At 45.0% G+C, this 57,671-nt stretch carries 46 protein-coding genes and 5 pseudogenes (2 of these 51 cut by a window edge); 17 read left to right on the top strand and 34 right to left on the bottom strand.

Annotated features, from left to right (window positions below; translation table 11 throughout):
* Positions 1 to 615 carry the 3' portion of a tRNA (guanosine(46)-N7)-methyltransferase TrmB gene (gene trmB, locus DWY57_RS01215; RefSeq protein ID WP_117600806.1) on the top strand. It extends 144 nt beyond the left edge of the window, so the window shows 615 of its 759 coding nt (coding positions 145–759); the start codon falls outside the window, past its left edge; it ends in the stop codon at positions 613 to 615.
* Between the two features lie 74 nt (positions 616 to 689).
* Positions 690 to 1,790 carry an Mrp/NBP35 family ATP-binding protein gene (locus tag DWY57_RS01210; RefSeq protein ID WP_119961227.1) on the top strand — a complete coding sequence of 367 codons (1,101 nt, stop codon included), beginning with the start codon at positions 690 to 692 and terminating at the stop codon, positions 1,788 to 1,790.
* A gap of 92 nt (positions 1,791 to 1,882) precedes the next feature.
* On the opposite strand, the gene DWY57_RS01205 is transcribed toward DWY57_RS01210, so the two are convergent.
* A complete protein-coding gene (locus DWY57_RS01205; protein WP_117600808.1) occupies positions 1,883 to 3,952 on the bottom strand; it encodes a M56 family metallopeptidase in 2,070 nt (689 codons plus the stop codon).
* A gap of 2 nt (positions 3,953 to 3,954) precedes the next feature.
* Positions 3,955 to 4,317 carry a BlaI/MecI/CopY family transcriptional regulator gene (locus DWY57_RS01200; protein ID WP_005829755.1) on the bottom strand — a complete coding sequence of 121 codons (363 nt, stop codon included), beginning with the start codon at positions 4,315 to 4,317 and terminating at the stop codon, positions 3,955 to 3,957.
* 206 nt (positions 4,318 to 4,523) lie between these two features.
* Here DWY57_RS01200 and DWY57_RS01195 point away from each other — a divergent pair, with 206 nt between their 5' ends.
* The gene (locus DWY57_RS01195; protein WP_119961226.1) at positions 4,524 to 6,062 is read left to right on the top strand and encodes a Gfo/Idh/MocA family oxidoreductase; all 1,539 of its coding nucleotides are present in this window, start codon (positions 4,524 to 4,526) and stop codon (positions 6,060 to 6,062) included.
* 66 nt (positions 6,063 to 6,128) lie between these two features.
* Here DWY57_RS01195 and DWY57_RS01190 read toward each other — a convergent pair whose 3' ends face one another.
* Positions 6,129 to 8,030: a TlpA disulfide reductase family protein gene (locus DWY57_RS01190; RefSeq protein WP_119961225.1), complete on the bottom strand. Its 1,902-nt coding sequence runs from the start codon at positions 8,028 to 8,030 to the stop codon at positions 6,129 to 6,131.
* A gap of 146 nt (positions 8,031 to 8,176) precedes the next feature.
* Between DWY57_RS01190 and DWY57_RS01185 the strand changes: the two genes are divergently transcribed.
* Positions 8,177 to 9,244, top strand: a complete 1,068-nt coding sequence (locus tag DWY57_RS01185) for an SGNH/GDSL hydrolase family protein (RefSeq protein ID WP_119961224.1) — start codon at positions 8,177 to 8,179, stop codon at positions 9,242 to 9,244.
* A 401-nt stretch (positions 9,245 to 9,645) separates the two neighbouring features.
* Positions 9,646 to 10,875, top strand: a complete 1,230-nt coding sequence (locus tag DWY57_RS01180; protein WP_119961223.1) for a site-specific integrase — start codon at positions 9,646 to 9,648, stop codon at positions 10,873 to 10,875.
* Between the two features lie 64 nt (positions 10,876 to 10,939).
* On the opposite strand, the gene DWY57_RS01175 is transcribed toward DWY57_RS01180, so the two are convergent.
* The 16 genes and pseudogenes from DWY57_RS01175 to DWY57_RS01105 form a co-directional block, all read right to left on the bottom strand.
* Complete coding sequence (locus DWY57_RS01175; protein ID WP_119961222.1) at positions 10,940 to 11,242, bottom strand: helix-turn-helix domain-containing protein; 303 nt, start codon at positions 11,240 to 11,242, stop codon at positions 10,940 to 10,942.
* Between the two features lie 3 nt (positions 11,243 to 11,245).
* On the bottom strand, positions 11,246 to 11,410 hold the full coding sequence (locus DWY57_RS01170) for a helix-turn-helix domain-containing protein (protein ID WP_119961221.1): 165 nt from the start codon (positions 11,408 to 11,410) through the stop codon (positions 11,246 to 11,248).
* Between the two features lie 420 nt (positions 11,411 to 11,830).
* Positions 11,831 to 11,947, bottom strand: a pseudogene (locus DWY57_RS21200) (DUF6047 family protein); the annotation flags it as partial.
* Positions 11,948 to 12,305: 358 nt separating this feature from the next.
* Positions 12,306 to 13,604: a sigma-54 dependent transcriptional regulator gene (locus DWY57_RS01160; protein WP_119961220.1), complete on the bottom strand. Its 1,299-nt coding sequence runs from the start codon at positions 13,602 to 13,604 to the stop codon at positions 12,306 to 12,308.
* The gene (locus DWY57_RS01155) at positions 13,576 to 15,984 is read right to left on the bottom strand and encodes a hybrid sensor histidine kinase/response regulator (protein WP_207805137.1); all 2,409 of its coding nucleotides are present in this window, start codon (positions 15,982 to 15,984) and stop codon (positions 13,576 to 13,578) included. Before DWY57_RS01155 ends, DWY57_RS01160 begins: the two co-directional genes overlap by 29 nt.
* 203 nt (positions 15,985 to 16,187) lie before the next feature.
* Positions 16,188 to 17,174 carry an alpha/beta hydrolase-fold protein gene (locus DWY57_RS01150; protein WP_119961219.1) on the bottom strand — a complete coding sequence of 329 codons (987 nt, stop codon included), beginning with the start codon at positions 17,172 to 17,174 and terminating at the stop codon, positions 16,188 to 16,190.
* Between the two features lie 73 nt (positions 17,175 to 17,247).
* Positions 17,248 to 20,013: a TonB-dependent receptor gene (locus tag DWY57_RS01145; protein WP_119961273.1), complete on the bottom strand. Its 2,766-nt coding sequence runs from the start codon at positions 20,011 to 20,013 to the stop codon at positions 17,248 to 17,250.
* A gap of 131 nt (positions 20,014 to 20,144) precedes the next feature.
* On the bottom strand, positions 20,145 to 20,873 hold the full coding sequence (locus DWY57_RS01140) for a prolyl oligopeptidase family serine peptidase (RefSeq protein ID WP_103983178.1): 729 nt from the start codon (positions 20,871 to 20,873) through the stop codon (positions 20,145 to 20,147).
* A gap of 25 nt (positions 20,874 to 20,898) precedes the next feature.
* Positions 20,899 to 21,246 carry a Spy/CpxP family protein refolding chaperone gene (locus DWY57_RS01135; protein WP_117574217.1) on the bottom strand — a complete coding sequence of 116 codons (348 nt, stop codon included), beginning with the start codon at positions 21,244 to 21,246 and terminating at the stop codon, positions 20,899 to 20,901.
* 47 nt (positions 21,247 to 21,293) lie between these two features.
* Positions 21,294 to 22,649 (bottom strand): SUMF1/EgtB/PvdO family nonheme iron enzyme, encoded by a 1,356-nt coding sequence (locus tag DWY57_RS01130; protein ID WP_243634626.1) that lies wholly within the window; start codon positions 22,647 to 22,649, stop codon positions 21,294 to 21,296.
* Positions 22,650 to 22,666: 17 nt separating this feature from the next.
* Positions 22,667 to 24,088 (bottom strand): formylglycine-generating enzyme family protein, encoded by a 1,422-nt coding sequence (locus DWY57_RS01125; RefSeq protein ID WP_207805141.1) that lies wholly within the window; start codon positions 24,086 to 24,088, stop codon positions 22,667 to 22,669.
* 12 nt (positions 24,089 to 24,100) lie between these two features.
* Complete coding sequence (locus tag DWY57_RS01120) at positions 24,101 to 24,544, bottom strand: hypothetical protein (RefSeq protein ID WP_119961218.1); 444 nt, start codon at positions 24,542 to 24,544, stop codon at positions 24,101 to 24,103.
* A gap of 11 nt (positions 24,545 to 24,555) precedes the next feature.
* Positions 24,556 to 24,885, bottom strand: a complete 330-nt coding sequence (locus tag DWY57_RS01115) for a hypothetical protein (RefSeq protein ID WP_119961217.1) — start codon at positions 24,883 to 24,885, stop codon at positions 24,556 to 24,558.
* 4 nt (positions 24,886 to 24,889) lie between these two features.
* A complete protein-coding gene (locus tag DWY57_RS01110; RefSeq protein WP_118939697.1) occupies positions 24,890 to 25,435 on the bottom strand; it encodes an RNA polymerase sigma factor in 546 nt (181 codons plus the stop codon).
* Positions 25,419 to 25,625, bottom strand: coding sequence for a hypothetical protein (locus DWY57_RS20695; protein ID WP_129942979.1), 207 nt, complete (start codon positions 25,623 to 25,625; stop codon positions 25,419 to 25,421). Before DWY57_RS20695 ends, DWY57_RS01110 begins: the two co-directional genes overlap by 17 nt.
* 6 nt (positions 25,626 to 25,631) lie before the next feature.
* On the bottom strand, positions 25,632 to 25,994 hold the full coding sequence (locus DWY57_RS01105) for a hypothetical protein (RefSeq protein ID WP_118939696.1): 363 nt from the start codon (positions 25,992 to 25,994) through the stop codon (positions 25,632 to 25,634).
* Between the two features lie 543 nt (positions 25,995 to 26,537).
* Between DWY57_RS01105 and DWY57_RS01100 the strand changes: the two genes are divergently transcribed.
* The 5 genes from DWY57_RS01100 (at position 26,538) to DWY57_RS01080 (ending at position 30,824) form a co-directional block, all read left to right on the top strand.
* A complete protein-coding gene (locus DWY57_RS01100; protein WP_119961216.1) occupies positions 26,538 to 26,792 on the top strand; it encodes a hypothetical protein in 255 nt (84 codons plus the stop codon).
* Positions 26,793 to 26,824: 32 nt separating this feature from the next.
* Positions 26,825 to 27,841: a fusion protein gene (locus DWY57_RS01095; RefSeq protein ID WP_118939694.1), complete on the top strand. Its 1,017-nt coding sequence runs from the start codon at positions 26,825 to 26,827 to the stop codon at positions 27,839 to 27,841.
* 64 nt (positions 27,842 to 27,905) lie between these two features.
* Positions 27,906 to 28,496, top strand: coding sequence for a hypothetical protein (locus DWY57_RS01090; protein WP_119961215.1), 591 nt, complete (start codon positions 27,906 to 27,908; stop codon positions 28,494 to 28,496).
* Between the two features lie 25 nt (positions 28,497 to 28,521).
* Positions 28,522 to 30,456 (top strand): ParB/RepB/Spo0J family partition protein, encoded by a 1,935-nt coding sequence (locus DWY57_RS01085; protein ID WP_119961214.1) that lies wholly within the window; start codon positions 28,522 to 28,524, stop codon positions 30,454 to 30,456.
* Positions 30,457 to 30,584: 128 nt separating this feature from the next.
* Positions 30,585 to 30,824, top strand: a complete 240-nt coding sequence (locus DWY57_RS01080) for a hypothetical protein (RefSeq protein WP_060386384.1) — start codon at positions 30,585 to 30,587, stop codon at positions 30,822 to 30,824.
* Positions 30,825 to 31,164: 340 nt separating this feature from the next.
* Here DWY57_RS01080 and DWY57_RS20800 read toward each other — a convergent pair whose 3' ends face one another.
* Complete coding sequence (locus DWY57_RS20800) at positions 31,165 to 31,494, bottom strand: hypothetical protein (RefSeq protein ID WP_165853577.1); 330 nt, start codon at positions 31,492 to 31,494, stop codon at positions 31,165 to 31,167.
* 25 nt (positions 31,495 to 31,519) lie between these two features.
* Here DWY57_RS20800 and mobA point away from each other — a divergent pair.
* Positions 31,520 to 31,954, top strand: a pseudogene (mobA, locus tag DWY57_RS21195) (conjugal transfer protein MobA).
* A 148-nt stretch (positions 31,955 to 32,102) separates the two neighbouring features.
* Positions 32,103 to 32,497 (top strand): annotated as a pseudogene (locus tag DWY57_RS21585) (relaxase/mobilization nuclease domain-containing protein); the annotation flags it as partial.
* A gap of 91 nt (positions 32,498 to 32,588) precedes the next feature.
* On the opposite strand, the gene DWY57_RS01060 reads toward DWY57_RS21585, so the two are convergent.
* The 3 genes from DWY57_RS01060 to DWY57_RS21505 form a co-directional block, all read right to left on the bottom strand.
* The gene (locus DWY57_RS01060) at positions 32,589 to 33,032 is read right to left on the bottom strand and encodes a hypothetical protein (protein ID WP_119961212.1); all 444 of its coding nucleotides are present in this window, start codon (positions 33,030 to 33,032) and stop codon (positions 32,589 to 32,591) included.
* Positions 33,029 to 33,961 carry a hypothetical protein gene (locus DWY57_RS01055; RefSeq protein ID WP_119961211.1) on the bottom strand — a complete coding sequence of 311 codons (933 nt, stop codon included), beginning with the start codon at positions 33,959 to 33,961 and terminating at the stop codon, positions 33,029 to 33,031. Before DWY57_RS01055 ends, DWY57_RS01060 begins: the two co-directional genes overlap by 4 nt.
* Before the next feature lie 102 nt (positions 33,962 to 34,063).
* On the bottom strand, positions 34,064 to 34,195 hold the full coding sequence (locus tag DWY57_RS21505) for a hypothetical protein (RefSeq protein ID WP_262706657.1): 132 nt from the start codon (positions 34,193 to 34,195) through the stop codon (positions 34,064 to 34,066).
* 148 nt (positions 34,196 to 34,343) lie between these two features.
* On the opposite strand from DWY57_RS21505, the gene DWY57_RS21580 reads away from it, so the two are divergent.
* Entirely contained in the window at positions 34,344 to 34,490 is a 147-nt protein-coding gene (locus DWY57_RS21580; RefSeq protein ID WP_347812474.1) for a transposase, read from the top strand.
* Positions 34,491 to 34,975: 485 nt separating this feature from the next.
* A complete protein-coding gene (locus DWY57_RS21035) occupies positions 34,976 to 35,170 on the top strand; it encodes a hypothetical protein (protein ID WP_119961210.1) in 195 nt (64 codons plus the stop codon).
* A gap of 515 nt (positions 35,171 to 35,685) precedes the next feature.
* On the opposite strand, the gene DWY57_RS01040 is transcribed toward DWY57_RS21035, so the two are convergent.
* The 5 genes from DWY57_RS01040 to DWY57_RS01020 all read right to left on the bottom strand — a co-directional run bounded on the left by DWY57_RS01040 (position 35,686) and on the right by DWY57_RS01020 (position 41,720).
* Positions 35,686 to 36,924 carry an ABC transporter permease gene (locus tag DWY57_RS01040; RefSeq protein WP_119961209.1) on the bottom strand — a complete coding sequence of 413 codons (1,239 nt, stop codon included), beginning with the start codon at positions 36,922 to 36,924 and terminating at the stop codon, positions 35,686 to 35,688.
* A complete protein-coding gene (locus DWY57_RS01035; protein WP_119961270.1) occupies positions 36,924 to 38,102 on the bottom strand; it encodes an ABC transporter permease in 1,179 nt (392 codons plus the stop codon). Before DWY57_RS01035 ends, DWY57_RS01040 begins: the two co-directional genes overlap by 1 nt.
* A 28-nt stretch (positions 38,103 to 38,130) precedes the next feature.
* Positions 38,131 to 39,120, bottom strand: coding sequence for an HlyD family secretion protein (locus tag DWY57_RS01030; RefSeq protein WP_117965188.1), 990 nt, complete (start codon positions 39,118 to 39,120; stop codon positions 38,131 to 38,133).
* A gap of 37 nt (positions 39,121 to 39,157) precedes the next feature.
* On the bottom strand, positions 39,158 to 40,624 hold the full coding sequence (locus tag DWY57_RS01025) for a TolC family protein (protein ID WP_117974254.1): 1,467 nt from the start codon (positions 40,622 to 40,624) through the stop codon (positions 39,158 to 39,160).
* A 217-nt stretch (positions 40,625 to 40,841) separates the two neighbouring features.
* Positions 40,842 to 41,720 carry a hypothetical protein gene (locus DWY57_RS01020; protein WP_117965192.1) on the bottom strand — a complete coding sequence of 293 codons (879 nt, stop codon included), beginning with the start codon at positions 41,718 to 41,720 and terminating at the stop codon, positions 40,842 to 40,844.
* 230 nt (positions 41,721 to 41,950) lie between these two features.
* On the opposite strand from DWY57_RS01020, the gene mdh reads away from it, so the two are divergent.
* Positions 41,951 to 42,892 carry a malate dehydrogenase gene (gene mdh / locus DWY57_RS01015; RefSeq protein ID WP_005829779.1) on the top strand — a complete coding sequence of 314 codons (942 nt, stop codon included), beginning with the start codon at positions 41,951 to 41,953 and terminating at the stop codon, positions 42,890 to 42,892.
* A 97-nt stretch (positions 42,893 to 42,989) separates the two neighbouring features.
* Positions 42,990 to 46,247 (top strand): S41 family peptidase, encoded by a 3,258-nt coding sequence (locus DWY57_RS01010; protein WP_119961208.1) that lies wholly within the window; start codon positions 42,990 to 42,992, stop codon positions 46,245 to 46,247.
* Between the two features lie 266 nt (positions 46,248 to 46,513).
* On the opposite strand, the gene DWY57_RS21500 is transcribed toward DWY57_RS01010, so the two are convergent.
* From DWY57_RS21500 to DWY57_RS00985, 6 genes and pseudogenes are all read right to left on the bottom strand, one after another.
* Positions 46,514 to 46,645 carry a hypothetical protein gene (locus tag DWY57_RS21500; protein WP_279387015.1) on the bottom strand — a complete coding sequence of 44 codons (132 nt, stop codon included), beginning with the start codon at positions 46,643 to 46,645 and terminating at the stop codon, positions 46,514 to 46,516.
* 1,088 nt (positions 46,646 to 47,733) lie between these two features.
* A pseudogene (locus tag DWY57_RS21180) lies at positions 47,734 to 48,606 on the bottom strand (DUF4886 domain-containing protein); the annotation flags it as partial.
* A 1,469-nt stretch (positions 48,607 to 50,075) separates the two neighbouring features.
* Positions 50,076 to 51,185 (bottom strand): annotated as a pseudogene (locus tag DWY57_RS21175) (glycoside hydrolase family 88 protein); the annotation flags it as partial.
* Positions 51,186 to 51,309: 124 nt separating this feature from the next.
* Entirely contained in the window at positions 51,310 to 52,926 is a 1,617-nt protein-coding gene (locus DWY57_RS00995; protein WP_119961206.1) for a RagB/SusD family nutrient uptake outer membrane protein, read from the bottom strand.
* Between the two features lie 21 nt (positions 52,927 to 52,947).
* Positions 52,948 to 56,187 (bottom strand): TonB-dependent receptor, encoded by a 3,240-nt coding sequence (locus DWY57_RS00990; RefSeq protein ID WP_119961205.1) that lies wholly within the window; start codon positions 56,185 to 56,187, stop codon positions 52,948 to 52,950.
* A gap of 101 nt (positions 56,188 to 56,288) precedes the next feature.
* Positions 56,289 to 57,308 (bottom strand): FecR family protein, encoded by a 1,020-nt coding sequence (locus DWY57_RS00985; RefSeq protein WP_119961268.1) that lies wholly within the window; start codon positions 57,306 to 57,308, stop codon positions 56,289 to 56,291.
* A 153-nt stretch (positions 57,309 to 57,461) separates the two neighbouring features.
* On the opposite strand from DWY57_RS00985, the gene DWY57_RS00980 reads away from it, so the two are divergent.
* Positions 57,462 to 57,671, top strand: partial view of an RNA polymerase sigma-70 factor gene (locus DWY57_RS00980; protein ID WP_119961204.1) — the beginning only. Its footprint extends 339 nt past the window's final position; the window shows 210 of its 549 coding nt (coding positions 1–210); it begins with the start codon at positions 57,462 to 57,464; the stop codon falls past the right edge of the window.

The following is a 57,671-nucleotide window of genomic DNA, read 5'->3' as shown; positions in this document are numbered from 1 at the left end:
GTCCTGGAACTGGGCTGTGGTAGGGGAGAATATACTGTCGGATTGGGACGCATGTTTCCCGACAAGAACTTCATCGGAGTGGATATAAAGGGAGCCCGTATGTGGACGGGAGCTACCGAGTCGCTGCAATCGGGCATGAAGAATGTGGCCTTTCTGCGTACGAATATCGAAATCATCGACCGTTTTTTTGCTTCGGATGAAGTGAGTGAGATCTGGCTTACTTTCTCGGACCCGCAGATGAAGAAGGCTACCAAAAGGCTTACTTCCACTTATTTCATGGAGCGCTACCGCAAGTTCCTGAAGAATGACGGTATCGTTCATCTGAAGACGGACAGCAACTTCATGTTTACCTATACCCGGTACATGATTGAAAGAAACCGGTTGCCGGTGGATGTGATGACGGAAGACTTATATCACTCCGGCATGGCTGATGAGATACTCAGCATCAAGACCTATTATGAACAACAATGGCTGGATCGTGGTTTGAATATCAAGTACATCAAGTTCCATCTTCCGCAAGAGGGTGAGTTGCAGGAGCCGGATGTGGAGATAGAGCTGGATGAGTATCGCAGTTATAACCGTAGCAAGCGTAGTGGACTGCAAACCAGTAAATGATGTGAATCAGTGGTTAAAACTACTGCTGATTCGCATAAAAATAGTAAATAGTAAATCGTCAAATAGTAAATACAATGACATTATATCCAAAATTAATCCTTGATGCATTGGCAACAGTGCGTTATCCCGGCACTGGAAAGAGTCTTGTTGAGGCTGAGATGGTGGCCGATAACATGCGGATTGAAGGGATGAAGGTCAGCTTCTCGCTGACATTTGAGAAACCGACCGATCCTTTCATGAAGTCGATGGTGAAAGCTGCCGAGACGGCTGTACATACGTATGTTTCTCCCGAGGTGGAGGTTGTGATTACGACTGAAAGCCGTCAGGCGGCACGTCCGGAAGTGGGTAAGCTATTACCTCAGGTGAAGAATGTTATCGGAGTGTCTTCCGGAAAAGGTGGGGTAGGCAAGTCCACGGTTGCTGCCAACCTTGCCGTGTCTTTGGCAAAGTTGGGTTATAAGGTGGGTCTGCTGGATGCTGATATCTTCGGACCTTCCGTTCCTAAGATGTTCCAAGTGGAAGATGCCCGTCCGGTGGCGGAGAACATTGGTGGACGTGATTTAATTGTTCCGATAGAGAAGTATGGTATCAAGCTGCTTTCCATCGGTTTCTTTGTCGATCCCGATCAGGCCACCTTGTGGCGCGGAGGTATGGCAAGCAATGCTTTAAAGCAATTGATTGGTGATGCCGACTGGGGAGAACTGGATTATTTCCTTATTGACCTTCCTCCCGGAACGAGTGACATTCACTTGACTGTGGTGCAGACATTGGCGCTGACGGGGGCTATCGTTGTCAGCACGCCGCAGGCTGTGGCGCTGGCAGATGCACGCAAAGGCATCAATATGTTCACCAATGACAAAGTGAATGTGCCTATTCTCGGTTTGGTAGAGAATATGGCTTGGTTTACACCTGCCGAACTGCCGGAGAATAAATACTATATTTTCGGTAAAGAAGGAGCCAAGAGGTTGGCGGAAGAGATGAATGTACCGTTGCTGGGGCAGATACCTATTGTACAGAGCATCTGTGAGAGTGGTGATAAGGGCACTCCGGTTGCTTTGGATGAGAATACGGTGACCGGGCGTGCGTTCCTGCAACTGGCTGCCGCCGTAGTCCGCCAGGTAGACCGCAGAAATATGGAAATGGCACCGACACGGATTGTGGAAGTGCATAAATAAACATGGATATTTCCTTTATGAAAAAGGAGCAATTGCCCGTCGCCGGGTAACTGCTTCTTTTTCATTTAAACTTGTTTGGAGAGAGAATTAGTTTATTTAGTTGGAGTAACAGTGGCGTTCTGAACAGCAGGACTCTTTTCCGGTTCTTGCAGACGGAACATGATGGGAACTGTATATTTTACATTTACAGCTTGTCCTCTTTGCATGCCGGGCTTCCACTTAGGCATAATGGTAGTCAGGCGGATTGCTTCGGCATCCAGCAGAGGGTCGGCACTGCGGAGAACTCTGGGATTGATGATGTTGCCCTCTGTATTTACGATAAACTGTATGGTAACTCTTCCCTGAATCTTAGCTTGCTGTGCAGCTGCCGGATATTTGATGTTTTTGCTGATGAATTCCATCATTGCGGGCATACCGCCGGGATATTCGGGCATTTGTTCTACAACTTCAAAAATGGTTCCCTCCTCCGGTACCGTTGTACCTTCCGGAGCATAACCCACTACCACCAGTTCATTTATTTTGTTTTCAATGGGAGCATACTTCACCGGGATCTTGTCTTCTGTCAATCGGAACATTACTGGTACCGTAAATCTTACGCGTACTGCTTCTCCGCGTTGTGTACCGGGTTTCCATTTAGGCATGGCACTGACTACGCGCACGGCTTCTTTGTCCAATTCAGGGTCAACGCCACGCAGTATTTTTACATTGGTAATACTTCCATCCTTCTCCACAACAAATTGCACGATACCCCGTCCTTGTATACCTTTCTTCATAGCTGCTTCCGGATATTTGATGTTCTTGCTCAAGTATTCCATCAGTGCAGGCATACCTCCACCAGTGAATTCGGGCATATGCTCTACTACCTCGAAAATCGGATTGTCTGGAGTTCCCGGGTCGCTTTGCATGACTTCATTCCATTTCTCATTGTAAACGATTGTCCAATTCGTTTTGTTTTCTTTGGGTAATCTTTCATCAGTGAAAGAGATGCCTTTCTTTTTGTTTCCGTCTTGATATAAGAATAATAATTTTGCTTTGGGAGAGGCTTTGAATTCAAAACTTCCATCGGCTTGGGTAGTGACTTCGGTAGGAGTAGAATTAGGAACACTTAGTATTTTCACACCTTGTATTGGCTTTCCATCCTTGTCCACTACCTTTCCTTTGTAAGTCACGGTTTTCGTGTCTTGTTCCGGTTGGGGAGCTACTTGAGGGTCTTGAACTTCCGGTGCCGGTTGTTCGGTTTGGGGATCTACAGCTTCTATGACTTCCACCGCAATCTTCTTTGTGGTACGCGCTACGGTTTCGATATTGCTGACAATCATAAGTAAGGCCGCTAAAGGAAGGAACATCAAATATTTGGTTCTTCCTATTTCTTTGGTTCTCTTTTTGTTCATCATCTTGATGCGTTTTTTTAGAGGTAAAACATTGAAACTGTTATAGATGGTTACTGCAGCCTTTTGATGTGACAATCCTAACAAATGGTATTGATAGGTTTTGGAGTCATAGCCGTTTTCCAATACGCGGGCGTCGGCCATATATTCCAGATTGGTACGGATTTCCCGTTTCATGAGCCAGGCAAATGGATTACACCAGCAGAAAATGCACACCAGTTCACTGATGATGACATCAATGGAGTGCCATTGCCGGGCATGTGTCTGCTCATGGGTCAATATTTCGTTGAACTCCTCTTCCGTATGCGAGGACGGGTGGATAAAAATCCAGTGGAAAAAAGAGAAAGGCCCGTCTGCTTTGGGAAGTAGATGTATACTTGTGTTGCCTATTTGTATCTTGCGGCATCGGCATGTTAGGCGGATGATGCCTGCCAGTTGCATGATGAGGCGTATCATCAGCAATGCCACTATTCCCCAATAGGCGATATTGGCATATTCTGAAAGGATGCTTTTCCAGTCGGTCGGAGCCACTTCTGTGCCTACTGTGAGTTCCGGTAGCACAACGCTGGCATAGAGATCTGCCATGGCCACCATCGGTTCCTGCTCCGTAATCCACGTTTGTATGTTCAGCAAAGGTACGGCAGCGGAAACGGCAAAGAAACAAAGCAGTGCGGTTCTGCGCCAGCCGAAAAATGTGTCTTTGTAGAAGAACAGCCGATAGAATGCATAAAACAGTACTATCGCTACATTCACTTTCAGAAAATAGGCTAACATGTTTACTCCTTTCCTTTCTCTATCATATCTATAATGTCTTTCAGGTCATTGGCCGAAATCTTCTGGTCTTTGGCGAAGAACGAAACCATTTCCTTATAAGAATTTTCAAAGTAGTTGCGCACAAAACCGCTCATAAAGGTACGTTTGTATTCGCTTTCGCGTATAAGCGGGGTATACTGGTAGGTATTGCCTACACGTGCGGCACGGATATATTGCTTGCGCTCCAGGTTTTTCACAATAGATGCTACTGTTGTGTAGGGAGGCGCCGGTTTGGGATATTTGGCAACAATGTCTTTTACGAAGCAACTGCCCAGTTCCCAAATGTACAACATTGCTTCTTCTTCTTGTATCGTTAACTTTTCCATGGATAAAGTATTTAAATGAATTCAATACAAATCTACGAATATTTCGTAAACTGGCATCAAACAGTGAGTTAATTAATCTAAATGCGTTTACTGTATGTATATTCTTTTGTCTGATTGAAAAGAACATGGCTGTTGATAATCTTCTTTTGGTTAAGATTGTCTATCTTTGTTGCAATTAATTCTTTTACCTTAAATAAAGCAGAAATATGGGAACAGTTAAATCGTTGTTGCTGGGAATGTGCTTCGTATTGGGTGCATGCACAAGCCAGACTTCTACTGTGCAAACCACAGAGAAGGGAACTCAATGGGAATGGCAAAATGGTACCATTGTTGTCAAGACTCCCGAGCGTCCGGAAGGACAAAAGAGTGTATTGGGACTGACTACTCCGAAGCTGGAGGCAGTGCGTGTGGGTTTTGTTGGTTTGGGGATGCGTGGTCCCGGAGCAGTGGAGCGTTTCACTTATATTCCGGGTACGCAGGTAGTGGCTCTTTGTGATTATGAAGAGGCCCGTGCAGATAAATGTCAGGAGCTCTTGAAGAAGGCATCCATGCCCAAAGCCGCCGTCTATTCCGGTGACAAGGGATACGAGGAACTTTGCAAGCGTGATGATATAGACTTGGTTTATATTGCTGCGGACTGGCTGCATCACTTCCCCGTTGCCAAATGTGCGCTGGAGAACGGAAAGAATGTAGCGATAGAAGTGCCTTCGGCCATGAACCTGCAGGAATGCTGGGATTTGATTAACTTGAGTGAGTCTACCCGCAAGCATTGCTTCATCTTGGAGAACTGTTGCTATGACTGGTTCGAGATGAATACGCTGAACATGGCGCAGCATGGCGTATTCGGTGAAGTTATCCGTGCACAAGGTGCTTATATACATAACTTGAGCCCGTTTTGGGACTATTACTGGAAGAATGGAGAAAATGACAAGTTGGGCTGGCGTTTGGACTACAACATGAAGCATCGCGGTGACGTGTATGCCACTCACGGCCTTGGTCCGGTGGCGCAAGCACTGGATATTCACCGTGGTGACCGTATGGAAACGCTGGTAGCCATGGACACCAAGTCTGTGGTGGGCAAGGAGTTGGTAGAGAAAAGAACCGGCGAGGAGTGCAAGGAATTCCGTAACGGTGACCATACCACGACCATGATTCGTACAGCCAATGGAAAGGTGATTGAGATTCAGCACAATGTAATGACGCCACAACCCTATAACCGTCTGTATCAGCTTACGGGAACCAAGGGATTCGCCAACAAATATCCGGTAGAAGGGTATGCGCTTGACGCTGACCAGCTGAGTGCATCGGGCGTTCAGCCCAAAGTGGATGATTTGAATTCACACGGTTTCCTACCGGAAACGGAGATGGAGGCACTCGTGGAGAAATACCAGCATCCCATTTTGAAGAAGTACGGTGAGATGGCGAAGGAAGTAGGAGGTCATGGTGGCATGGACTTCGTGATGGACAGCCGTCTGGTATATTGCCTGCAGAACGGTCTTCCTTTGGATATGGATGTATACGACCTTGCTGAGTGGTGCTGCCTTGCAGAACTGGGAGAACTTTCCATGGACAACGGTTGTGCGGCTGTGGCATTCCCCGATTTCACCCGTGGTGAATGGAATGTGGTGAAAGGCTACAAGCATGCGTATGCAAGTCCGGAAGAGGAAGCGGCTGCTATGGAGAAGGCAAAGGCATTCACTGCTAAACTGAAGGAGCAGGGAGCCAAGGAATGGGCTGAAAAGTAATAACGGTATACTGATAAAACAAAAAACAGCAGGCCTATCCCTGCTGTTTTTTGTTTTATCAGTTTGTCATTTAGTAACTTTCAATAATTCCTCCTTCATCTTTTCCACTCCCGGGAAACCAGTTTGCCTGAACGTGGTGTTTCCTTCTCGGTCTACAATCAGATAAGTCGGTACCCCTTCTATCTTGAATGCGTCCGAGAGGTATTTCCATTGGGTATCTGTCAGGCGGAAGTGTTCGCCGTGGATGTCGGGAATCATATTCTCCCAGGTCTTCAAGGGGGAGGTTTCACCGGTGATGTACAGATATACAATGTCCTTACCTTTCAGTTCCTCCTTCATGGGGACCATCATCTTGTTTGCCATACGGCATGGACCGCACCAGGTGGCCCAGAAATCTACTAACAATACTTTTCCTTTGAATTTGCTGATGATGGAAGTAAACAACTCTTCGTTGTTGACGTTGGTATCCACTTGGTTGATGGTGTAACCCGTCTTTTTCTTGTTGGCTTCGAGCTGTGCAAGCAACTCGTCATTGGCAGCAGTCAGCATTTCGCGGTATGCGGCGGGCATGGCGGCAACGGTTGCCTTTTGCTCGTCGGTGAGTGGGGTGAAGTTCTTGATACCCCGGTAGAGGGTGACATTACGGGCTATATCGAAGAAGATGCCTTTATCTGTTCCCCATGCTTTGGCCAGTTCCTCGCTCCGTTCTACATTTCTTGGAGCCATTTGTACATACTGGTTGGACAAGACTGCCTGCGGTACATTCAATATGCTCATGTCCTCGTCGGACACGTAGTTGGAGGGCACTTTCCGGGAAAGTTCCTGATAGTAGTTGTTTGCTTCCTCCCGTTTGATGAGATTGGCTTGTAGGGCAGCCGATGTCAAGATGCTGGCAACGGAAGACAGCATGGCATTCGTAGTCAGTTTGTTATTGATGGTCAGAAGTTGTCGGGTAGAAACACTGTAAGGTAACTTGTCTATTGCTTCTTGTGTTTCGCCGGATATTTGGAGTACGTATGTTTTGGCTGCATCAATATCCTTGCCAGCCAGTGCAGCTATGTTTTGATAGAGCTTGTCTTGCATGTTGATGTCGGGGTGGTTTCCGTTCAACTCTTGTGCCACGGTTTCTAGAGGCCCGTTGATGTATACCATTTCTCCATAGGTTTTCCCCTTGCTGTGGAATTTAGACTTGCGTCGGGAAGCTTCGCGTAGATTGACGTATATTTCTGTTGTCTTGCCCGGTTCCATGAAGAACTGGAGCATATGTTCTCTACCCAGATACATGGTACATGGGGTAGTGCCGGGCAACGTTATTTCTTTGGTGAAACTGCCGTCAGGCTGGATGTCGAGTGGTATGTCCATGATGTCTCCTTTGATATTCTCCCACACGGCAATACTGATTGGCATTGCCATATTGGGGCGTGAATCCAGGAGTTTCCCTTTCAGCATGGCTTTTCCATATTGGATGACCGGTTCGGGAAGTTCGGCATTAGGGTCGGTTTTGTGCACTACGGCGTTTTGGGGAAGTGCCAATTCCGGCAGTTTCTTGCTTTTCAGCTGTATTCCCCAGATGCTGAATCCGTTTTCCACCTTTTCGCCTTCGGTGAAGTCGAAGGAGGTAGCATTGTCGGATAGGGGAGGAAAGACCAGTTGGAATTCCGCTTCGCCCGATTCGGGCATCCAAAATTCCTTGCCTGGTGTGATGCCTATGCCGGAACGCAGTTGGTAGGTTTCTCCGTTATTGTCTGTCAGGTAGCTGTCGGGTGCAATCTGTATCCAGTACTTGGGACGATACTTGGCATAGATGTGGAGCACGGTTGCCGTGTCACTGATGACTACTTTGCTCACTTCGATGGAAGTCGTGTTTCTTACGATGAACGGTGGTTGGTCAATCACACGGTTTTTGGCTTGCAGGGTACAGCAGATGCACAGTAGGAAGCCTGCTAAGAGGAAATGGATGTGTTTCATATGAATTGTTTTTTGCGAAAATACGAATGTTTCGTAAAGAAACAAGCATGTGGGAGTTAATTGATGTAAAATGCTTCCATTTCTTCGTTTTTCAAAGAAACCTTGTATCTTTGCCGTCTGATACTTAACACTTAATATCTTGTCATATGAAAACCAGAATTCTTCTGATGGGCTTGTTGTTGGCTGCTGTTGCCGATGCACAGACTGTCTATCATGATGCTTCCGCCTTCCCCCTTTTGGGCAAAGCAACAGAATCTACCCTTACCCGCTATGAGCGTCTGCCGGACTCTCTGCAGAACATCTCCCGCAAGCCTTTGTGGGACTTGGGCCGCAACAGTGCCGGACTTGCCGTGCGCTTCCGTTCCAACTCTACAAGCATTTCCGCCAAATGGGAAGTAAGGAACAATATGAGTATGAACCACATGACGCCTACCGGTATTAAAGGCCTCGACCTCTACTGCCTGCAAGACGGCAAATGGATATTTGCCGGTAGCGGTCGTCCGCAGGGCAAGGTCAGCAAGGCGACTATCGTAAGCAATATGTTGCCCGAGGAGCGCGAATACCTTTTGTACCTTTCTTTATATGACGGGGTTACCTCGCTTTCCATCGGAGTGGATTCCCTATCTGCCATCACTCCACCGGCAGTGGACTTGCCGAAACGTGAGAAGCCGGTAGTATTCTATGGTACCAGCATCTTGCAGGGAGGCTGCGCTTCCCGTCCCGGCATGGCACATACCAATATTCTGGAACGTTGGCTCAATCGTGAGTGTATCAATCTGGGCTTTAGCGGCAATGCCTTGCTCGACCTGGAGATTGCCGATGTCATAGCCGGTGTGGACGCTTCTATGTTTGTCCTCGACTTTGTGCCCAATGCTACCGTGGAGCAAATGAGAGAGCGTGCCGATAAATTCTATACCATTATTCGCAGCAAGCATCCCGATACGCCTGTTCTTTTCGTGGAAGACCCTCTCTTTACCCACTCTCCTTTTGACACCAGGATTGCCAAGGAGGTGAAGGACAAGAATGAGACATTGAATGCCTTTTTTCGTTCTTTGAAGCAACGTGGAGAGAAAAACATCTATTTCCTTTCTTCCCGTGACATTATTGGCCACGACGGGGAGGCTACGGTAGACGGCATTCATTTTACCGATTTGGGCTTTATGAGGTATGCTGAGATACTTTACCCAATATTAGAGAAACACATGCGACCGTAATTAGGTATTACAGCCCCGTTTGTCTGTTTGCTGCCTTGCCGATGCTGTAGGGCAACTATTTGTTTCCTTTAACAAAACAGTCTGTTCCCTTATAGGAAACAGACTGTTTCAATATGGCGAACAAACTGTTTTTCGTGCTTGAAACTGAATATTTCAACAAGATGTACAAAGATAACGCAACCTTGCTAAAAATCAAATAGTTATAAAACACATTTTCTTAGTAAGGTAAGGAAAGGAAGCAAGAAAAAGCATATTTGAGTAAGAGTTAGGTTACCAAATCGTAACTCAGTTCAAATACCTCAAATATGGTTATAATAAGCTATATTACAGTTGTTTGCACATTTTTGCATAACATCAAATAACTCAACAGTAATTAAATTTGTAACTAAAAAAGTTGAGTTATGAAAAGTACATTCAAAGTATTATTTTACGTAAAGAAACAGTCTGTAAAAAACGGAAAGGCACCGGTTATGGGCCGTATCACCATCAATGGAACCCAAGCCGGTTTCAGTTGTAAGAAAGAAGTGTCCCTCGCTTTGTGGGACGTCAAAACCAACCGGGCCAAAGGCAAATCCGAGGAAGCCCGTACACTCAATCAGGAACTTGACAATATCAAGGCGCAAATCACCAGGCACTACCAGTACATCTGCGACCACGACAGTTTTGTCACAGCCAAGAAAGTCTATAACCGCTATGTCGGCTTCTCAGAGGAATGCCACACTCTTATGAACCTTTTCAGGGAACAGCTGGAATCGTATAAAAAGAAAATCGGCATAGAGAAAGCCGAAAGCACTTATCGCGGTCTGGTTGCCGATTACAAGAATCTCCTGCTTTTCATGAAAAGCAAGAAGAATACAGAGGATATTGTCATTGAGGAACTTGAGAAATCATTCATCGAGGATTACTATAACTGGATGCTCGGCACCTGTGCCTTGGCTAACTCCACTGCCTTCGGACGTGTCAATACCCTGAAATGGCTGATGTATATCGCGCAAGAAAAAGGCTGGATACGGGTCCATCCGTTCGCATCATTCGAGTGTATGCCCGAATACAAGAGGCGCTCCTTCCTTTCCGAAGAGGAACTGCAAAGGATAATCCGTATAGAATTGAGATACAAACGCCAGCGTGCCATGCGCGACATGTTCCTGTTCATGTGTTTCACCGGTCTTTCCTACGCAGACCTGAAAACTATAACCTACGCTAATATTCATACTGACTCCGACGGCGGTACATGGCTGATGGGCAACCGTATAAAAACGGGAGTGGCGTATGTCGTAAAATTGTTACCCATTGCCATCGAGCTGATTGAAAAATACCGGGGTACGGATGAAAAGAAAGACTCTCTCGAATGTGTCTTTCCGGTAGGCGAATACAATGCCATGCGGCTCAGTCTTGGAATCATAGGCAGGAAATGCAACTGCCGGGTCGAGGTCACCCCGCACATCGGACGCCACACGTTTGCCGTTCTGGCCATACTCAAGGGAATGCCGTTGGAAACCCTTCAGAAAGTGTTGGGGCATAAGTCCATCCTCTCCACGCAGGTATATGCCGAACTGATTAATCCGAAGGTAGGCGAGGACACCGACAGGATTTGCGAGAAAATCGGTCACGTTTACAAACTTGCCATGTAACATGTCAATAAAAAAGCGTCCGGAAGCCGATAGGCCGAAGGACGCTTTTTTATTACATACTTGTCTATTTTCTGAACCGTCTGAAATCCCTGTAATTCTTTTTCAATACTTCATACAAGGCACTCTCCGGGTAGAGAAGTTTCCCCCCGATAGTGGTATAAGGCACCAGCCTTTCATCCCTCAGCGTCTGCAATGTCCGCCGTGAGATATGCAGCAGGGTGCACACCTCATTCCCCGTCATGTAATGCTCGTCCGCAACCGTCGGGCGTATCCGTGCCGTAGCCTCTTCCACCGCTTTCCCCGCTTTCTTTATCCATCCGGTCAGTTCCTTGAACTCTTCCGAATCCCTTGTGATAATCTCCGCCATGCCTTACTTCCTTTTGATCAGTTCGTTTTCCAGTATCTCCCGAATATCCGTTTCTTGGTAGAAGAATTTTCCCCCTACGTTCGAGTGGGGGATTAGCCCATTATCCCGGTAGTTTTGCAGGCACCGTTTCGATATGCCCAGAGCCAGACATACGTCCTGCGCATCCATTCACTTGTCCGGTGCAGGCGGGGCAATCTTTTTCTGTAAGTCACTCATTTGTACGGCCAGCGTGCTGACCAGCTTTCTCAACTCCTGATACGCGCTTGTTTCAATAATCGTCAATTCCATACTAAAATTCTTTTTAAGTTTCTGAATATGTAGCAAAGTAAAGCACATTTTATATCCTTTTCAAACGGACAGTATCAGAGTCTTCCGCTGGCGTGCATTGGCGTATCTAACGATAAAAGAGAAGAGCTCGTCACTTGCATCCATACGACAACGGAACTTCCTTCTCCTTACTTGTTTTCCATGCCTTCTCCAGCATCACATTATACACATCCCATCTGTTCCGACCCGACAGCTTGTCTTCTATCTTTTCAATTTTCCCGTGATAACTGAACTAATCGGAGGATTCATCAACCACTCCGTCTATCGATAGCTTTTGTCCATGATATACAGCAGTGTCATCCGATCATAATTGTATGGGCTCCGCGTCAGGTTCAGCCCCTTTCCAGCGTCAATCAGCCTATAATAGTTCTCCCATGTGGAGGTAAGATCATAACTTTCATTGTCCGTTACATTTTTTAATACTGACCTGCCTTGAAATGCCTACCTTATCGTTTCTCCGTTTTCCTACCCACCGAAATGGTCATGACAACGATTCACTTTTCCTTCTATCAGCGAGAGCTATCCCCTCTGTTTATGGACAGCCGGGAATTTTATCACCAATTCAGAAGAAATCGTATCATGTTTTTAGGCTTTACAATTCAGCGCTCCATTCATCTTACCGAAATAAGAAGAAGTGTCGTGCTTGAAAGGATAAATATATAAACCACCGATAATAAATTAATTAAAAACATTTGAAAATGATATGTGCATAAAAACACTGTGTACCGGACATATTCTAATCCAAACGGTACTTTTTCAATTTCAGATAAAGCGTGCTCCGACTGATGCCCAGTAGCCGTGCGGCAGCCTTCCTGTCATTGCCCGTTGCCTCCAATGCTTTCAGAATGATTGCCCGTTCCGTCCGCTCGTCATTAAGTGAATACTCTCCCGGTTGCCTGCCTTTATCGGGAATGTCTATCTCCCCGGTGGTTATCCAGTCATCTTTCGCCAATAAGGTGGCCCGTCTGACAACCATCCTCAATTCCCGTATGTTTCCCGGCCACGAATAAGATTTCAACCGTTTCTGTACTTCGCGGTCAAAGCCTTTCACTTTCCTTGAGAACTCTTGATTGGCGGCATCCAGCATGAATTCCGCCAACGGGATAATATCCTCAATGCACTCTGCCAGCAATGGTACATGCAACGGAAATTCATTCAGACGATAGAACAGGTCCTCCCTGAAACGTCCTTCGGCTATCGCCTTCTCCAGGTCCTCATTGGTAGCGGCTACCAGACGGATGTCCGTCTGAATCTCCTCTTTACCGCCTACGGGGCGGTAGCGTTTTTCCTGCAAGGCACGCAACAGTGCCCTTTGTACCTCGGCATTCAGATTACCCACCTCGTCCAGAAACAGTGTCCCATGGTTGGCGGCGGCAAACATGCCCGTCTTGTTTTCCGTCGCTCCGGTAAAGGCACCCTTCACATGACCGAACAGTTCCGATGCCGCCAGTTCCTTCGGAAGTACCCCGCAATCCACTGCGATGAAAGATGCATCCGACCGACCGCTCAACACATGTATCTGCCGGGCCACATACTCCTTGCCTGTCCCTGATGCGCCACGTATCAGCACGGCTAACGTATCCACCGGAGCCACCAGCCGGATATGCTCCTGCAATCTCAATGCCAAAGGGCTTTTGCTTGTATAGAATCTTTGTTTTGTATTGCCGTCCCTTCTCTTACGTTCCAATGCTTTCCGGATAATACCGAGTACCTTTTCTGTCTGCACAGGTTTGGGCAGATAGTCCACGACACCTTTTTTAACCGCTTCCACTGCACCGGGTATGTCCCCGTAGCCTGTCATGATGAGGAAAGGAATACGATAGCCATGTGTATTCATCCATTCCAGCAGTTCCATGCCATTGCCGTTGTCGAAACGAAAATCCGACAATACCAGATCCACATCATGATTGCCCAAAAACTCCTTTGCATTGTCCACGGATAATACATAACGGGCATTGATACCGTTTTTCACCAGCCAGTTTGTGGTAGCACGTGCATACACGCGGTCATCCTCTACTATCAATACAGTTTCCATATAGCCTTTTCTTTATTCTTTTTGCTTTCTTTAGAGCATATTCCACAGCTTTAATCAGTTCCTCTATTCTTTCGTCCAATAGGCCACCCCATTTTTCGGAAGGCATGGAAGCCATTTCCCTCAGTTCACTTTGGGGAATGTTTATACGGATCATTTCCCAAAGCGGTGCGGCTTTGTGTATGATACTCCCCAACTTCTTATAATCTCCCGTGGAAAAAGCGTCCCTTATTCCGGCAAGTTCATCCATGGTATCCTCTATAAATAGGTCCAGCATCTCTTCCACGTTTTCCTCTCCTTCCATGATGGCAGCAAAATCAGATCGATCCATTTGTGAAACTGCCGCCAGCAACTCTTCCTCAGAGAAAGGCTTATACAGACAGTCGGCAAAACCTGCGGTAAGATACTTTCCCTTTTTATCGGAACGTGCCGTGATGGCTATGACGGGAATCTCCCATGCCCGGGGAATGTTCGATGTCCTCAACAGCTCAAGGACCGAGAAGCCATTTGCACCGGGCATCTGTATGTCGGTCAGCAGAAGGTCGTATTTCTGTTTGTTCAGACAATCCATCAACTCCCGGACATCGGTGCAGCAGTCACAGTGAATCTGACTGCGGGAAAACATTTTACTGATGACTTCCAGCTGGATACGGTTGTCATCAATGACCAGCACACGGATATCAACGGGCAATTCACAAACAGGAAAAAACTTCTCTTCCGGACCGACGAGTTGTTCGGCCGGTAGTATAGGCAGGAAAACAGAAAAACGGCTGCCTTTACCGGGTACACTCTCCACTTCCACATGCCCTTGCATTGAGGATACGAGTCGGGCCGTAATTGCCAACCCCAACCCGAAGCCGGGGATATTACGCGCATTGTCGAGCCTTTCGAAAGCTCCGAATATCCGTTTTTTCTCCTCAAGCCCTATTCCCATACCCGTATCCAGGACAGAAATGTGGAGATTTCCCGCCCGGTATTCCACCTCAAGAAGCACCTTCCCGTGAAATGTGAACTTCAAGGCATTGGACAGCAGGTTGCCGACTATCTGCCGGATATGCGAGCTGTCACAGTTGACCATAACATCCAGACCGGAGAAGGATGCGGTGAACACAAGTTTTTTCTGCCGGGCGGCAAGACGGTGGCTGTCCGCTATTTCTTCAAACAGAGTTTTCAAGCTAAAGAGTGTGTTTTTGGAGTGCGTCCCACCTTCATCCATCCGGTGATATTCCATCAGCGTGTCTACCAGAGCGAGCATATAATCGGACGAATGCAGGATATTGCCCAGATAACCGGCTCTGCGACTACCATCGCTTTCCAAAGGTAACTGTTCCGCACAGCCTCTGATAGCTGCCAGCGGAGCACGCAGGTCATGGGTCACCGAGGCCATCAGCTCCTTACGTGAACGGAGCAATTCTTTATTCCGATTGTCGGACTGTTCAAGTTCCCTCTCGTACCGGAGACGGCGGTTCAAATCCCGGTGGATGAGGATATACAATACAATTGCCAGTAAAGAGACAGACAAAGCTAAGCCGGCTATCACATAGTAGGAGTTATTCCGTTCAAGGACAAAGGTTCTGTAGCGTGCAGCAAAACGTTCGTTATTCTCCCGTTCAAATTCAGAGACCATGCTGTTCATCCTTTCGTTCAGCTCCATGCTGCCAACGTATAAGCTGTCCATCTGTGCCTGTATTTGCACTAATCTTTCAGCCTGTTCCAAGGAAAACCTTTTATTTAAAGAGTGGAGCATACGTGTTGTCATTTCGATTGAAGGGGCAAATGATAAGGGATATTGTTTACATTCAGCCTCTTCCCGCTGTTGCAAATAAACAGATTGGTTCTCTTTTTTCCTAAAAACGTTCCAAACATTTTTTTTCTTTTTAGGAATGTCTTTTGTATTGAATTCTAAAAAGGACATATTTTCCTTTGGCTGTACAGCTTGTTTCTGAACGGTCTGTGTAATGGAAGGGATACTTTCCTGTACAATGTTACCTATATCCAGCAATTCATTGAAAGCATGTATTGTCTTAAAAAGAAGGATTTCTTTATTCCAAAGAAGAAGGCACAATGAGTCAATGTGGCTTTTCTGTAATGGAGTATGGATATGCTTCTTTAAAAGTTGCAGACCGTCGCATATCTCGTGTCGTTTGCGACGGTATTTCTTCAAGTCGTCATTATCCCATGTTATGGCAATTTCCGCATAGGTAGAGAGCTCCAACAAGCTAATGTAGTTTTTTATTGCCAAACGATGTATCGCCGCCAGTTCCTTTTCTTCTTTACGCAGCATGTGTCTCACCCCCTGTTCCTGACGGAACTGATAGACAATGAAGGCTAATAGTAAAATTAAAATAACATAGCCGAAAAATATTTTTAACTTTAACCACATAATAAAACCAACTGTAAAATTTTATACAATATCCATACCTAATAGAGTATAAAATTTGAAAAGTCACAATACAACCTGATTAGTGTGTAATGGAACTTTCATATTAAATCATCTTTTATATTAATGATGTATTAGCCGAAAAAATGGATTCTACGTTTTGAAGAATAAAATGGAAAAGCTACTGAATGTAGTATTGTCTTCTGTCAATTAGAAAACAATGTTGGTAAAGCATTGTACAAATATTCTGCAATAGCTCGAAACTCATGCCGAGCCCCTTCTTGTTCATGAAAAGTCAGATGATTTACATCAAACACATCCGTAAATTTGGCCATGGCTTGTACTTGCGTCCATATCCTGTCGTAAGCTACATCATCTGTCCCGCTGCATGCCCAAATGTAGAAATCATTTTCCAGTGATGATGAAGAACGGACGATATTGGCCAGATGAGCCGCTGTTTCATCGGGATAATTCATTCCGGCAAAACGTCCCAATGACCATCCGTCGGAACTGATCGGCAGGAAATACTTGAAATAGTCCAGTGTATATTCCAGTGCATACCAGGTGGTTACCGCTCCCATGGAAAAACCTCCGATGGCCCGATGATTCCTGGAAGCCTGCAGCCCCTCTAAGTCCGTTTGCTGAGTGTATGTACAGTAACGGCTCTCTACCAATGGAAGCAGGTCGTTGACCAGTTCTTGAGGAAGAGCCTTGCAATAGGGGTCAGCATCAGGATAGTAATCGACAGGAGTGCCATATACATAACTTGTGGATACCACGATAACCGGAGACATGTCTCCCTTTTCGATCAGGTGGTCAAGCAAGTTCCGCATCATGCCGTTCTCGTTCTGAAAGAAGGAGGCAGCTGTTTCTCCATGCCCATGTACGAAATAGAACACATCATAGCATTCATCGGATGATTCCTTATACCCATACGGCAGGTAGACATAGGCCGTATTTGAGCGCATTTCACCGTTCCCATCCACATAGTTGCGGGTGCCATAGTCAATTTGCACCACGCTTCCTTGGGAAGCGGTTTCCTCCAGATATTCGGCTGGAACAGGTACGGTCTTGTTCAAGAGTGAGGGATAGCCGGAGGAAGTCTCAGCTTCGGTTACCTCCTCGTTGCCATTGCAAGCTGTCAGACACAGACAAAGCAAGAAGGTTTTAATAGTCATAGAAAATGTACACATAGTAAATTGTTTATAAGTTGCTTAAATATTATTCTTTGATTGTATATTATACCACGTTTGCTGGATCATTATACTAACGTATCGTGTAGGTAAGACTAAGCATCATATATGGCTCCAACACATTGCTTGATATATAATCACAGTAGTTGCTTTCTAACCGATGTGTAAAATTCCGGTTCTGTTTGAGTACATCAAAAGCTTCCAATTTGATTTCAGCAGCATTGTTTTTCAGGAATTTCTTACCTAAAGACAGATTCCATAGACAGTAATCTTTCGTACCCGTATCCAGACCTGTGTAACCTACATAGCTAAACGTACTGCGTAAAGTAAGCCCCCAAAAGAACATACAACCCAGTTTGACAGAAGCGGTATGAGTGATGTAATCGTTGTTTGTCGCTTCATCAGATGAACTGAATATATTGTTGATGGTAGCAGAGTAAGAGGCTGTAAAATCTATATTCTTATTGATATTGCTTCCGATAATTATTTTAGGTATTAAGTTCAGTTCACGTGTATCGCTTGTCACCCCATTAAAGACAGTGGGGGTATTGGTGTAATTGGCAGCTATGCTGACATTGATATTGCTGCGGATCAAATCAAGCGGAAATCCGTAAGTCAACATGGATTGCAGTGAATAGTAGCCATTCAAGTTTATCGGTCGGGTAAACTGTGCCCCCTTGTTGAGTGTAACAGAAGGCATCAACTCTATATTCTCATTGGCTACAAACGTGCTGTCTCCAATGTACTTCTGCTTATAGGTAGCTCCCAGCATGGCGATAAAAGTATGTCCGGACTTTGTCGTATGTATATAGCGAAGATTGGCTATATGCGATAATTCCTGATCCAGATAAGGGTTCCCGGCAAACAGAAACAGGGGATTTGAATTGTTGACCACAGATTGCAAATCCGTTATGGACGGCGAAGACGTGATGCTACGGTAACGGAACTGCAACGAATTGGCTTGGTCTAAGACATAGTGGAACATCAGTAAGGGAAGGACTGAAAAGTAACTGCGGGAGTGATGTTCGGATTGAGGATAGGTTAAATCTCCCTTCAAGTTTGCCCATTGGGTTTCCAGTCTCAACATGGCATTCCATCTGTCGCTCTGATAACGAATACCTACATTCCCGGATTGGGTCAGATAATCCGACCGATATATGCTGGAAAGATTTTCATCCAGTTGCTCGTAGGATTCCTCGTCCGGTCGTGACACAAAAGTCTTTTGTCCGTTCTCCGAATCAGAATAATTGAGCTTATATCCCAATTGCAACTGAAGCTCATCGGATATTTTTTCCGTAAAAGTCAGGTTGGAACGGAAACTGTATTGTTTTTTGATGTTATTCTTCAATTGGCTATGTTCTTCAGGAATGTTCTGTTCCAAAGAACTGTACAATAAGTCTGTAAAATCTGAACGGTTACTGCCATCCGTATTGCTCATGCGTCCGCTCAGCATCCATGATAATGTTCGTCCCGGTTTTGTGAAACGATGACGGAACAGCAGATCCGCACCAATATTATAGGCTTTGTTTTCTCCAACTGCCGTGGTACTTGTTTCATTGCTCAAGGCCCCGTCGGTTTTGTTTGTCCCTTGCAATGAATTGTTGCTGTCCATATTTTGAAAGCTCAAAGATGGGCGAAAAAGCAACGAACTCCGTTCGTTTATCTGGTAATCCAGCTTGAAATTGAACCGATGATTCCAGTTGGTCAGGTAATTCTCTTTATATTCTTCATAAGACATTTCAGCCAATGCTGCATCCAAATAATTACGGTTTGTTTGTTGAAGAGTCTGATTGTCTGATTTATTGAAAAAATAGCTCGAAGTTATTTTTAACTTTTTCCCCCATTGGTCTACATAATTCAGTCCCAGCCCATTGGTGGATGTAAGTCCGTCCATGCTGCCAATCATGAAGTCTGCTACGGAACTTCCACTTTGGTAACCTTTTTTCCCGCCTCCATTCCGGAATCCTTTTCTTTTGTTTCCAGAATTTGAAGATAGGATTCCTGTCAAATCTTCTTGTGAAAAATTCTGCTGATTTACATTGTTGGACATGCCTAATACTGATATACGTTGATTTTCATTAAAGAAATTCAGATTCCCATTTACCTTATAACGTTCATCAGTACCATATCCCGCAGTCATCTCTCCAAAAGTTCCTTGTCGGAATCCCGTTTTCGTGACGATATTTATAGTTTTAACTTCTTCGCCATCGTCAAATCCGGTGAACTCAGACTGGTCACTTTTCTTATCAAAAATTTCGATACTGGCAATAATGTCCGAAGGCAGGTTCTTGACAGCCAGACTGACATCCCCTTCAAAGAATTCCTTGCCATCCACTAAAATCTTTTCCACTTGCTCTCCCTGAGCCTGAACAGTACCGCCCTCGACAACAACACCGGGCATCTTTGCCAGCAAATCCTCAGCCGAGCTTCCCTGCATTACCTTGAACGCCTCCGCATTGTACATGAGACTGTCACCACGTTGTTCGGCTCGGGTAGCACGTCCCGTAACTGCAACTTCTCCCAGCAACTGTGAGTTTTCCTGCATATATACATTGATTTTGTTGGAAGTATTTGCTATTTTAACAGTTTCCATAAAAGCTTTATAGCCTACATAAGAAATATTCAGGACATAAGTACCTGATTTAAGCTTATTGAAATAGAATTGCCCGCTCAAATCGGTAGTTGTAAATAAGGCACTCCCATTTTCCGGAACCAATTTGACTGTTGCAGAAATTAAGACCTCATCCGAAGCCTTGTCTTTTACGACACCACTTAGGCTTTGAGCCGAAACGGACAGTGACAGGCATAGACATGCCACAAGCAAAAGTATTCTTACCATAAAAACAGCTTTGATTAAAAGAAGAAATTGATCATTCACCTCCAAAGGAAGCCAGAATCTTATTTTTTCAATAAAAGCGGCTACCGATGACTCTTTTATCGCAAAGAACATTGGGGGATTATATATACCGGCTATTCGCTTGAGCGTATATGATTAAAAATCCAATTGAGACGTTTGTCCGTATAGCTCTCTGTGCAAGTCTTAATATGTGACCAGCCATTTTCCACGTCAAGTATAGTTTCCCTATTCAGCTCCTTTAACCGTTCCATAAAAGAAGTGACTGGAGCAATGTCCATTAGGTTATCGCCAGTCCCCATCACCGTGTAGACCGGAGTATTGGCGAGCAGAGCAGCATCTACCGTGTCCGGATTTCCGGCTACCGGCATAACGGCGGCAAACAAGTAAGGATAGGCAGATGCCATTTTCCAAACCCCTGTTCCTCCCATAGAACCGCCCATTAGATAGATACGGTCTGGATCCACTTTTCCCTTGTTCATGTATTCATCAACAAGATTTTTTATAATCTCATTTGTCTGGACTCCCCACGTAAGGGAGTCCGGACATTGAGGTACAATCATAAAGGCATTAATACGGTTTCTGCAAAGGTAATCGGCAATCGTATAGATTGCATCTTCATTCATTTGTCTGACATTATCACTTCCACGCTTTAGTCCGCCATGCAAATAGATTACCAATATCGGTTTCTGTTGTGTGCCACCGGCTGTTATCACCGTTTCCCTGTAAGGAAGTGTGATGTTATTATATGACCATACATTGAAACTGAAGTCTGAATCTGTATATCTGCATGGTGTAGCTGATGCCCAAATGCTCATGTACAAAAGAATAGTTATGATTATCATGCGCTGCCGCTGTATTCGCAGTAAATCATTCTTTCGACTGACCACGCTTTCCTTTCTTCATGTCAGCGATTGACTGTTCTATCATCTGCTTGTAGACCGTTTGCTGTTCGGCTGTCAGCAGAAGGCAGATGTCCGCCGTCAGTTTTTCGAGGGCTTCCCTGCGCTTTTCACGGGGATATTTCTGCTTGTTGAAATCCGCATACAATTCACGGATTTTCGTTTTCTGCTCATCGCTCAGGGTCAGCTTTTCATCCATTTCCTTGATGCGCTGTTCAGTCCGCTGTTGCGCAGTGAGCTTGGTTTTACTTTCTTGTGCTGGTACCTGCAAGGTGGTAGCGATGGCAATGGCCATCATTAAAAACATTCTTTTCATACTAAATTTCTATTATGAGTTGATAAAAAGTAGATAATAATCTCTGTCTATTTGGATTGGGGAGTATCTGTTCTGACAACCCGGAACCCCACATTGGCATAGCCTTTGTTTCCGGATCGCACATCGTCCGATTTCTCGCTGCGGCAGTCGTCACGTTTGGCATCCCAACTGCCCCCTTTTACAAGATACTGTCCGTCGACGTCCGTTGAAGTGGTCCACTCCCAGCAGTTGCCCCAAAAGTCAATCCCTCCGCAGGCACCGGTAGATTGCTTGTAGGCATCTACGGCAGTCAGCCCCGACTCCACATGATTGGCATTCATGGCTACATCTTTAGGCATGTGTCCGGCACCCAAGATCCATTCTTCTTCACTGGGCAATCGATAGATATGCTTGCTATCCTGAGCCGTCAGCCATTGGCAGTAGGCTTGGGCATCCTGGAGGGAAATGTTCACTACCGGATAATTGTCCTGCCCTGATTTGTAAGTGAAACTGGGGTTAAAGGCAGCATACTCGGCATTGGTGACGGGAGCATACCCGATATAAGCCGTTGCATCAGAAGCCCCACGCAACACCATCCACGCATCCTTCGGATTATCGTCCCTTCGGGGGTCGATGAAACGGAGGAACTGTTGCTGGATTCGTGTTTCACGGTTCTCCACCATCTCATCAACGATACCCTGCATGTGTTCCACAATACTGTAAGTACGGGCTTCGCGTTCCAGTTCGCGCAGCTTGTTCTTCTTTCTGGCCACTACTTTGTCGTAGCGTACCCCCATCTGGTCGAGTAACGCCTGTCTGTTGGCTTCCGTCGGATTCTTCCGGTATAGGACAAAGAGCTTATGTGTCTTGGAATCCATTTTAGGCCGCCCTTTTTCCACCAGCGGTGCACCGGGCTTGTCAAACTCCAGTTCACTTTCCACCAAATCATCAGGACTGATGAACTCACCCAACTCTACTTTCTGATGTACTCCGAAATAGTGTGCCACCAGACCGTCCTTGTAAATGGAGAACCTGTATCCTCCATACAGATTGCAGGGGAGGGTGGAAATGTAGTAGTCCTTTCCGGGGATGAACCCGGACTTCTCACTGGAGATGTAGGTAATGATGGTGCTGGTATGCGCCATATCACCGACTACGGTTTTCCCAAAAGCATCCTGACGGGTGATTGCCGTACCAGCCAGCGGAAGACCGTCCACACTTTCCACTTCTATCTTCACCACACCTGCCATCGGAAGGTTAAATCGGATGCCACAACGCTGTTCGGCACTCCCTTCATACCCGTCTTCCTGGTCGGTCTGATGAATCGATACTGTTATTTTTGAGTCGCTGTCATCCTTCTGTGCGGACACAGCAGTGGCCGTCACAATGGCAACAGCCATTGCTAAAAATATTTTTTTCATCATGTAATGTGATTAGATAATTAGATGAGATCTGTTCTTACGACTCTGAAACCGACGTTGGCATAGCCTTGGCCTCCGGAACGAACGACGTCTGATTTTTCGCTGCGGCAATCATCGCGTTCCGAATCCCAGCTGCCGCCTTTGATGATATACTGCCCCTCAGCATCCGTTGAAATAGTCCATTCCCAGCAATTGCCCCAGAAGTCAATACCTCCGCAAGCACCGATTGTCTGGCTATAAGCATCTACCGCTGTCAGACCCGTCTCCACATGACCCGCATTCATCAAAACATCTTTGGGCATGTGTCCGGCACCTAAGATCCATTCTTCATCGGTCGGCAGACGGTAGCTGTGCGTCGGGTCATTCTGCGCCAGCCAATCGCAATAGGCTGTGGCTTCCTCTACGGTGACATTCACCACCGGATAATTATCCTGTCCGTCTTCATATGTAAAGTCTGACTTGAATGCTGCATATTCCGCATTGGTAACGGGAGCATAACCGATGTAGGCATTGGGAGCGGAAGCCCCTCTCAGCACCATCCACGCATCATTCGGATTTTCATCATTTCGGGGGTCGATAAGACGCAGGAACTGCTGTTCGAGCCGGATGTCACGGTTATCTACCATCTCGTCCACAATCTCCTGCATTTCTTCCACCACATCCAAGGTGAGGGCTTCTCTTTCCAATTCGCGGAGCTTCGCTTTTTTACGGGCTACCACTTTATCATAACGAACACCCATTTGATCCAGCAAAGCCTGCTTGTTTTCCTCTGTAGGGTTCTGCTGATATTGACGGAGAAGTGCCGTAGTCGTAGCATCCAGTTCCGGTCGTTCTTCTTCTACAAGCGGCGCATCCGGGTCGTCAAACTCCAATTCACTTTCAATCAGGTCAGCGGGTGTGATGAATGAGCCCATTGCCACCGTTTGATGCACACCGAAATAATGTGCCACGAGGCCTTCCCGATAGATAGACAGGCGATAACCTCCATAAAGGTCGCAAGGCAAGGTAAAAATGGAGTAGTCTTTTCCGGGAGTCAATCCGTTTTCATCCGGGGCATTGAACACCAGGATGGAGTTGGCGTTTTCCACTTCCCCGGTCAACGCTTCCCCTGAATCTCCCCATTGAATGCCTGTTGTTCCGGCCAAGGCATAGCCGTCTACACTTTCCAACTCTATTTTAGTGATTCCAGACAGCGAGAAATTCAGTTTCAAGCCACTGTAAATATTACTTACATCCTGCGAACTTGGTAGATTCAACGCAGTAACCCCATTTTCATCATATCCGTCGCTTCCAGCCACTTGTTCGGCAAGAACTGTCAAGGTTGGATTTCCGCTGCCGGATACTTCTCCCGGTTGGTCTGTAATCTCATCACTGTCACAAGAAGACATAGCTGTCATCATGAAGAACGACAAACAAAATATGCCAAAAGCTTTTAATTTCATAATTTTCATTGTTTATTTACGTTTATCTTTATTTTGAGAACGTTGAAACAGCCGGTTCATCATTCTTCTTTCCAATACATATACTTTCTCTATTTGCATGGGAGTCAGAAATTTGCTGTACTTCAAATAATACTTCTTACGTAGGTCAAGTATCTTCTGACTATGGGCAAACCTTTCGTTCATGGCTTGTTCAGCCTCTTTATCCGAAAGATGGGCTTTCTCTCTTTTCGGTCGGGGACCTAATGCCCAGATTTCTTTTTGGAACTGGCAGAAAGTTTCCACAAACTGCCGGGACGTTTTGTTATCCATCGCCATTTCATTAGCTATAAACTGAGCCTGTGTCTCGGCCAGTTGTTCACGGGTCATACGCTGCTGCTCGCTCTTTTGGGCATACGTATTTACATGGAACACAATCATGACCAAGGCAAGTACAACTACTTTAGTGATATTCTTCATTTCCTTTGTTATTATTCGTTCATAAACAGATCATACTGATAAGTCGCAAACAGGTAATCCTGATCGCTGCTGCTCAGATTGGCAAAAGCCTTTTCCACATCTTCAAAACTATTACTTGAATCATGGGGTAATAAGTTGAAGACAACCAATAATGCAATACTTGCCGCCACAAGTCCTCCCGTCACAGAATACCAAAGGCAAAAGTTGCGTTTGGGCTTGGAAGGAAGCATCTCCAATTTTACAGTTTCCCATACATTGTTTTCCATATCATCCAAGAAACCGTCCGGCGCGGTATAAGGCAGCCGTTTACCTACGCGGTCGAAATCAAAATCTTCTTTCATACATCTAATTGTTAGCATTCATGTATTTGACAATCTTATCTTTGGCAATATGATAGCTGGACTTTACACCATCAGTTGTTGAACCGATAATTCCGGCAATCTCATCATATCCCAAATCATTATAGTATCGTAAGTTAAAAGCCAGCTGTTGCTTGGTAGGCAAGGATAAAATGGCTTTTTGCAACTTTACAGCTTCCAAATCATTGTAATCGACAAATTCATCAGCCATCAGATTGCTTAGCTCACTCGAAGAATCATCCAATGACACCCGTTCCTCTTTTTTATACCGATCCAACAGGCGCAAAGCTTCGTTGGTGGCAATACGGTATACCCAGGAACGTAAAGTGCATTCGCCTTTAAAATCGGATAATGACCTGAATACCCTTATAAAAGTTTCTTGCGTTGCATCCTGTGCATCTTCATGGGTTACAACTAACCTTCGGATATGCCAGTAAACCGCTTCCCTATATTTTGTCATCAGATAGCGGAAACCTTTCTCCGGTTCCTTAGCCGTTAGCTCCACCAGTTCCTTGTCATCCTTTATGCTCATAAACAGTCGGGGATTCACTTGCCATATAGATGGAAGGTGTATTTAACTTAGTCATATCCGTAATCTGTGAGTTAATGACCATACAATGCCTGTGGTGATGGGGATGACGAGACTTGCGTACAGTCACACAGGATTGCAGCAAAAACAAGACTGTCACTCCCAGCATCAGTAGTTTCCAAATCTTTTTCATATCCTATTATCTTTTGGTATATATTTTCTTTTTCCCTCTAATTACGAGTTGTATTGGATTTTTCTTATCCATGGCAAAAGCATCCAGTTCAGCTTCTGCCGCAGCTCTACTGAGTTGCGTCATCTTGGCATATTGTTTAATCGTCAGATATTTGTTCGTTTTCAAGTAAGCCATAGCCATTGCCAATCTTTCCTTTCGATTGAATCGGTTACTGATATAATGGAGCATGTCCGGTTTAACCACAACGGTAACAACCCGATTAGAAGGATAGTAACAATAGTGACGCCAATGTTGGGCATTTACAGCTCCGCAAATCAACAACATCACCAAAATTAGCATTCCTACCTTTTCTTTTATAGTTGCATACATAGTTACTATTTTTTATTAGACAATTTTATCTTACATACCTTTTCATGAGCTCATTTAAATGGATGTTCTGTATAAAAGACCCGATAAAGGAATGAAAGTAAAATCAAACAAGTAATATTTTTGTTTTTTAATTTAATATTTTACTTGCTCAGAAATATAAGAAACACAATTTCTATTGATTAAATTCGGCTTTTTTCTGTATTACATTACTTGTAATATTCTATTATACCATTCAAGCAACAGCCCTTGAATCCCGCCGTATTTCAATTCTCTTTTTCCCATATAACGATTTTCCCATTTTTATTTATCCCGTCAGTAGCTCCACCTTGCCGGGTTCAGGGTGCGAAGCTACGGACGGGACCCCTAAAAATCTGCAAGGCCGCTTCGCGCCCTGCGGGTTTTGGCGAAAATTTTTCAATCCGTCCAGCCGGGCGGTTGAAAATTTTTCACCAAAAGCCTTGCATATTTTCTCCCCGTCCGTATCTGCCCCCTGAAACGAGCAAGGTGAAGCCACCGACAAGGCATAAAAAAAAAGTCAATGTTATGAAAAAGAGAATTGAAATACAGCAGGATTGGAAACGAGGCTTCGGCTCCGCTCCAACCGGCATTAAAAATTGGGTGAAGTGGTCGCTGGTCGGTTTCGTGGTCTATGTGGCGGTGCGTTTCGTGTGTGCCTTTTTGGGTGGTATTCTGCCCATGTCGGCAGTTTTGGCGGTGGTGGTTTTCCTCATCCGTGCCGTGTGGCGTATCCTTTGCGTGCTCGCTCTTTTCATCCTTATTCTTTGCGTGATACTCTGACAGAATATGAATCATTTTAAAATCAAATCATTATGACTAAAGTACATTTATTAGGAGCTAACAGAAGTTACGACAGAAGCGTTCAGACCGTTTCAGTCAACCAAGTGGTAGTATTGGAAGGCTACAGCTATGACAGCTATGTTGTGTATGAAGTAAGCCGCAACGGGTGGGGAATAACCTATCATCTTATCAATTTGCGGACATACGAGTTTCATACATCCGACCTTATCCGGCCGTTATCGGAAAAATTCGGAATAGGAATCTATTACGATGATGCGAACCCCAGGTTTTTAGATCCGTTGGAAACAGCCGCTTTACTCACCAAGGCAAAAGAGAAGAAAGCCGAAGAAGAAAAGAAAGCGAAGGAAACAAGAGAGGAATACGGACGTATCGCCAAAATCGGTGCGGAGCGTTTGCGCCCCCTTGTCCCGACGGATGCAAAGGCGGTCATTATCGGCACGCTACGGGTAAACGAGTGCGACAGCTATACGGACTATTATGACTACAGTATAGCAAGAACCGTCATTTTAGGCTTTTCCAAACATACACGCAACCTCTTTTCAGAAATGCGCAAGCATGCCGCCAATTTTGAGGGAACAGCCTATTTGGCGGAATATAACGCAGATTACGAACACCGTGAAAATTACAGCATGGGAGACGGTATGTATCTGGGCAGGAACAAGTACAGCGGTTGGACGGTTGAGAAAGAGCCTATCCACGACCTTGAAAAATTCATAGAACGGTATGCGCACACCGCAGGGGATGAAGCCAACCTTTGCATGAAAGCACCGCAGAGAAACAGCGATACGGCAGAACAATCCACAGCAACCGCAGACCTTTCAACCCTCAGTCTTGAAATCGTGGAATACAGCGAGAAGGCGATTGCCGTATTCGGTGACACCAGGCCGATAAAGGACATTCTGAAAGACTTGAACGGTCTGTTCCGTGCGAACCTCACCTATAAGGGCGAAAGGCGTGCAGGGTGGATATATTCCAAGAAGCAGGAAACGAAAGTAAGGGAAGCACTCGCCACGTGCATCCGTGTATGACAGCATGAACGGCAGGGCGGAACAATCCGCCCGCCTATCAACGAACCCATAAAAAAGTAACGGCATGAGAACGGAAACAAGAACATACACCCTCTATCGGATAACCGAGTTATCCGAGGAAGCCAAAGAGAAAGCACACAACGAATGGTTATGCAACCGATATTTTTACGGTTGGACACACGAGAACCGTCAGACCCTTGATACCTTTTGCGAACGCTTCGGCATTGTGTGCCGTAATTGGAGATATGACGCATGCAATTACAGCTATGACTACCGCAGCAGGCAGGAAGACTGCATAGACGGGCTAAACGGTTGGCGGTTGGCGGCCTATCTGATGAACAACCATTGGAACGACCTGTACACGCCAAAATATTTTTGGAAAGGGACGAAAGGACGAAAAAGCAGGATATTTGTAGATGCCTGTTGTCCCCTTACGGGCTATTATATAGATAACTGTATTCTTGATCCGATTTATCAGTTCTTGAAATCCCCCACCGAAAATATCACGTTTGACTGCCTTATGAACGAATGTCTCGACAGTTTTTTCCGTGCTTGTCGGGATGATATGGAAAGCACCCGGACTTTGGAATACTTCACGGAAGAAAGCAACGCCAACGGTTGGGAATACCTTTCAGACGGAAAACCATTCAATTAATTATCAACATTTAAAACTTATCATTATGAAAACGAACAAGAAAGTACAGACGAACAGCGTACAGAAATCAGAGAAAGAAAATGCAGTAAAGGTGACCGCTTTGGCAATCATCCCGAAACCGATTACACTACTCACACCGCAGGACGTGCCCACGGCTACCGAAGTGACAGAAACACCCGAAACGGCAACCGTTCCCACCGTTACGGAAGAAGCACCGCAGCAGGCCACGTTCAAGACACCGCTTGCAACGGCCACAGCCGAAACAGACCTTGACATCACCACCGTACACCCAAGTAGGGACAACCACCGCAAGACGTTCAATGACGCATCATTGCAGGAACTTGCGGAAAGCATTCGGGAAGTGGGAATCCTGCAGGCCATTGCAGTACGCCCACGCACGGAAGGCGGTTATGAAATCATATACGGTGAACGCCGTTACCGTGCCTCATTGCTTGCAGGAGCAAAGACCATAAAGGCAACCATATATAACAATGTGACGGACGATGAAGCGGAAGACATGTCGTTAAGCGAGAACTTGCAGCGTGAGCAGGTACGCCCCACCGAAGAAGCAAAAGCGTTCAAGCGGTTACTTGAAAAGGGCAGATATGACATGTATTCACTGACCGCCCGTTTCGGACGGAGCGAGAAATATATCTATACCCGATTGAAACTGAACGAACTCTATGCGCCTATCGGTGAACTGTTGGACAATGAAACAATCACCGTCAGCGTAGCCGAGGAGATAAGCACCTATGAGCCCGATATACAAAAGGACGTGTACGAGAAGCACCTCAAAGAGGGGAACGGTGAGGATTGGACGGGATATACATTGAACCTCTTCAAAAGGTACTTTGAAAAATACTATACCACCGACCTTGGGCAATACAAGTTCGACAAGACGGAATGCAATACATGCGTACACAACGCAGCCAATTACAACCTTTTTGCCGAGCATAACGGGTGCGGACACTGCACCAACCGCAAATGTCTGGAAGCCAAGAACGCAGCCCATGTGGCAAAAGAGACGGAGAAACTTTTGAAATCCGATCCGAAGCTGGTTGTCGCACGCCCCTACTACGGAAGCCGTAACGATATGGCACTACAGAAATTGGACAAGAAAGGGCATGAAATCAAGGAACTTGACTACAACGTATCGGCAAGGGAATTCCCCAAAGCACCCGAAGCACCGAAGAAAGAGCAGTTCACCCAAACGAAAGAGTACGAACAGGCGGTGCAGACATTTGAGCGCAGAAACGAGGAATATGCCCGAAAGGTGGAGGAACTTGACCGCATGAAGGAGGAAGGCAGGATAAAGACCTATGTAAAGGTAGGGCAGACAGAACCCGAACTCTGCTACGTGGAGATAAACAGGAAGGAAACCGCCCCCGTCACTATCGGGACATTGCAGGAAAGGGACAAGCGTTTCAAACAGCTTTCCATCGAAAAGACCGTTGCCGATACGAAAAAGATTGTCCGGGAGAACGACTATCCCGAAAGCCCGTTCACGCAGTACGAGGACGGTATGGTTTATTTTGCCATGCTTGCCCAACTTCAAAGGAGACATTTCCCGCTTTTCGGCATCAAGGACCAGCCTTTCGCATTGGACGAGAAACAGCGGATGAAAATCGTTGCCAAACTGACGGACGCACAAAAGACGGTAATCAAACGGGACTTCATCAGCCACTTCCTTTGTGAGAACGGCCACGGAGACAACAACGCATCCAAGCTGCTGAGGGACTTCGCAAACATGCACTTCCCCGACCAATACGGACTTGTCAAAGCCACCCACGAGGAAGAATATCAGAAACGGCATGAACGTTTGGAGGAAAGGATAAAGGAAATGAAGAAAGCGGAAAAGAAAGCTGCCAGGGAAGCCGAAAAACAGCAGACGACAGAAAAGACGGAAAAGAAGACCACCACCCCGAAAACAGAGAAGCCCGAAAGCGGAAAAGCCGCCTGACACCAAGCGGAGAGCATGTGCCGGAAACAACATCCGGCACATCTTTTTCACCGCCCCAAGAGAACAGAGGGCAGGGCTGGACGACCCCACCCACACCGCCACCGTAAAACCTTTTAAAACATCAGCGAATGAAATATATAAGAATGTTCCCGGACGTGGAGTATTCCACCGACAGGGATTTTTTCCTTGAAAATCAGATTGTCTGCATTGTAAGCAGGGAGGGCACGAAGTTTTGCAGCCTGATAGAGAACCGTCTGTTCATGCGTTCCCAAAGCCGCCATATCAGCAAGCGGATGCAGCTGCATATCATGTGTGAAATCCACAAGGAAATCTGCCGCCTTCGCTATGGCGGCGAGCCGGTGGAATGACCTGCCACACCCCACACCTGAATATTTCCTCTTAAAGAATCAGATAATTCTTATAGTATTTTTCCACTAATACGATAATAAAAGATTTATTGATAACCAGATGAATAGCTGTTTATCTTTTCAGTTATCCGTTCTGTAGTCTGTTTATCCAGTTAGCTATATAGTTATCTATCTATTCAGCTACATAGCTATTTAGCTATGTGGCTATGTACATATTCAAACGGCAGCCCACATATCCATATAATCATATATCCATTCGGCCGAATATTTGCCTCCCTATTCGGGTAACCATCTTAATATTTGCCTGAACAGCAATTCAAATACCAGACCATTTACTTATTCAAACGGATAACTGAATAACTGCCCGGCTATAAATAAACCTTAAAAGAGTATCCATAAAGTATTCCCTGGTTTCAAAGTCATTCATTAGCGGGTGTTGGCGGGAACCGCCATAATGTGCGGATAGAAAAAACTCTCTACCTTTGTTGCCGGGAGAACGCAGCCAGTTCTCGGCAGAGAACGTATGACAATCCTTCAGACCTTTAATCCGGCACAGCCGGATTTTAATATGCGCCAGCATATAGCAAGGTGTACTTTCAGCGGTTAAAAATATTTCCAACCGCTGAAAGTCCCGCCCCGAAAGGTCTTTCGGAGGCAAAGGTTCTCCCAAGTCGAACCTTTTAAAATTTTCATGTATGAAAGATGAAACAAGAATCCGTAACGCCGCAGGGCGCAAGGTGCTGGCAGACCCGCGTACGCACCGCTACTACCTTTGTCTCAATGACAGTGAAAACGAAAAGTTCCTCACGATGTTTGAACAATCCGATGTGAAGAACAAAGCCGAATTTATCTTCGCCCGTATCTTCGGTTGAGAGTTCAAGGTAGTGAAGATTGACAAGGAAGCGCAGGAATACTACGCCCAGCTCACTGCTTTCTATCAGCAGTTCCGACGGATAGGTAATAACTATAACCAATGTGTAAAGACCATCCATACCATTTACGGGGAAAAGAAATCGCTTGCGTTTCTCTACAAACTTGCCGAAGAGACCCGTAAACTGGAAGAAGTATGCAGGCAGATTATCGAACTTACAAAGCGATACGAAAAGGAGTACCTTACTAAAAAGAAATAATGTCATGGTGCCGAATATCACATCGGACAGTTCGTTTTACGGAGTGATTGCCTATGATAAAATAAAGGTGGACGACGGTACAGCAAAGGTGTTATGACATCCGAAGATAGCGGTGGACACTTCAGGAAATATGCCGATAGAAAACTGTGTGCAGTCGTTTGAGCCTTATATTGCACTCAACTCGCACGTCCGGAAGCTAGTTATTCATATCTCATAGAATCCTTTCCCGAAAGACATTTTTTCAGAAGAACAAATGACCGTATTGGTGCAGGAGTTCATGGAAAAGTTCGGTTATGGGAACCAGCCTTATGTCGTATGGTTGCACGAAGACATAGACCGGAGACATATGCACATCGTTTCAATACGTATCAACAATAAGGGTGAAAAGATAGACCATAATCGGGAGACTATCCGAGTCAGAATATCTGTCGGGAAATGGAAGTGAAGTATGACTTTCATCCTACACTCGGAGAACATGGTGAGAGGGAACTACCAACCCTGCAAAAAGTGGAGTATCTGAAAGGTGATGTGAAAGTGCAGGTATTGTGTATAATAATCTGCTTACTCTAAAATATAATATGTTCGAAAAAGCAAAGTCATTGCTATTTTTGCAATGGCTTTGTTTCTATAATTATTAATCTTTGTCTAAAGCGTCTTCAATTTGATAATTCAAGCGTTGTATTGCTAAAAAATTCCAAACGAAGTATACAATGGAGTAAGCTATCGTAAATATAAGTAAATGAGAATATTTTAAAGAAAAATTATCATATATAGGCAAGGAGTCATGTTTGTCTGCAGCTGAACATAGAAGTATATAAAAAATAGATATTAATACAAAACATTCGATAAAATGATTTCGTACAATATGTATTTCTTTTCTGATTCCATTTCTTATGCGGATGTTTTTTACCCCAGCAGCGCTTGAAGTAACAATAAGACTCATCCCAATAGAAAACATAATACCTGAAACTGTATAAAGAGTGGACACAGCTCCATTTCCCGGATTGAAATCAGGGAAAAAGAAAGATGTTATCATTGAAATGATAACACACACAACCATGCCAATCAATATTATCATAATTCACTATTTAATTCACGTAAAAACTCTTCCATTTCCTGAATTAAAGCAGGTTCAGAGATTCTCACATCATCAATCATTTCAATCTCAACATTTTTGGTTCGCAGAATGTTGCTACCAGTAATTTTTTTACCATTCTTTAACTTGAATGTTACGCCGTCAGCATCACTGATAGGTTTCATGTATGCTCCTAATAATTTTTCATAATCTTCCTCTTCCATTTTACGGGGTTTGGTGAACTTTACCAACAATTGAGCTGATAATATTTTATTATCAAGCATTTGTTGAAAATCAGGAATCTCTTCTACGATTTTCTTAAGAAGATCTTCTGCACATTTAAAAACCTTAATAGCATTTTCTATTTTTTCTTCTTTCTTTTTCCCTTTCAATTTTTTAGTGGGGTCAGCAAATACTATATTGCTAATTTGGCTCAACTGCGTACTGTCAGGTGCTTTTACTTTTGGGGTAAATTTATACAATTTATCTCCTCTAACCGCTTCTAGTAGCCAATTTAGATAAACTTGCAAAGATTTTATTCGTGACTTTGGCAAATTAGTAACAAGAAAATGTTTATTTAATGAGAAATAGTAGTGATCTTTGCAAATAAGTGATATTCTTTTTTCCTGCTCTTGTATATCATCTATCTGAATCGTAGGATTTTTAAAAAGTCCTTCTGGAATACTTGGAACCTCTTTTGCGGGTGATATGCGCCACATAACTCCAAATACATAACGTTCTGTAATTGCAAAATCAGAGAGCAAATCTTCTTCTGGCGATTCAGGGTTTAATTTCATACGACGAATATCCGCTATCTCACGAGCCTCTAATTTTTCTTTCAATTTTTCTTGTAAATCAGAGTATGCTTTTCCTATCTCTTCGTTTTCAATATCATAAGCTTGCAAAGTGAACTTTTTCTTATTATCAGCCATAATCTTTTGGTATTAAATTTAGTAATCAGCTTAATGTATATGGCAAAAGTAAGATATTTTTTGGAAAATAAATAGAAAAACTAAGTTTATTACGTTTAGATGCTACAAAGATTTATCGACTTTATTTAAGGTTTCTTCTTTATTTTTCTCTGATTGATCGTCTGCTAATTTAGCAATTCCTAACTGCAAGCTATTCTCTAAAGTTTCGTTTAGAGTTTCTGTAAGACTTTTCATATGTTTTTCTGTTTTTGATTGATATAATATGTATTAATTATCAATTGATTACATATTTTTATTGTGTTTCTTCTTAAGATTTTTCCTCAAAACAGAATTTTTCAGCCCATTGCGTGTACAATTTCTCTGTTGATTAATAATTGTACACATGAAACCATTCCATTTTTTACGTCAAATGATAGATACTTTGCATACAGAAGAGGATTGCAGAGAATATCTTGAAGATATGCGATGGCATGGTGAGCTTGTTTGTCTACATTGTGGATCTACATATCTAAGCACCACTATAAACTAACTCAAAAAAGAAAGTTCAAGGGTTTATACAAGTGTAAAGATTGTCGGAAACGTTTCACAGTTCGGAGGGGTACAATGTTTGAGGATTCTGAACTTTCGTTAAAGAAGTGGTTATATGCTATCTTTCTGTTCCTCTCGTACAAGAAAGGTATCAGTAGCAGCCAATTGGCATGTGATATACATGTTATCCAAAACCTGCATGGTTTATGCTGCACCGTATCTGTCATAACATAAAGGATGATGCAACTTTTGATGATATGACTTAAATGGACGAAACCTATATGAGTGGTAAAAGTAGAAGCCACGGGAATGGAACACAAGGCCGTAGTCTCAAGGAAAAAATACCTATATTCGCCATGGTTTCAAACACAAGTATAAGTTGAAAAACCGGAGAGTGCCCTTGTAAGGATGCAACTCGCTTTCTTGAAAACATCCCATCCTATTGGTTGCGGAATAAACAAACGTTTATGAAAACAAAATTATTCTATGTGGTACTATTGTGTATCAGTGTATTTCTTTCATGTGAAAAAAATAGTAGAGCCTGAGATACCTAAGAAACCATCAGTAGTAGAGAAGCCAAAAGAGCCGGATAACCTAAATCTACCAACAGACATAATCTCTGCTTCGGGAATTATTAAATCAAAAATAGGAGATATAGAATATGATAGTAAGAACAGATGATTGGAAATTTATTGCGAAAGTTCGTTGCAATAAATAGGAGTGGATATGCATCTACGGATGGTGTAAATTGGACAACGCCTAAAAAGTTGCAACTAATAGAACCTCATTTCAAAGTCTTAGATTCATCAATGGACTGTTTATTTTAGTAAGCTACTATGATGGGAAACTTTGTTTTACTACTGATGGTATAAATTGGACTTTCAAATATTTAATATAAAGTTAATGCTTTAGCAATCAGAATTATACAAAAATAAATAAGTTTTTTTGTTATATTCCAAATTTTGCCTACATTTGTATATGAGTTATTTGAAACTATGCAAAGCAGTGTAACCCGAAGCAGGACTTCCATATCCAAATCGTTACTTGCATCTTTTACATTCTCTATATTTATCTTATATTTAGAGAGTTACATCGAAATATATCGTTTCATATATTGGAACAAATTGTTCTGATACGCTGAAACAAAGTGTTCAAACGTATGTGAACACTTTGTTTCGTAGGCTTGGAACGATGTGTTACGCTTCTATACTCTTATGCTTCTTATACTCTTCAATTACATGTTTCCTGCTCTGCAATATCTGCCAGCGATATACCAGACACGTGGTGATGAAGTAGAAGCCCGTTTGTATCCATAGTGCCTGATACTCGAAAGAGACTTCATTGAGTGTGGCTCCCATACTGTTGATGCGTACGTAGCCGTTGATGCCGAAGGTAGAAGGGAAGATGTACGAGAAGTACTTCCAGAAAGCAGGCATGGCGGCTCCCGGCCACGAAATGCCGGAGAGGAACAGCAGCGGCACTGAGGTGAACACGAACAGCAGCATGCACGTTTCGCGGTTGCGGATGGCAATGGATGCTGTCATGGCAAAGAAAATACAAGCGGCCAGGTAGGGCAGGGTGAACAGAGTCAAGACACCGGGTATCGCTATTTGGTTGAGGCTGAAAAGCCATGGAACCACACACAGTATATATACCGATACCAGTGAATATACCATGAAGTAGCTCAGCCCTTTTCCCATCACAATGCGTAGTGTGCCGTTGTAGTGGCGGTTGATAGGCACCAGGTCGCGGAAGCGGTTCTGTTCGCGTGCCGTCCCGGCAGACAAGCCGATGCCGAGTAGCAGCGTTTGCTGGATAATCAATACCAATACTGCCGGAATCAGGAAAGCGGCAAATCCGTTGGTCGGATTATAGAGGGCGACATCCTCATACTCTATCGGGTAGGCGGTAATCTTGTCCTGGCGGTCGGTGGTATTGGCGCTTCGCTCCACTTTGATGTCTGCGTTCATGGCGAGCGACACGTTGGTGTTGGCGGTCAGCAAGGCTTTGTAATACAGCAGTCCGCTCATGTCGCAGAAGATACTGACCTGCGTCTGCTTACCGCGTACAATGTCGTCGTTGAAGCTGGAGGGGATGTAGATAATGCCGTATGCCCTGCGGTCTTTCAACATCAGTTTGGCTTCTTCCATATCGGCGCAGTAGCTCACGAGGCTCACTTCGGGACTGGAGTCCACTTTCCGCAGGTATTCGCGGCTCAACGAGGAGCGTGAGTCATCCACCACGACAGTGGGCACTTCGTGGATGGTTTCGTTGGTATAGATGAAAGCATATATCAACGGATAGACCAACGGAACGAGCACGAAGAAGATGAGCACGCCCTGGTCGCGGAAGGTTGTACCGAATTCCCGTTTCCATATATAGAACAAGTCATGAATGCCTTGTATCATTTTCTGTCTGAACGTCAGGTCTTTCATTAGGGCATGTATTTATAGTAAACCAACGCTCCTTTCAGCCTATGGGCTATAAGGAACGGGAGCATCATGAAAATAAGCAGCGCTACGTAGTTGACCCACGAGTAAATCATGGGGTATCCATTCAGTGCCTGGTCCACATAAATCAGGAAATAGTGGCGCAGGGGGAACAGATTTGCCAATGCCTGCAATACGGGGTGCATGCCCATGGCGGGGAATGACAATCCGCACATGGAGAAAGAGAGTACGCCCCATAGGGAAGCGAAACTGAGTCCCAGACGCAGGGTAGGCAGGGTTCCTATCATCAATATTCCCATGCCTTGCGATGCCAGCACCAGGCAAAGGGTGGCAAGCAGCATCGGCAGGATGCCGCTGTTGCAGGGAAAATGGAGGAAACCGTAGAGGTATACATTATATAATATTCCCATCAGGAAGAAGATGGCGGTATGCGGCAGCAGTTTGCCGGTAAGGGAAATCCAGATGGAGTTGTTGCCCATGCGCAGCCATTCGCGGGCCGTGCGGTCTTTTATCTCAACTCCGATGGAATAGACGGTCACCATGAAGATAAGCAGCATCAGTACACCCGGTGCAAAGGTGTTGCACAGATATACGGAGTAGTTCAGCCACGGGTTATTGAGTGGATGCGTATCTATGACGATGGGCTGGAGGAAGGCCATCGCTTGCTCCTCGGTAGCGCCTTTGGCATAGAGGGCGGTGCGGGCGGCGGCTCCCGATGCCAGTTCGCTCATCATCTTCATATCTTTGAAGAGCAGTGAGCCGGCAATGAGTAGTGTGTTGTTGGTGTAGAACGAGAGTTTGGGCTGCCGTTGCGCCTGCGCCTTGGCGGAGGTGCCTTCGGGTATATAGAAGAAGCCGTAAATCTCTCCGCGCTGCATGGCGGTGCGGGCTTCGTTGATATTGGGATAGCGAGCCACGACGGCTGTCTGCTCAAAAGCGTCCAAGTTACGTATCAGCTGGCGTGAAGTGGCACTCATGTCCTGGTCTACCACACCTACGGGCATGTCCGTAGGAAGCCCGGAGTCCATCAGCGTGGTGAAGAATATGTAGCAGAACAACGGTGCTATCACCATACAGAACAGATAGAGCGGGCGGGAAACAAGACGGCGGCATTCGCGTCTTGCTACATTCCACAAAGCCGTATGTTTCTTATCTCTTTCCATCATCCTCCCCAATAACTCATAACTCCTTTTATTTCTCCAATATCACACTCATTCCCGGACGCAGTCCTTCCACCTTCTCTTGCGGAGCGGCTTTTACTTCGAATGTTTTCAGGTCGAACTGGCCGGTAGTCTTGGTCGCTTTCCAAGCGGCATATGTGCCGAGGTCTTTCATGTAGTACACTTTCAGGCAGATATTCCTATCGAGGGCAGGGATGAACGCCTCGAATTCGGTATTCATACCCAACCCTTGCAGCAAGTCCTCGCGTACATTGAAGGTTACCCACATGTCATCCAGAATAGCGATGTTCATAATGGGAGCACCCGTGCCCACAAGCTCGCCTACTTTGGGGAATATCTCGGATACCTCACCGGCAGTCTGTGCAATCAGGTAAGTTTCCTTGATGTACGATTCAACTTCGGCCACAGCTCCTTTAGCACGTTCCACCAAGGCAGCGGCAGCGGCTTTGTCCTCGCGTTCCGCACCGTTCTTGGCCATATCATACTGGGCTTTGGCGGCTTTCTCTGTAGCCTGGGCTGCATTGCGTTGGGCGGTAACTTCGTCAAGCTTTTGTGCAGACATCACGCCTTGGTCGTGCAGGTTCTTCACACGCGTGTAGGATTTTTCGGCAATCTCCAGTCCGGCCAGTGCCTTTTGCCACATTTCATAGGCAGCTTGTATCTGTTCCCGACGGGCGCCTTTCAAAGCTTTTTCGTTCTGGGCCTGGGCTGCCGATTCGGCGGCGCGTGCTTGTTCCAGTTTGGCCTGCACGTCCGGAGCCTCCAAAATGGCAAGGGTGTCTCCGGCTTGTACGCTTTGTCCCTCTTTTACACGAAATTCCAGAATACGTCCCGGCACTTTGCTCGATACTCGATACTCCGTTACTTCTGCTTGTCCTTGCACAATCTCCGGCCCTTTACGCAACATGAAGAAACCTACAAGGGCAACGATGGCAATAACTCCCGTCAGTGTGAGGAATGCCAACAACATGTTGCTGTTTTGTGATTTTGTATCTAACATATTATTTACTATTTACAATTTATGATTGAAGAAACGATCAATTATCAATTGTCAATTCCCCCGTTGCCTTTCTCAGATAGATTTCCGTCAGTTTTACGTCAATCTGTGCGTCTATCTTTTCCGATTGAGCAGAAAGCCATGCGGTATGCGCTTCGAGTACATTGCTGGCGGGTATAACGCCTTCCTCAAAGCCGAGTGTGGCGTATCTCAGGTTCTCGTTGGCTTTTTCCAGGTTCTTTTCGGCCATGGTCAGTTTTTTGGCAGCTTCGTTCACTTGGAAAGCAGACTGGTTGACCTGCAGCTCTATCTTTTCTTTGGCGTCATCCAACTGGTATTGGGCGATGCGTGCTTCCGATTTGGCTGCTTTTACTTTATAGATGCCTTCGCCCCAGTGCCAGATGGGTACCGATACCATGACACCCACGTTCCACATTCCTTTGAACTTCTTCTCAAAACTATTGAAGACGGAAGGGTTGGTTGCCATATAGCTGCCCATTAGTGCTATGGAAGGAAGATATTCCGAACGGGTGACATTTACTTTTTGCTTGTAAATCCGTGTGGCAAGTTCCAGGCTGCGTACTTCGGGGCGAGTGGCATAAACGTTGTTGATGTCGATGGCACCGTTTTTCAGAGTTGTGGGGGCCAGGTCTTCCTTCTGTTCGTCTGCGAGCATGATAGGAGTGGAAAGGTCAAGACCACACAGTTGGCACAGCAGCATCCGGGCAAGGCTCAAGCCATCGGTTACTTTGGTCAGAGTCATTTCGGCTTCATTCACTTTTACTTTGATGGAGAGTCCGTCTGCTTTGGTGGCAACGCCTTGGGCAATCATTTTGTCGACGTCGCTGTCGAGTTTCTGCAGTAGTTTCAGATAACCTTCTGCCAGCTTCTTTTTATGGGCAAGGGATACTACCTGCCAATATGCCTGGTCTGTACTCAGGATTACTTCCTGCATACCGGTGTTGTGCTGCTGGCGGGCCAGCTCTTCGGCGTATTTGGTGATTTTATTGTAGGCACGTATCTTGCCGCCCATATATAGGGGTTGGGTCAAGGTCAGTGCGCCCGCATACATGTTGCGGGTGTCTGTACGAAAGGCGTCAACCAAGGATTGGCCTGCACCGTCGAGGGCACCTACCAGGCTTTGTCCTAAAGCCGGCAGTTTCCCCGCTATTTCAGGATGAAGCTGCGCTATGACTTGGGCGGCTTGTTGCAAGGGGCCGCTGAGGTTTGTACCCAATCCGGACAAGGCCCCTTTTTGGGCATCACTGAGGATAGACAACTCTTTTTGGCTGCGCATATATCCACCGGTGGCCGAAATGTTGGGAAGGTAATTGGTGAATGCCGCCTTTTTTTGATAATGTGCAGCGTTGATTTTTTCTTGGCTTATCAGCAGTTCTTTGTTGTTGGAAATTGCCAATGCACGGCAACTATCCAAGCTCAATGCTTCCTGGGCCTTCACGGGGAAGGACAGGTATGCCAAACAGATGAAACAGAAGAACTTTTTCATTGGGCTATACATTAATTAAGGTGATGAATCGGTTACTTATACAACAACAATAATTGCATAAACAACGATGCAAATGTATAGGCTTTCAATGATATTGCAAAATAATTTAGAAATTTTTTTAGGCATAAGAACAAAAGAACACATTTTGCAGCGTTACGAAATCAGTAGTATGCCGCATGTTTTATGCTCTTTTGTTCTTACTTGTCTGAAAAATGTATTAATTCAAGTTGAATGATTGTGAACCGATAAGGGTGCCGTCAGTAAAAATGTCTACGCGGTAGGTACCTGCATAGAGGTATTCTTCTACATCCCAATATACGGTGACGGTTTGCTCTTCTCCGTTGTATTCTATATACTTCTTGATGGAATATACCAGTTCCCGGTTCTCGTATGGGAAGGTGTTTGAGGGACTTTTGGTCAGCACGTCATTGTCCGGTTTGGTGATGCGGATGTAGAGGGTGCGTTCGCCGGTTTCTGCAGTGATGTTTTTCACGATGGAGAAGTTTATTTTGAACTTCACGATGTCTTTCACTTTCTTGGCAGTCTTGCCGCGTTTGTTGGTGGGCTGCACAGAGATGTTGGTGGCGTCCAGTTGTGCGGCAAGCGTCACTGTCTTGGTCAGGTTCTTCTTTTCTTCGGACAAGTTGCTGATTTGCCGGGAAGCGGCGTTGTACTTTTGGGTGACATCGGCTATGATTTCCTTCTGTTGGGCAGTCAGGCGATTCAGCGAGTCAATCTGGTTGATATAGCCTATCATGACTTTGCGGAGAGAGGTCAGTTCCTTCTTCAGACGGCGTATCTCGGTGGCATTGCTGCTCTTCACGGTGCGGAGTTCTTCCAATAAACGTTGGGTCTTCAGTTGTTCCTGCTCCAAAAGTACGGAGAGGGAGTCGTTGGAGACGGTCAACTTCAGTTCGTCATATTGTCTGGCGAAGTCTGTGTATTGATTTTCAAGGTCTTCTTTATCCAGATTGAATTCCATCACCAGTTCCTTGTTGGTTTGCTTTTCGGAAATCAGCAGAATGGTAACTCCTATTAATAATAAGATAAGGAGGCTGCCTGCCACGATGAGAAGTGTATTCTTCTTAACTGCCATTTTTGATAATAATTAATGGTTAAGTGATTAATGGTTGGTGACTGATTATTCGTCTTACGTTCACTAATCGTCCGCAAAATTAATCATTAATCATTAATCATCGTCCACTAATCGTTGGCTAAATGTGTATTTAACTAAAATTATTACGGAAATATTTCTCTAATTACGAAGTTCGCTGTACTTTTGTATCATCTTTAAAGAATACTTATAAACAAAAAACTTTAGAAATTATGTCAAAAGTAACCGTAGTAGGTGCAGGTAACGTAGGTGCTACATGCGCTAATGTGTTGGCCTTTAATGAAGTGGCTGACGAAGTGGTAATGCTGGACGTGAAAGAAGGCGTTTCAGAAGGTAAGGCAATGGATATGATGCAGACTGCTCAACTGCTGGGCTTCGACACCACTGTTGTAGGTTGTACCAACGATTATGAGAAGACTGCCAACTCCGACGTTGTAGTGATTACTTCCGGTATTCCCCGTAAGCCGGGTATGACTCGTGAAGAATTGATCGGTGTTAATGCAGGTATCGTTAAGTCGGTTGCACAGAACATCTTGAAATATTCTCCGAATGCTATCCTCGTGGTTATTTCTAATCCGATGGATACCATGACCTATCTGTCATTGAAGTCTTTGGGCTTGCCGAAGAACCGTATCATCGGTATGGGTGGTGCTTTGGACAGCTCTCGTTTCAAATATTTCTTGTCTCAGGCTTTGGGCTGCAACGCCAACGAAGTGGAAGGCATGGTTATCGGTGGTCATGGTGACACTACCATGATTCCGTTGGCTCGTCTGGCTACTTACAAGGGACAGCCGGTAAGCACACTGCTGAGCGAAGAAAAACTGAACGAAGTGGTAGCTTCTACCATGGTAGGCGGTGCTACACTGACTAAGTTGCTGGGTACTTCTGCATGGTATGCTCCGGGTGCGGCAGGTGCTTATGTAGTTGAGTCTATCATCCACAACCAGAAGAAGATGATTCCTTGCTCAGTATATCTGGAAGGAGAATACGGTGAATCAGACATCTGTATCGGTGTTCCCGTAATCCTTGGCAAGAACGGCATCGAGAAAATCGTAGAACTGGAACTGACTGCTGACGAAAAAGCTAAATTTGCTGCCAGCGCTGCTGCCGTTCACAAGACAAATGCTGCTTTGAAGGAAGTAGGAGCTCTCTAATTGAGGGTAACTTAAAGAGAAATAAGCAAGCCTCACGGACTTTTTCTGACAAGGAAAAGACGTGAGGCTTTTTTTTATCCCCCAAAAAAGAATCATTATGAAAAAACTACTATTAGGTATTGCTGCCGCTTGCCTGACAGGTTTTACTTTTGCGCAGGATGCTCCGCTCTGGATGCGTCATAGTGTCATCTCTCCCGATGGGACCACCATTGCTTTTACGTATAAGGGAGACATCTATACGGTGCCGGTTGCCGGTGGACGTGCCATGCAGATAACTACCAATCCTGCATATGATACGGCTCCGGTATGGAGCCCGGACAGTAAGCAGATTGCTTTTGCTTCGGACCGTATGGGAAGCCTGGACGTCTACATTGTGTCCAAAGACGGAGGCGAACCACGACGGCTGACTACCCACTCGGGAAGCGAAACACCGCTTGCTTTTACAGATGCCGGACATGTCTTGTTCTCTGCGGGCATCATGCCGTCTGCCGAGGCTGTTGTCTTTCCCTCTAACGGGCAGTTCAACCAGGTCTATCGAGTATCAGTGGAGGGAGGGCGTCCGACGATGATTTCGTCCATGCCTATGGAGTGCATCTCCATCAATAAGGAGGGAGCGATGTTGTATCAGGATAAGAAAGGTTACGAGGACTACTGGCGTAAACATCACGTATCGCCCATTGCCCGGGACATCTGGATGTATACTCCGGGAAAAGAACCGCAGTACCGCCAACTGACTACTTTCGGAGGAGAAGACCGTGAACCGGTTTGGGCTCCTGATGGAAAAACATTCTACTATCTGAGTGAGGAAAACGGCTCTTTCAATATCTACCGACGTACTCCCGGAGATGCGAAGGCCGTGCAGTTGACGCACTATACCAAAAATCCGGTACGTTATCTCAGTGCCGCTACGGACGGAAGGTTGTGCTATGGATTTGATGGTGAGATTTATACCCTGCTTCCCGGTGGAGAAGCGCAAAAGGTGAACATCTGCATTGTTTCCGACAGAAACGACAAGGATATTATCCGCCAGATTAAGAGTAGTGGCGCCACGGAAATGGCAGTGTCTCCGGATGGTAAGGAAGTGGCTTTCGTTTTGCGTGGCGATATCTACGTCACTTCAGTGGAATATAAGACTACGAAGCAGATAACGAATACTCCCTATCAGGAACGCACTGTAGACTTTGCCCCCGATGGCCGGACACTGGTTTATGCTTCCGAACGTGGCGGGCTTTGGCAACTTTACACTTCGACGATTGTGCGTAAGGATGAAAAGCTGTTTACCTATGCTACAGAGCTGAAGGAAGAACGCCTGACGAATTCGGATGTCGCTTCTTTCCAACCCCAATATAGCCCTAACGGCAAAGAGATTGCCTTTCTCGAAAACCGTAGCGCCATCCGTGTCATCAATCTGAAGACGAAGGCTGTACGTACCGTTATGGATGGCAAGTACCAATACTCTTATTCGGACGGTGACCAGTGGTTCCAATGGAGTCCGGACAGCAAATGGATTCTTTCGGACTATATCGGTGTAGGTGGATGGAACAACAAAGATGTTGTGCTGCTGAATGCCGATGGCAAGGGTGAAATGGTGAACCTGACCGAAAGCGGGTACAACGATGGCAATGCCAAGTGGGTATTGGACGGCAAAGCCATGATTTGGACCAGTGACCGTGCGGGGTATCGCAGCCACGGCAGTTGGGGAGCCGAAGACGATACTTATATCATGTTCTTTGATGCTGAAGCATACGACCGTTTCTTGATGAACAAGGAAGAAACCGCTTTGCTTGAGGAAGCGGAGAAGGCAGAGAAAGAAAAAGCCGGAAAGAAAGACGAAAAGGATGCCAAGAAGAAAAAAGAGGATGCCGACAAAGATAAGGAGAAAAAGGTAGAACCGTTGAAGTTCGATCTTGCAAACCGCTTTGACCGTATTGTACGCCTGACCGTCAATTCCTCGCATATGGCAGATGCCATGCTTTCTGCTAAAGGGGATAAACTCTATTATCTGTCTGTTTTTGAGGATGGGTACGATCTTTGGGAGCACAACCTGAAAGAGAATGTTACAAAAGTTCTTTTGAAGAAAGTAGGTGCAGGCGCTTTGCAGCCAGATAAGGAAGGGAAGAATATCTTCCTTTGTGCCCGCGACGGAATGAAGAAGATAGAGATTGAAGGCAGCAAGATTTCTCCAATTGAATTTGAGGCTTTCTTCGATTACCGTCCTTACGGTGAGCGTGAATATATCTTCGACCACATCTGGCAGCAGGTAAATGATAAGTTCTATGTGGCAGACTTGCAAGGTACGGACTGGAATGGATACAAAGAAACTTATAAGCGCTTCTTGCCTTATATCAACAATAACTACGATTTTGTGGAAATGCTGAGTGAGATGCTGGGTGAATTGAACGGTTCTCATACGGGAGCGCGTTATTATGCTTCGGGCGCAGCACTTCCTACGGCAGCTTTGGGAGTGTTCTATGATGAAGCTTATGCGGGCGATGGACTGAAGATTAAAGAAATTATAGCTCAAAGTCCATTGACGAAGAAAAAGACGGATGTCAAACCGGGGTGTATTATCGAAAAAGTGGATGGTGTTGCCATTAAGGCAGGTGCCGATTATTTCCCGTTACTCGAAGGTAAGGCAGGGCGCAAGGTGATTCTCTCTGTTTATGATCCTGCTACCGGCAAGCGGTTTGAAGAAACCTTGAAGCCCATATCTTACGGTGCCCAGAATGAGCTATTGTATAAGCGCTGGGTGGAAAACTGTCGCAAGAAGGTGGATGAATATTCCGGCGGGCGCATTGCTTATATTCACATCAAAGGTATGGATAGTCCGAGCTTCCGTAAGATTTACTCCGATTTGTTGAGCGAAAGCAGTCGTAAGAAAGAGGCTGTTGTGGTGGATACCCGCCATAACGGAGGCGGATGGCTGCACGAACAAGTAGCGACGTTACTTAGCGGCAAGGAGTATGAACGCTTTGTGCCGCGCGGCCAGTACATCGGCAGCGATCCTTTTGATAGATGGCTGAAACCTTCGTGTATGTTGGTTTGCGAGGATAATTACAGCAATGCCCACGGTACTCCTTTTGTGTACAAGACGTTGGGTATCGGTAAGCTGATAGGTGCTCCAGTGGCAGGAACCATGACTGCTGTCTGGTGGGAAAGCCAGATTGATCCAAGTATTGTATTCGGTATTCCGCAGGTAGGTTGTGTGGATATGCAGGGTAACTATCTGGAGAACCGGACTTTACAGCCGGACATCTTGGTTTATAATGTGCCGGAAGCTGTTTTGAAGGGAGAAGATGCACAGCTGAAAGCGGCGGTGGACCACTTGCTGAAGGGGTTGCAACAGAAGAGATGAGTTGTTAAAGCGTTGATTTTTATATAGAACTCAGATTATTTAACGTGAGTCCGACGAATTCAGACGCTCTGTTGATTCGTCGGATTCATGTTTTTTAAAGTTTTCTCACGTCAGTGTTCTATCTGCAAGAGTGTATGACTAAGTCCCTATGTAAAGGAAACAAAGTCCCGGACTATTGTATGCTGGGTTTCGTTATCCTGTCCGGGCGCTCATTTCTTTATTCCTGGTGACTCATATCTCTCCGAATGTCCTGAAGGGGAAGTTTCTTATTTGCCTTTGAACCATTTATCAGCGAACCAGATGTATTGTTCCCAATCATAAACCGTAATGTCATGGATTCCGGTGCGGATATGGTAGGCAATGCTTCCATCTCGGACGGGGGTATCTGTAGCAGGCATCTCTGTAGACTCTAATCCTTTCTTGCCAAAAAGCTCATATACGGGAGTGGCATATACTCCGGATAGGAATTCGCCTTTGGGGTCGGCCCAGCGGTCTTCGGTTGCACTGGCTATGTAGACCGGACGGGGAGCTTGCAGGGCAATGAGCTCGTGTTGGTCGAACGGTAAATTTTCCTCCTTATCATTGTATTTCCAGAAGTTGCGGCAGAACCAATGCGTGAATTGCCGGTTGACGGCACGGACTGTTTCGCCAAAGGCACGGCGGGAGAGCGCTGCCCTCCGCAACCGGAACAGTTGGAAATGATTAGGGAGAAACGTGGATCTGTAGCACCGGCCCATAATGCAGCTTTGCCATGTCGGGAATGACCGAAGACAGCCACTTTGGATGCATCTATCTCTTTGTCCGTCTCAAAATAGTCCATGGCACAACTCATGGCCCATGCCCATGCTGCAATGGTTCCCCATTCGTTATCGGCAGGGCGGCGTTGTCCCTTTTTGTAGAACAAAGGATGAACTCCGTTTTTAAAGGCGTCATCGAAATCAGGATCGATGTCTCCCCGGTAAATAGTGGCAAGCGCATAGCCGTTCTTCATAATCGTTTCTATGGGCCAGCGTGCCGAGGCGATACCTCTTTCGGGGAGCTTCCTCCATCTGAACTCTTTTTGTTTTTCAAGTGTAGGATATGATATGCCGGGGTCGGTGCTGATGGTGTGGTTACCTTTGAAGTTGAGTCCGAAGAACAACGGTACGGTTCCCGCACGTTGGTTGGGAATGTACATGAGTATGGTGAAATACTTTTTGTTGTCCTTTGTAAGATAGACATTGACTTCTTTTCGAGTAGCCAGTCCTCCAAGTGCATGGCTGTCTTCCGTCAATACTTCGAAATGCATGTCCTTAGGATGTTTGGGAGCCTTACCGAACATCTCTGTTTCAAAGAGTCGCAATAGTTCGGGACGGCGTTTCTTCGTCCATTGTTCTGCTGTTGTTACCGGTTTTCCGTTTTCCAGTGTCAACGCATCAGGCAAGGTGTATTCGGGAACATTCACTTCATTGTAATTGGCTTTGGCGGCCGGCTGCTTCAGGTCGACCAGATGGGTGACCTTGTCCGGACAAAGTATGGCTGCGTGTGCTGCTGTCTGGGCTACTTCCTTCTCGTCATAGTTCATGCCTTTTGGGGAGTAGGGGGCTCCTATGACATTTTGGCCGGTCAAAGCTTCGAACCAGGTACAAGCGGCGGTATATCTGCCTATTTTCAGGTCCAGATGATAGCCATCCCTATTCATGTGGTCGCCTATAAAGGTGGTGCGGGCATTCTGGATGGCAGTGCCGGAGGGGATGATTTTTTTGATGCCCACCAATCCGGCTGCTTCCTTAACGGCATTGACAATATCGGTGTACATTTTCATCTGACTTGAATTGTAGTTCTTGAATCCCGAATGAGTGCTGTTGCCGGCATAGGCCCAAGTTTGATGCATCATTAAAACTGTCTTTTTACTGACCCGTGGTTTGACATAATCCACCAGTTCAGGGAGGGACGCTTTGTATGTTTCGTAAATGCCTGATACCGGACTTGCTTGTTGCAGGCTTACATAGTCCCATGGTTCGTCGGCAAGGGCTTTCTCAATGGTCATTTCTCGGATTTCTACCCTTTCCCCATTTTTGTCTACTTTGCGGTAGGCGTAGGCCGGTGTATTGTTGCGTATATTTTTTACATGCCGTTCCAATGAACATCCTCCGATATACATGTTGCCGATAATCATGATATAACCTTCGGACTTTCCCAGTTCGTGCAGATATTGTTCCACTGCATCTTGTGAGAAACTGTTGCCTATGGCCAGCACTCTAAGAGTGTCTGCGTCAGTTGCTTTTGCCTGCAATCCTCCGGGGGAGGCAAGCAGCAGGGCAAGCAGCAGGAGGAGCCTTGCCGATAATCTTGAAACATGAAAGTCGTTTCTTTTCATCATACCTTTGTGTGTTTTTAATGTATTTACTTTATAGTTACTTCTGCCAGTTTCAGCCAACCGGAGTTTGTGTAAGTACCTTTGGCAGAGATATTCAGTCCTTTTACATTACTGCCATTGCCTTTGGTCGTATCTACCAAAGCCACTGCCCAAGTATAGTTGCCTTTCTTGACTCCCTTGATTTTAGGAGTAAACTCATAAGAAGTGGGATGGTCTTTAATCCAGACCGACAAATCGGTATTGCTGTCCAGATAGGAGTAGGCTATCTGATTGTCTTGATTCAATAAGGCAAAGGCTACTTTGTATTTCTGATTCCATTGTGGTATATTGGTAGGACAGTATCCCCAGCCTAAATTGTTCCAACGATGTGCTATTCTTATTCTTGTCCCGTTCTTTATCTCTTTGGGAACCACAATGGAATCGGGATACAAACGATAACCTCCTTCGGAGATGAAACGCTCAACCAGAGGATAGGCATCACGGAACCAACTCATGGTTTCGTCTCCTACACGGAAATCCATCATATTGACATGAGCTTCCTGGCCGTCTTCAAATTCTCCTATACGAACTTCTTTGGCTGTTTTGTAACCGCTCGGGTCATTGTGGTAAGGGTGTTTGCTTACAATCCAGCCACCTTCCAGCAATACCGGACGCTTCATAATCCAAGGCTTTACATAATTCCGTTCCCACTGGCCGTAATACTCTCTCATTCCGAAAGCATCATGGCGTAAAGAAAAACCTTTCTCACAAGCACTGTCCAACAGACGTTTGCTGTCGGGATCAAAATTCTCTTCACCGGCCCAGTCTTTACCTGCACCCATCCAACGGTGGTAGTTGATGACTAAAGGCACCTTCGTGAAATTCTTGAGATACAGGTCAATGATCCAGTTGAATACAGTTTCACGGTTTTTAGGGTCGATGTACTTCATGGTGTGTGCCTCGCCCCACTTGCCAAGGCCGTAGCCATCTATAAATTCTACCAAGTCGGGATTATTGTACTTCTGGGCAAACGCTTCTATGAATTTTGCATATTTCTCCTGAAAGATAGGGTCATCGGGATAGGGAGAACGTTTCCCGTTATCAGTATAGTATTTGGCTCCTGCATCGAATACATAAGCCGGAGTAGCTTCGTTCTTTCTGTCACGACTATCGACTATCACGCGTAAAGAAAGACGCATGCCTCTGTCGAGTGCACCTTGAATTACTTTTTTCAACTTTTCATCCGTGTCCCATCCGTAGACTCCTTCGGCAGGATTGAATGTACTCCAATGAGTACGGATATAGAGTGTACGAGCATAATCGGAAATCTTCACGGTCGTTCCTTTTTCCGGTACATAGATATGGTCGTATTTCTTCCAGAAGTCATCGCTTACATTCTCGTTTGCATAGATTACCCAGCCACTCAAAGGATTTCCCTGCATGGTTTTCTTGTCCGGCCAGATTTTTATGTAATCGGCTTCCGTATCTACAGCCATCTTGTAAATCTGGCATCCTGCTGCAAGAAAAGCGCCGACACCGTAAACTTCTGTCATGTCACGGGTGACTTTACGAGGATCGGCACCGATCGGTTGTACCCAGCCAAGTTTGCCGTTTGCATCTACAGCATTAGTCAACGCTTTCCATCCTTTTATAATGACTGGCATAAAGTCATCTTCGTCCAAGATACCTGCATTCACACCATATGCCAGTGCATATACAAAGAAACCGGTAGAACTGGTTTCGGGAGAAGGGTAGGAAGCCGGGTCCAAAAGGCTGGCATGCCAATAACCGTCTTCGTTCTGCAATCCGGCAATACGGGTACATAACCGGACAAACAGTTCTTCGTAATAAGCGCGTTCCATCAAGCCTTTGGGCAACTCCTGCAATACTTCTGCCAATCCGGCCAGTACCCAGGCATTTCCACGTCCCCAGAACACCTTTCTGCCATTGGCTTCTTTTTTGCCGAAATAATGCCAGTCTCGGTAGAAAAGGTTCTCTTCCTTATCGAATAGATATTCGTAGGTAGCCCGGTATTCATTGTCCATGAATTGGAGGTATTTCCGGTTGTTGGTTTCGCGGTATAGCTTGGCATAAACCGGGGGGGCCATGAACAAGGCGTCACACCAGGTCCAGCGTTCCAGGGTTTTGTTGTCACCGTACTCCAGTTTGAATGTACCGTTGGATGGATGGTTGACGATCCATTCCGTACGTGCCAGGGTAGGAGCTAGTATTTCCTCTTTTTTATATTTACGGTATAAATCAATGAATGATTGGGAAACGGTTATATCGTCTGCATGGTACAATCGCTGATGGGGTTGCCAGCAGTTCCGTCTTCCTATTTTATAGAGCCATTGATAGTAGGTGCTGTCATTGTACTCCTCTTCTGCCAGTTTTGCCCAATCTGCCATACCTACATAAAGTGCTCCATTGGTCCAGTCCAGGTCGTGGTGTTCGTGGGCAGTGTTAGGATTGGAAATTTGCCAGTCCGCCACTTGCTTCATTTTCTCTTTTACTTCCTTTTTGCTGAATGGCACTTGTGCCATGATTGCCATACTGATAAACAGAAAGGCTGTTGCTGTTAATTGTCTGTGTATCTTCATGATTGTTTGTTGATAAAATTAAGGGAATTGCCTTTGTTCTCAACGGACGCGGACAATTCCCTTTATGAGAATCTTGAAAACTATCTTTTTACCTTTATTCGTGTTTTATTTTGTCTTTGTGCTGTTAATATCCTTCGTTTTGCGGGAATTCTGCTCCCGTATTTGAATCGATTATGCTCTGAGGAATCGGCCATAATGTATGGTAATCACGCATAACGGGACCCGATTCTGTATTGTATTTGCGGGTACGCTCCAATAATTTGCCGGTACGGCATAAGGTAAAGCGGCGTGATTCTTCACCTACCAACTCGCGGATACGTTCGTCCAGCAAGAAGTCCATGGTCATTTCACTGTCTGTAATCTCAGGAGCATGTGCGCGACGGCGTACTACATTGATTGCTTCGCGGGCACCTGAAATATCCTTCAAACCCAACCTTGCCTCGCAGAGTAAGAGATAAGTTTCGGACAAACGGAACTTCATACGGTCACGGTAGGAACCGGTCAAAGAAAGGTTCTCGGAACGGCCATAGAAGAATTTTGTCAGAGCCGGATAAAGACGGAAGGTAGTAAACCATGTTTCGTCTGTAATCGTAGCCTTTTTACCATAAAGGTCGGGCATGTTCTCGTTGTTGTAATACCAGTTACGTTTAATGTTGTATTCGGAATTACGGATATCATTTTCATCAAAGAAACCGGTATCTTCGCCAATCCACCATTTCATTGGTACCAACTGGGACAAGCCACGGCCACCCAGTGAGTCTGCCAAAACAAAACCGGTAATCTCGAAGTATTTGGGTTCCCAGGCGCGGCGTGTCCAATCATCGGAATTTGTACCGCCACCAGTAGTGTTATATTCAAACTGCATGACCCAAATGCTTTCCATATTGCCGGATGTGCGATTTTGGTTGTTTTCAACGAATAGGTCGGAGAACACATCGCCGTTTGCTTTTGCCTTTTCACCGAAGCGATCCTCCATCAAGTGGAAATATCCGCTGTTGATGACATTTTCTGCAGCTGTTTCAGCCTTTGCATAATCACCTTGCATTAAGTAAACCTCACTTAACAAGTGTTCTGCCGCCCATTTGGTCAGCTTGCCAACTTTTACGGCATCAGGGTCGGTAGGCAGGTTCTCGACAGCAAACTGAAGGTCTTCTACCATGTGGGCAATAACCTCTTCCTTCGGTGTACGGGTAAAATCAATTCTGAACTGATCTTGAATCTTGTCCACATAAGGAACGTCTCCATACAGATAAACCAACGTACGGTATGCATAAGCACGGAAAAAACGTGATTCTGCTTGATAGAGCGCCTTGTCTGTGCTATTATCCCAGTTCGTGTTTATTTCAGAGTATTTCAACATCTCATTGGCTCCTGCAATCAGACTGTAGGCCCAATTCCAGTAGGAGCCTACAATACCGGTATTGGGAGTTAATGTCAAATAACCGAACGGTTGGATAGAACCGTCTTTGGTACCCATGGTAGCAAGGTCAGTGGCAATTTGTAATGCTTCGTAAGGGCAAGCGGCATTATGCATGAAGGCTCCGTTTTCACCCCAAGTGTTATATTCAGAACGTGCTTGGGCATAAAGTCCGGTGGAACCTACCTCGAAACCATAGGAACTTGTATATGTGTTATCCGGGGCCAGTTCACTTTTCAGTTTCTCATCCAGAAAGTCAGAGCAACCGGTAGCAGACAGAGCTACTAACAGAGCTAGAGTTGCTTTTGATATATAATTTTTCATTGTATATATATTTAAGTAAGTTTAGAATGATAAGTTCAGTCCAAGTACGTAGGAACGTGCAGTCGGGTAAGAGGCAAACCAACTGTTGTCATAGTTCAATACGCTGCGTATATCACAGAATGTATAAGGATTTTCCACGCTGATATTGACTCCCAAACCACTCAGCCCCAATTTCTTTACTAAATTCTTTTCAAAATTGTATCCTAAAGTGATATTTTTTATTTGGATGTATGTAAAGTCTTTGTAATAGCTGTGTCCGTCGAAGTTGTTATATACCGGAGAAGCATATTTGGCATTGGTATGTTCCGGCGTCCAGTAATCGGCATTATGCAGATAGTTGTATAAATTGTAACTCCAACTTCCGATATTGGCTTCATTCAGCTCACGTGTAACCTTGAATGTTCCGTTCAGTAAAAATGACAGATAGAAATTTTTGTAGGTTAGAGTATTGCTCATAGACATCAGGAAGCTTGGATTCTTTGAACCGATGATGACTTTATCGTTGGAATCAATGTAACCGTTTCCGTCTGCATCTTTCACTTTGGCAGAGCCTGGCTTGGCACCTTTTTGGATTTCTTTTTCGGTACCGTCTGCTGTAGTATAGGTGAATTTGTCACCTTCCTGCCAGATACCGTCAACGTCATAGTCGTAGTAAACTCGCAAAGGTTTGCCGATGAACCACTTATTGGTGATATCATCTTTTTTGTCACCACGCAGGTCTACAATCTTGTCACGGTTTAGTGAGAAGATGATTCCGGTGCTCCATTCGAAATTCTTATTGCGTATGTTGACAGTGTTTAAAGTGAATTCAACACCTTTGTTACGTGTTTTACCCACATTATCCCAAATAGTTTTATAACCGTTCATGATAGGAACAGTACGCTTCATCAGCAAGTCTTTTGTGTTGGCGACATACATTTCAATGTTACCGTTGATGCGGCCGTTAAAGAATGAATAGTCAATGCCGACGTTGAATGTTCGGGTTGTTTCCCATTTCAGATTCGGATTTCCAATGCCGTCATTGGCTAGATAAGCACCATTGACACCTGCTCCACCGTCACCCCAGATATAGTTTGTGAGATGTAGACGGTCCAGCGTCTGATAGGGGCTGATGGCTTGGTTACCGTTGGAACCATAAGATACGCGGAGCTTCAGTTGGTCCAACCAGTTTTGGGTATTTTCCATAAAGCTTTCGGAAGCAATGTTCCATGCAGTAGCCACTGACGGGAAGAATGCATACTTATTGTTTGCACCGAAGGCAGAATAACCATCGGAACGTCCGGTTAGGGTCAGCATATATTTTCCGGCATATGAATAATTCAGACGAAGCATATAAGATAACATGGAGGTTTCTGATAAACTGGACTTTACAGTCTTATTTTTCTCACCTGCATTGATATTATGATAGCTGGAGTCATCGTTTACAAAACTTTCGGCACTTGAATTGGAAGTTTTCTTCTGAGTCTGTTGTACACTGAACAAACCTGTAGCGTCGAAACGGTGCTTGCCAAATTCACGATTATACTTGAGCAAGTTTTCCCAAGTGTAATCCCAGTAGTGCTCATTATTGATGCTAGCTTTTCCGCTGGCTGTTCTACCGTCTTTGGTGTCACGGCCATAGTATGTGCCGGTAAAGTCGCTACGGTAGTTGTAACCAAAGGTTGTACGGGCTGAAAGACCTTTTACCGGCAACAGAATGTCAGCATAGGTGTTGATGAAAAAATTACGTCTTGTTTGATCTTGGTCAGCATTGACATTGGCCATCGGGTTAATAATCAAGGATTGATCCATAGGTTCTTCATAATACTTGCCGTTTTCATCTTTGTAGATACCATAAGGACTCTGTTTTACAGCATGTTCAATATTCGGGGTTATACCACCGCCATCTCTTTGAATAAATTGGGTCTGTATACCGATAGTCAGCCATTTGTTTAATACTTGTGTGACATTCAAATTAATATTGTAACGTTTCATGGCAGAGTTATAGACTACACCTTCTTGATCCAGATAGGAAACTGCCCCCATGTAAGTGGTACTTTCAGTACCTCCGGAAATGCCTACCTGATGTTCCATGGTAAATGCATTGCGGAAAATATAGTTCTGCCAGTCGTTTGTAACGTCTTTCTTGTAATTTATAAGTTCACTGGCACTCAGAATATTCTCAGGAGCCAATTGGTCACCACTCCATCCATCTTTCAGGCGTGCAATGTCTTGTTTAAATGTGATGTATTCGTCTGGAGTCATCACATCAATAGTCTGTTGGGGTTGCGACATTCTGAACTGCCCTTTGTATGTAACTTGGGGTGCACCTTTCTTGCCTTTCTTTGATTGAATCAAGATAACACCATTGGAACCGCGTGAGCCGTAGATAGCTGCTGCGGAAGCATCTTTTAAGACACTAAGGCTTTCGATGATGTTTGGGTCAATATCACTCAAAGAACCATTGTAAGGAATACCGTCCAATACGATGAGCGGTGCATTGTCGGCACTTAATGAGTTTTCACCACGTACACGGAGGGTTTGGTCTGCTCCCGGTTTCGCATCACCAGTAGTTACGCTTAAGCCCGGGATTTGTCCTGCGAGACGGTCCATCAAGTTACTGCTATTTATCATGTTCAGCTTCTTCTGGTCTACTGATACCAGACCTCCAGTCAGGTCGGACTTACGTTGTGTACCATAGCCGATTACCACGACTTCTGCCAGTGTTTTACTGTCTTCCACTAACTTTACGGTACTGTTTCTACCAGCTTTTACAGTCTGTGTCACATAACCGATATAGGAAATTTTGAGATTACTCCCTGCCGGTGCGTTGATCGTGTATTTTCCGTCAAGATCTGTGATGACACCAGTATTGGTTCCTTCCACCATGACATTTGCTCCGATAATTGGTTCACCACTTTCGTCAATTACTGTACCAGAGATGTTCTGTGGTTGCCCGGATATTGCCTTGTTATTCTTTCCGGTATATAAAATAATGTGTGTTGCGTCGATTTCAAATTTAACATTGGTCCCTTTCAATAAGGCTGCTATTGTCTTATTAATAGTTGCATTCTTAACATTTAGGCTGACTTTCTGTTTGATGTCTATTTGCTGCGATTCATAGAAGAAAGTGTATCCGCTTTGCTTTTCCACTTTTGGCATAGCCTCTGATAATGGGATGTTTGTGAACTTCAGTGTGATCAGTTTCTCTTTCTTTTGTGCAGAAACTGGGGCACATAGAAGTACTAGTATAAGAATGATGAGTTGTTTTCTTATATCCATAATTGTCTTAAATTTAAAGATTAATGTAGGTGTTTACTTTTCGTTAATTATTAAATAACGTGCATTTCTCATTTGTTTGGCATAAGTTTTTTGTTACTGTTTCATTTTACTTTTTGTTTTGTGTCTGCAAACGAAATTGTCAATTCATTCTCTTCGTTAAAGGTATATTTCATAGGTTGGATGCGTGACATGATACGGAGTATTTCGTCCAGCGGTTCGCTACGCAACGTAAACGTATAGAAATATTTATTGGATAATGTAGGATCCACGTCTATCTTTACCCGATACCATTTAGAAAGCAATTTGCAAATGTCTCCCAATGAACGGTTTCTGAATACGAGTTGTGTATTTGCCCACGAAGAGGCAAAATGTACATCATCTTTTTCTACCTTAAGTGTCAGGGTTTTCCGATTAAAAGTAGCTGTTTCGCCTGGTTTGAGGAAACGGTTCTCTGTCTCGGTTTCCAAAGAGACGGACCCTTCTACCAAACTCACTACTGTATTTTCCGAACCGGGGAATGCATCGACATTGAATTTGGTTCCGTGAACTACGATACGCATACCTTCTGTCTGCACGATAAAAGGTTTGTCAGCATCGTGTGCTACATCGAAGTAAGCTTCACCAGTTACATTTACGATACGCTCATCCTTATTCATTTGTGATTCGTATTGCAAAGAGGTCTCTGTATGCATCCATACTTCGCTTCCGTCAGGAAGGAGAACCTTAGACTTACCCGACAAATTAGAGTATAACTGCGGCATGGCTTCAAGCTGTCCGTTAAGGAATCCTATGTAGAATGAGCAACCGATGGCAACAGCTATACATGCTGCTACTGCGTAGCGGTATATCCGTTTCAGCTCGAAGCGTTTCTTTGCAGGTTTTTCAGTCTGCTTAGGCTCGCTGGCGTGCATACGGTTGACAAGTTCATTCCAATAATATTCGGTATTGGGCGTATAGTTTTCTACATTTGCCTGAATTTTTTCCCATAACAGTTGTAATTCCTTGAATAACGCTTCGTTGTTACTGCTGCGTAACCAAGTCTCCAATTGCCGCTCTTCGTCTGCGGAAATTTCCTGTTTCAACTTAGGAATGATTAAATTCCAAGGAACACTTTTTTTCATGATCATGATGTTTTTATAGGCCTTCACTTATATGACACATCACTTGAGTTTAACCCTTATTCCAATTCCAATTATTTTTTTAATAAATTTCGAGGAACGAATAATATTAGTATCTTTGCCGCTCAAGAAGCCCTTATCTAATATAACTTCGATATGCCTGCAGAAGATGATATCCTATTGTTACAGTTAATCAAACAAGATGACGAGAAGGCTTTCAAGCACCTTTTCGATACTTATTTTGTTTCACTCTGCCGCTTCATGTCCCTTTATCTGAGAGACAAGCAGGAGATAGAAGAACTGGCCCTTTCCATTTTTATGAATTTATGGGAGGGTAGGGCCGACTTGACTCTTAAAATCTCATTC

It is taken from the genome of Bacteroides sp. AF25-5LB (genome assembly GCF_003602965.1).
In the GTDB taxonomy this organism is placed as follows: domain Bacteria; phylum Bacteroidota; class Bacteroidia; order Bacteroidales; family Bacteroidaceae; genus Bacteroides; species Bacteroides uniformis.
Note: the sequence above shows the minus strand (reverse complement) of the source record. Positions and strands in the feature narration are given on the sequence as shown.

Excerpts from the sequence above, each read along its gene's own strand:
- DWY57_RS01210 (WP_119961227.1), top strand. The coding sequence starts at position 690 with ATGACATTATATCCAAAATTAATCCTTGATGCATTGGCAACAGTGCGT.
- DWY57_RS01205 (WP_117600808.1), bottom strand. The coding sequence starts at position 3,952 with ATGTTAGCCTATTTTCTGAAAGTGAATGTAGCGATAGTACTGTTTTAT.
- DWY57_RS01200 (WP_005829755.1), bottom strand. The coding sequence starts at position 4,317 with ATGGAAAAGTTAACGATACAAGAAGAAGAAGCAATGTTGTACATTTGG.
- DWY57_RS01195 (WP_119961226.1), top strand. The coding sequence starts at position 4,524 with ATGGGAACAGTTAAATCGTTGTTGCTGGGAATGTGCTTCGTATTGGGT.
- DWY57_RS01190 (WP_119961225.1), bottom strand. The coding sequence starts at position 8,030 with ATGAAACACATCCATTTCCTCTTAGCAGGCTTCCTACTGTGCATCTGC.
- DWY57_RS01185 (WP_119961224.1), top strand. The coding sequence starts at position 8,177 with ATGAAAACCAGAATTCTTCTGATGGGCTTGTTGTTGGCTGCTGTTGCC.
- DWY57_RS01180 (WP_119961223.1), top strand. The coding sequence starts at position 9,646 with ATGAAAAGTACATTCAAAGTATTATTTTACGTAAAGAAACAGTCTGTA.
- DWY57_RS01175 (WP_119961222.1), bottom strand. The coding sequence starts at position 11,242 with ATGGCGGAGATTATCACAAGGGATTCGGAAGAGTTCAAGGAACTGACC.
- DWY57_RS01170 (WP_119961221.1), bottom strand. The coding sequence starts at position 11,410 with ATGGATGCGCAGGACGTATGTCTGGCTCTGGGCATATCGAAACGGTGC.
- DWY57_RS01160 (WP_119961220.1), bottom strand. The coding sequence starts at position 13,604 with ATGGAAACTGTATTGATAGTAGAGGATGACCGCGTGTATGCACGTGCT.
- DWY57_RS01155 (WP_207805137.1), bottom strand. The coding sequence starts at position 15,984 with ATGTGGTTAAAGTTAAAAATATTTTTCGGCTATGTTATTTTAATTTTA.
- DWY57_RS01150 (WP_119961219.1), bottom strand. The coding sequence starts at position 17,174 with ATGTGTACATTTTCTATGACTATTAAAACCTTCTTGCTTTGTCTGTGT.
- DWY57_RS01145 (WP_119961273.1), bottom strand. The coding sequence starts at position 20,013 with ATGGTAAGAATACTTTTGCTTGTGGCATGTCTATGCCTGTCACTGTCC.
- DWY57_RS01140 (WP_103983178.1), bottom strand. The coding sequence starts at position 20,873 with ATGATAATCATAACTATTCTTTTGTACATGAGCATTTGGGCATCAGCT.
- DWY57_RS01135 (WP_117574217.1), bottom strand. The coding sequence starts at position 21,246 with ATGAAAAGAATGTTTTTAATGATGGCCATTGCCATCGCTACCACCTTG.
- DWY57_RS01130 (WP_243634626.1), bottom strand. The coding sequence starts at position 22,649 with ATGATGAAAAAAATATTTTTAGCAATGGCTGTTGCCATTGTGACGGCC.
- DWY57_RS01125 (WP_207805141.1), bottom strand. The coding sequence starts at position 24,088 with ATGAAATTAAAAGCTTTTGGCATATTTTGTTTGTCGTTCTTCATGATG.
- DWY57_RS01120 (WP_119961218.1), bottom strand. The coding sequence starts at position 24,544 with ATGAAGAATATCACTAAAGTAGTTGTACTTGCCTTGGTCATGATTGTG.
- DWY57_RS01115 (WP_119961217.1), bottom strand. The coding sequence starts at position 24,885 with ATGAAAGAAGATTTTGATTTCGACCGCGTAGGTAAACGGCTGCCTTAT.
- DWY57_RS01110 (WP_118939697.1), bottom strand. The coding sequence starts at position 25,435 with ATGAGCATAAAGGATGACAAGGAACTGGTGGAGCTAACGGCTAAGGAA.
- DWY57_RS20695 (WP_129942979.1), bottom strand. The coding sequence starts at position 25,625 with ATGAAAAAGATTTGGAAACTACTGATGCTGGGAGTGACAGTCTTGTTT.
- DWY57_RS01105 (WP_118939696.1), bottom strand. The coding sequence starts at position 25,994 with ATGTATGCAACTATAAAAGAAAAGGTAGGAATGCTAATTTTGGTGATG.
- DWY57_RS01100 (WP_119961216.1), top strand. The coding sequence starts at position 26,538 with ATGAAAAAGAGAATTGAAATACAGCAGGATTGGAAACGAGGCTTCGGC.
- DWY57_RS01095 (WP_118939694.1), top strand. The coding sequence starts at position 26,825 with ATGACTAAAGTACATTTATTAGGAGCTAACAGAAGTTACGACAGAAGC.
- DWY57_RS01090 (WP_119961215.1), top strand. The coding sequence starts at position 27,906 with ATGAGAACGGAAACAAGAACATACACCCTCTATCGGATAACCGAGTTA.
- DWY57_RS01085 (WP_119961214.1), top strand. The coding sequence starts at position 28,522 with ATGAAAACGAACAAGAAAGTACAGACGAACAGCGTACAGAAATCAGAG.
- DWY57_RS01080 (WP_060386384.1), top strand. The coding sequence starts at position 30,585 with ATGAAATATATAAGAATGTTCCCGGACGTGGAGTATTCCACCGACAGG.
- DWY57_RS01060 (WP_119961212.1), bottom strand. The coding sequence starts at position 33,032 with ATGATAATATTGATTGGCATGGTTGTGTGTGTTATCATTTCAATGATA.
- DWY57_RS01055 (WP_119961211.1), bottom strand. The coding sequence starts at position 33,961 with ATGGCTGATAATAAGAAAAAGTTCACTTTGCAAGCTTATGATATTGAA.
- DWY57_RS21505 (WP_262706657.1), bottom strand. The coding sequence starts at position 34,195 with ATGAAAAGTCTTACAGAAACTCTAAACGAAACTTTAGAGAATAGCTTG.
- DWY57_RS21580 (WP_347812474.1), top strand. The coding sequence starts at position 34,344 with ATGAAACCATTCCATTTTTTACGTCAAATGATAGATACTTTGCATACA.
- DWY57_RS21035 (WP_119961210.1), top strand. The coding sequence starts at position 34,976 with ATGTGGTACTATTGTGTATCAGTGTATTTCTTTCATGTGAAAAAAATA.
- DWY57_RS01040 (WP_119961209.1), bottom strand. The coding sequence starts at position 36,924 with ATGAAAGACCTGACGTTCAGACAGAAAATGATACAAGGCATTCATGAC.
- DWY57_RS01035 (WP_119961270.1), bottom strand. The coding sequence starts at position 38,102 with ATGGAAAGAGATAAGAAACATACGGCTTTGTGGAATGTAGCAAGACGC.
- DWY57_RS01030 (WP_117965188.1), bottom strand. The coding sequence starts at position 39,120 with ATGTTAGATACAAAATCACAAAACAGCAACATGTTGTTGGCATTCCTC.
- DWY57_RS01025 (WP_117974254.1), bottom strand. The coding sequence starts at position 40,624 with ATGAAAAAGTTCTTCTGTTTCATCTGTTTGGCATACCTGTCCTTCCCC.
- DWY57_RS01020 (WP_117965192.1), bottom strand. The coding sequence starts at position 41,720 with ATGGCAGTTAAGAAGAATACACTTCTCATCGTGGCAGGCAGCCTCCTT.
- mdh (WP_005829779.1), top strand. The coding sequence starts at position 41,951 with ATGTCAAAAGTAACCGTAGTAGGTGCAGGTAACGTAGGTGCTACATGC.
- DWY57_RS01010 (WP_119961208.1), top strand. The coding sequence starts at position 42,990 with ATGAAAAAACTACTATTAGGTATTGCTGCCGCTTGCCTGACAGGTTTT.
- DWY57_RS21500 (WP_279387015.1), bottom strand. The coding sequence starts at position 46,645 with ATGCCTGCTACAGATACCCCCGTCCGAGATGGAAGCATTGCCTACCAT.
- DWY57_RS00995 (WP_119961206.1), bottom strand. The coding sequence starts at position 52,926 with ATGAAAAATTATATATCAAAAGCAACTCTAGCTCTGTTAGTAGCTCTG.
- DWY57_RS00990 (WP_119961205.1), bottom strand. The coding sequence starts at position 56,187 with ATGGATATAAGAAAACAACTCATCATTCTTATACTAGTACTTCTATGT.
- DWY57_RS00985 (WP_119961268.1), bottom strand. The coding sequence starts at position 57,308 with ATGAAAAAAAGTGTTCCTTGGAATTTAATCATTCCTAAGTTGAAACAG.